The following is a 54,718-nucleotide window of genomic DNA, read 5'->3' as shown; positions in this document are numbered from 1 at the left end:
GGCTTTGACCGATGTGGAGGTCTTGCAGGCCTCTTTGGCGACCTGCAGTTTGAAACGCGCGTCGTATTTGTTCATGTATCCCTCGGGGTTGGATCTGGTGTCCAACTCCCGGGGGTCACTTCATGGACGGGTTTACGGCGTCCCCCGACCCGCCTACCCACCCGGCCAAACCTATGAACCCGAGCTTTTCAGCGACCAACCCACCCCCACCACGGAGGGGCTCCGCCGTTCGCTGACCTCCGCCGAAGGCGCGCTTTCCGCGGAAGAAATAATTTTCAAAAGACGTGTCGATTCCCAGCCCCCTGGTTCGTTGTACCCAGTGAAGGGCACGCACCACGCGTCCCCACGGGAGACCGCAATGAAAGTGATGGTGATCGTGAAGGCCAACGCCGACTCCGAAGCCGGCCGCATGCCCAGCGAACAGGAATTGTCCGAAATGGGCACCTTCAACGAACAACTCGTGGCCGCCGGCATCATGCTGGCCGGTGAAGGCCTGCATGCCACCCAGCGCGGACGTCGCATTCATTTCGGCGGCGGCGCGCCCAAGGTCGAGGCCGGTCCGTTTGGCCCAGCCAGCGAACAGATCGCCGGCTTCTGGCTGTGGGAGGTGCGCTCGCTGGACGAGGCCGTTGAATGGGCCAGCCGCGCGCCGTTCAACAGTGGCGGCACGCTGGAGCTGCGCCCACTGATCTCCGCCGAAGACTTCGGTGAAGCCTTCACCCCCGAATTACAGCAGCAGGAACAGCGTCTGCGTGCACAGCTGGAAGGTTGACCCGATTCATTTCCCCCGCCGGGCATGGCCCGGCGCCACCACCCTGAAACCCACGACGGAGCATTGCCATGAAATTGATTCCCTTCCTCGGCTTCAGCGGCCAGGCCCATGAGGCGATGGCGTTCTATGCCAAGGCACTCGGTGGCCAAGTCACCTCGGAAATGAAATACCGCGACATGCCGCCCTCCGATGGCTCGCCGGGCTGCAACGAGATGCCTCCGGAAACCCTGGACCACGTCGCGCACAGCCAGCTGGAAATCGGTAGCGCCATCGTGATGGCGGCCGACGGTCCCGGCGGCGGCGAGGGTGGCTCGACCACCATCAATGTCGACGTCGACAGCATCGAAGAAGCCGAACGCGTGTTCGCCGCGCTGGCCGACGGTGGCCAGGTGCAGATGCCGATCGCCGAAACGTTCTGGGCGCACCGCTGGGGCATGTTGATCGACCGCTACGGCAAGCCGTGGATGGTCAACTGCATGAAGCAGCCCTGATTCTTCTTTCTTTCATCCACAAGGAGCTTTACCGATGAGTGCACCACAACCGCAGATGATCTTCGTCAACCTGCCCGTGCAGGATCTGAACGCATCCAAGGCCTTCTTCGCCGCGCTGGGCTACAGCTTCAACCCGACCTTCACCAATGACGATGCGGCCTGCATGGTCATCAGCGAGAGCATCTTCGTGATGCTGCTGACCCAGCCGTTCTTCAAGCAGTTCACCAACAAGGCGATTGCCGATGGGCACAGCCACACCGAGGTGATCACCTGCCTGTCGGCCGACAGCCGCAAGGCGGTGGACGTGATGGTGGACAAGGCGCTCGCGGCGGGTGCCAGCGAACCGCAGCCGGCGCGCGACTACGGCTTCATGTACCAGCGCGGCTTCCAGGACCTGGATGGGCACCTCTGGGAAATCGCACACATGGACGGCGAGCCGGGCTGATGGCCGCCGCAAGGGAGAACCCTCATGGCTTACGTGGATGCTTACGTGCTGCCGTGCCCACAGGACAAGGTGGCGGCCTACCGCCGCCTTGCCCGCAAGGCCGGTGCGGTGTGGAAGGACCATGGCGCGCTGCAGTACATGGAATGCGTGGCTGACGATGTGGAACCGGGAAAGAGCACGTCCTTCCCGCGTGCGGTCAAGGCAAAACCGGGTGAAACGGTGATCGTCGCCTTCGTGGTGTTCCGTTCGCGCGCGGCGCGCGACCGTATCAACGCGAAAGTGATGGCGGACCCGCGGCTGGCGTCGCTGGGCCCGAAGGACATGCCGTTCGACACCAAACGCATGTTCTGGGGCGGCTTCAAGCCGATTGTTGAAGCGTGAGCCACGGCGCTTGTGCGGGCCACGCCTGCGTGCTGTGATCGGCGCATGCTCGAGCCCGCACTGACGCAGCGTCTGGAAACCCTCTGGCGGATGGAGTCGCCGGTGTTGATCGCGCGCCTGGCGCGGCTGCTCGGGGGCGATGTCGGCCGTGCCGAGGAGCTGGCCCAGGACACCTGGCTGGCCGCGCTGGAGCGCTGGCCGGAGCAGGGCATCCCGGACAACCCCGGAGCCTGGCTGATGACCACTGCGCGCAACCGTGCCATTGATGTACTGCGCCAGCACCAGCGGGTGGCGCAGCAGCATGCGCAGTGGGGCGAGGAACTGCATCCGGCGCCGCTGCCGGCGCCCGATGACAGTCAGGCGCTGGAAGATGATCTGGGTGACGACCTGCTGCGGCTGATGTTCGTGGCCTGCCATCCGGTGCTGCCGGCCGATGCACGGGTGGCATTGACCCTGCGCCTGCTCGGTGGCCTGACCACCGTCGAGATCGCGCGCGCCTTCCTGCAGCCCGAGCCGACCATCGCCCAGCGCATCGTGCGCGCCAAGCGCACCTTGGCGCAGAAGCAGGTGCCCTACGAGGTCCCGCGTGCTGACGCGATGCCCGAGCGGCTGACATCGGTGCTGGAGGCGATCTACCTGGTGTTCAACGAAGGCTATGCGGCCAGTGCCGGTGATGACTGGATGCGTCCGACGCTGTGCGAGGAGGCATTGCGGCTCGCGCGCATCCTGGCGCACCGGCTGCCGGTGCCGCCGGTGCTGGGCCTGCTGGCGCTGATGGAGCTGCAGGCCTCGCGTGCCGCGGCACGGACCGATGCGCAGGGCATGCCGGTACTGCTGGACCAGCAGAACCGCGCGCGCTGGGACTGGCTGCAGATTGAACGCGGGCAGCAGGTGCTGGCGCGCGCGCTGGCCGCCGGTGGCGCTGATGATCCCTATGTACTGCAGGCGCGTATCGCAGCGTGCCATGCAGCGGCGCGCCGCCCCGAGGATACCGACTGGCCGCGCATCGCAGCGCTCTATACGCAGCTGCTGCAGGTGCAGCCCTCGCCGGTTGTTGCATTGAACCGCGTGGTGGCGATACTGCGCAGCGACGGTGCCTTCGCGGCGTGGGCGCAGCTGCAGCCGTTGCTGGTGGACGCGCGACTGCGCGAGTACGCGCCGCTGCAGGTGGTGCGCGGGGAGCTACTACAGGCGCTGGGGCGCGACCTGGACGCACGTCACGCTTTTGCGGAAGCCGCCAGACTCAGCCAGAACCAGGCAGAGCGGGGCCTGCTGCGGCAACGGGCCGGCCTGCCTCCCACGGAGTGACCTCGACGAAGGCAGCACTTGTCGGCGGGCCCGCGAGCCGTTATGTTTCGCGCCCAGCGGACGCGTCAGCGTCCACTTTCCATGCGTATTGACCGAGGAGCGGTTGGATGTATTCAAGGACGAAGAGCGCATCGCGCGCTTTTGCGCGCCTGCTTGCCTGTGCCCTGTGCTTGGCCGTATGGCCGATGGCCGTACAGGCGGCAGACAAATCACAGCAGGCCTATTGGGCCGGTTTTGCCTATACCGCTGATGCCGCTGCCGTGCAGGCGACCACGCCGCATGCGCACGCCGTGCTGGAGAAGCGTGGCTTGATCCCGCTCAACCAGACCCTGGGGCAGGGGCTCAAGCGTCGCCCGCCGGCCAATCTGGAACTGATCGACCAGCCGGTGGCGATGCTCGACGGCACCACCAGTGCGACAGTGCTGGCCGCGGCACTGGACCGCGAACTGGTCTCGGTCGAGCCGATCGGCGACCAGTACAAGGTGCTGGTGGAAGTGGCGCTGCAGGCGCTGTTCTTCGATTTCCGCGAGCGCCAGGTGATCGCGTCCTATCCGCTTACCCTGCAGCGCATCGACGTGCAGGATTACCGGCCGGACAACGACGATATCGACGCGATCGTCGCCGATCTCCTGTATGGCAGCGCCGATACCAGCCTGTCGCAGGTGCTGGCTGCCAGCCTCGCCCAGGCCAGGCTGCCCGATGCCGCCGTGCGTCGCCTGCAGGTCGGTGGCGTAACTCTGTCCGACGCGGTCCGCGCCAAGCTGCCCGACCCGAAGTGGGAAGCCCCGCTGCGCGCCACGCTGGCCCATGAGCTGTCCAAGACGCTGTCGTCCAATACCGGCGTCGGTCTGCTGCCGCCGGCCTCGGGCCAGGCGATCGGTGGTGCGATGGCGGCGCGCTTTGCCGACGGCAAGGTCTACCAGCTGAAGATTCCCGAGCCGGACTACGTCATCAACCTGCAGGTGGATGCGCTGAAGAACGGCGTGATCGAAGAAACCCCGGCGATGAAGACGATGCTGTTCGGCGCGTTCTTCACCGCCAAGGTGACCGAGCCGTTCTCCGGCAAGGTCTATTTCGAACAGCCGCTGCGCAAGGGTGCCACCAAGGTGGTGCCGGTCACGCAGTGGCAGGTCGACCAGTGGTCGGCCAGCTACGAAACCCTGCTGGCCGGCTTCGACGCCTTCGCCGGCGCCGCCGCCAAGCGCGCCGATTCGCGCGGCTGGCTGGACGAACAGAAGCCGGGCGGCCGCCCGTTGCAGCAGCAGACCCAAGCCCTCCAGGAGTTGATCAAGTCATGTCGTTGATGCGTACCATCCTGCTCATCCTCATCGCCCTGGTGGTGGCCTCTCCGGTCGCTGCGCAGACCGCCAGTTCGCGCGGAACCGGTTCGGCCAGCTACGGCCTGCGCCTGAGTGCCGACACCCGCGCCCAGGCCCTGAACAAGGCCAAGGTCAATGCACTGGAGGCGTACATCGCTGAAACCGGTGCGGCCAAGCTGCGCCTGTTCGAAGCCCGCCGCGCCGAGTTCATCGGCGAGATCGATCGCTACGTGCTCAGTGCCGTGCAGCTGTCGGACACCGAAGACAAGAAGGCCAAGACCTACACCGTCACCGTCCGCGCCGAGATCAACACCACGCTGCTGCAGACCAAGCTGGATGCCGGCTCGGCCGTGGCCGGTGCCACCGCCGCGCAGCGCTCGCTGCTGACCTTCCTGTTCATGGCGCGCTCGCAGGACACCGTGCAGTCGTTCCAGGACAAGGAATACCGCCGCGTCGACGCCAGCAGCAGCTACAGCGAGAATACCCGCGAAGGCGACAGCTTCCGCGGCAACTCGGTCAGCACCAACGGCAGCATCAACCAGAACGGTTCGATGTCGGTCACCAGCGGTGGCAGCACCACCCAGCGCAGCGACAACATCAGCTGGAAGGTGGCCAACGCCGCCGAAGTGAACACCGCGATGACCGGCGCCTTCAGCGCCGCCGGCTACGAAGTGGTTGAAGCCGAATACGTGGAAGGCGAATCGCGCGGCCTGCTCAGCATCGAGCGTATCCGCAAGGACTTCAGCACCGGCAACGACCTGGCCCCGGCCACCCTGCGTGATACCGCCAACGGCATCCGTGCGGCCAACATCCCGTACATCGCCGTCGGCACCCTCGACGTCGGCATGCGCGACCGCGACCCGGCCAGCGGCAACACCCGCGTGTTCGTCACCGTCACCGGCAAGGTGCTGGACGTGACCGGTCGCTTCCCGCGCACCGTGTCGTCGGTGGGCCCGGTGCAGTTCTCCGGTACCGGCCCGAACGAAACCGTCGCCCGTACCAACGCGCTGCAGCTGGCGGCTGAAAAGGCTGCCCAGCAGATGATCAACGAACTGAACGTCAAGGCGGTTCGTTGACGTTACCGCTGCGCTCGCCGGGCATGGCCCGGCGCTTCCGGCTCTGGTGGGTGCCGCGCTTGCTCGGCACTGACCCGCTGCCATACCCGATCTTGCGCGCCGCATCGCGGCCGTCTCTCCCAAAGGACTCTCACATGATCCGCAATACTGCTCTTGTCGTGGCCATCGCGGCCGCCACCCTGTCGATGCCGGCCCACGCCCAGTTCGGCAAGCTGAAGGACCTGGCTGGCGCCGCTACCGGCACCTCCAGCAGCAGCGCCTCCAGCGCCGCCGCTCCGGACGAAGCCGCGCAGGAAGCGCTGGTGCGTCGTTTCGTCAGCTCGCAGTCGCACTCTCTGCAGGCCCAGACCTCGTTCGCCCGCGCCTTCGGCCTGGCCGAGCAGGTGCAGCTGCTGGAAGCCGAGCGCCAGGCGCTGTCGTCCGGTTCGGTCAGCGTCGATGCCATGAAGAAGTCGGTGTCGGTCAGCGAAGCCGCCCAGGCGGCCATCAACGAGCGCCAGGCCGCACAGCCGGAACTGAACGCTGAATCCAAGCAGCACTACGCCGAAGGCCTGGTCTCGCTGCTGTCCTCGGCTGCCGAAGCGCAGAAGCTGGGCGGCGAAGCCAGCAGCTTCACCGCCGGCATGAAGAACCTGGGCGCGACCCAGCTGGCCACCGTCGGCCGCAAGCTGGCTGCCGGTGCGTGGGTGGCCAAGGAATCGCCGGGCTTCATCAAGGGCCTGTACGGTTCGACCAAGTCGGCCGTGACCTTTGCCAAGAAGAGCAAGGTGAAGGTGCCGTCCAACGCCGATTCGATGCTCGACTCGCTCTGATCCGAGGCGAATCTCCATGCGTATGACAACCCGTTTGATCGGCCTGGGCCTGGCCGCCGCGCTGCTTGCAGCCTGTGGCAAGCAGGACACCCCGGCTGCCGCGCCCACACCCGCCAAGGACAAGGCAACCAGTGCACTGGCCAGCAATGCGCCAGTGGAAGCAGCGCCCCTGCGTGGCACGCCGGATTTCGGCGGCACCACCCAGGTCGCGCGTGAAGCCGACGGTATCGGCAGCACCCCGGAACTGGCGGTGCTGGCGGCATTGCAGTCGGCGGTGGCGCAGGTCAACGGCGTACGCGTGGCCAGCCAGATGCAGAGCCTGCGTGCAGGCCTGCATGTGGATGTGGATGGCGAACACGTCGGCGATATCCGCGCCGACGCGTTCACCCAGCAGATGATCGCCGGCTCGCAGGGCGCGGTGCTGGGCTATGAAATCCTGTCGCAGGATGAAGTGCGGCAGCTGGACGAGGAAACCATCGCCCGCGTGCGCGCCAGCGACGAAGGCGGGAGCTTCAAGGGCTCGGCGTCGGCCAGTGCCTCCGGCGAAGCCTCGGCCAAGAGCGGTTCGGCCTCGGCCAGCGTCAGGGAAAGCTACGACGAGAAGGTCAGCGTCGATGCCAAGCGTGGCGCCAGTTCGTTCGATTCCGACGTGACCCATCGCAGCATGCGCAGCTACTGGAAGGTGCGCGTGCGCGCACAGATCGCCCAGTACCGCGCGCCGGACGAGCAGGGCAAGCCGAAGATCGTGGTTGCACTGCCGCGCACCAAGGCCGGCAGCTATGCCGTGGGCGACGGCCGCGTGGACGCGGACGAAGTGGCCGACGCGATCCGCGCACGCCTGTCCGACACGTTGACCCAGACCCAGCGCTTCATCGTGCTGGACCGCGAGTTCGGCGACGAACTGCAGGCCGAGATCGACCACATCAACAGCGGCAACGTACGCCTGCAGGACACCGCACGCGTCGGCCAGCAGCTGGCGACCGATCTGATCCTGATCCCGACCATCGAACGCTTCGAGTACCCGCGCAGCGTGCGCAACCTGCGCATGTCCGACCGCCAGGTGACCTCGTACTCCGGTGGCGGCCGCATCACCCTGCGCTTGGTCAACGCCACCACCGGCCAGGTGGTGATGTCTGACAGCTTCGACCACCAGCTGGCCTCGACCGGCCCCAGCACCCTGCCGCGCGTGGTCAACGGCCGCAACATGGCCGCGGCGATGATGGAATCGCTGTCCGGCCAGATCGGTACCACCATCGTCACCACGCTGTTCCCGGTGTCGGTGGTTTCGGTGGACGGCGACCAGGTGGTGCTGAGCCAGGGCGGTGACACCGTGCAGGCCGGCCAGCGCTGGCAGGCCGTGCGCCTGGGCGAAGAACTGAAGGACCCGCAGACCGGTCGCTCGCTGGGCCGCAGCGAACACCCGTGCTGCACCATCCGCATCGACCGCGTGGCCGCACAGACCTCCTACGGCACCATCGAAGACGGCGTTGACGCCATGCGCGGCGGCTTCCGTCCGGGCCAGATTGAACTGCGCCAGAAGCTGGGCAGCAAGCCGGCCGCTGCCGCTGCCGGCGCAACGGCCTCGGCTGCACCGGCCGCCGCCGCGCGCCCGGCGGCCAAGCCGAAGCCCAAGCCCGCTGCCGCCCCGGCCGAAGACCCGAACTGGTAACAGGCTCAAGCAACACACCGATGGGGTCAGAGACCGTTCCCGCTGGGAAAGGGAACTGACCCCTTCTTGTTTCCGTCCGTGTCGACCAAGGTCGACACCTACCACCGCGGCGTGTCGACCAAGGTCGACACCTACCAACAGCGGCGTGTCGACCAAGGTCGACACCTACCAACAGCGGCGTGTCGACCAAGGTCGACACCTGCCAACAGCGGCGTGTCGACCAAGGTCGACACCTACCAACAGCGGCGTGTCGACCAAGGTCGACACCTACCAACAGCGGTGTGTCGACCAAGGTCGACACCTACCAACAGCGGCGTGTCGACCAAGGTCGACACCTACCACAGCGGCGTGCCGACCAAGGTCGACACCTACCAACAGCAGCGGGAAACTGTCGAAGGCGGGGTGGGTCCGGTTGCGGGGGTGTAAGCGCCATGGATGGCGCGCCCAAGCCTCCAGGGACGGATTCACGGCGTCCCCCGCAACCGGACCCACCCCGCCTACCCTCAGGAACCCAGCTTTTGCTGTTGCTTCGGCCGTTGCCGTTGTTTCTGCGGGTGCAGGGCGCAGCCCTGCCGAACCCCTTACACTCCAGAAGGATTTCCCTGCTGGAGAGAGCAATGAAACGAGTAGTACTGGGCGTGCTGGCCCTGTCGGTGTCGAGCGCACTGATGGCGGCCACCCCGAAATTCGATGGCGCGCGGATCTCCGCCGACGTCAAGGAACTGGCCTCCGACGCCTACGAAGGCCGCTCCCCGGCCACCGCCGGCGAAGAGAAGACCATCGCCTTCCTCAGCAAGCAGTTCGCCGACGCCGGCCTGCAGCCGGGCGGCGACCTCAAGGACGGCAAGCGCCTGTGGACCCAGGCGGTGCCGCTGCGCAAGGGCGACATCGTCGGCGCACCGCAGCTGGCGCTGCACCAGGGCGGCAAGACCGTTGCGCTGGAACAGGGCAAGCAGATCGCCGTGCGCGCGGCCATGAACGGCGCCAGCAACGTCGACATCAGCAAGGCCCCGCTGGTGTTCCTCGGCTACGGCGTGAAGGCACCGGAGCGCAACTGGGATGACTTCAAGGGCGTGGACCTGAAGGGCAAGATCGCCGTCGTGCTGATCAACGACCCGGACTTCGAGACCGGTCAGGGTGATTTCGACGGCAAGGGCATGACCTACTACGGCCGTTGGACCTACAAGTACGAAGAAGGCGCCCGACAGGGGGCGCTGGGCGTGCTGATCGTGCACGAGACCGCACCGGCGTCGTACGGCTGGGCCACCGTAGCCGGTTCCAACACCAACACCATGTTCGATGTAGTGCGCGACAACCCGGCCGACAGCCACCCGCTGCTGGAAGGCTGGATCCAGCGCGACCTGGCCGTGGAGCTGTTCCGCTCGGCCGGGCAGGACTTCGAGGCGCTGAAGAAGAAGGCGCAGCAGCGCGACTTCACCCCGGTGCCGCTGACCGGCGCCAGCCTGGACGCGAAGTACGCGGTGAAGACCGAAGTGATCACCTCGCACAACGTGGCCGCACGCCTGGAGGGCAGCAGCCACCCGGACGAGACCATCGTCTACAGCGCGCACTGGGATCACATCGGCGTGGGCGAGCCCGACGCACGTGGCGACCGGATCTTCAATGGCGCTCTGGACAACGCCAGTGGCACCGCATCGCTGATCGAACTGGCCCGTGGCTTCGCCAAGGCCAAGCGCCCGCAGCGTTCGCTGCTGTTCCTGGCGGTCACCGCCGAGGAAAAGGGCCTGCTGGGTTCGGAGTACTACGCCACCCATCCGCTGTATCCGCTGGAAAAGACCGTGGCGGTGATCAACATGGATGGCATGGCGCCGTTCGGGCCGTCGCGTGATTTCGGCATCTACGGTGCCGCGCGCTTCGAGCTGCTGGACCAGCTGAAGGACGTGGCCAAGGGCTGGGATATCCGCTACACGCCGGACCCGAAGCCGGAAGCGGGCCTGTTCTTCCGCTCCGATCACTTCCCGTTCGCCAAGCGTGGCGTGCCGGCGCTGTCCTGGTCGGCCGGCCAGGACTGGGTGGACGGTGGCGTGGCCGCAGGCAAGAAGGCCTCCGAGGACTACACCGCCAAGCGCTACCACCAGCAGGGAGACGAGTGGCAGCCGGACTGGGTGTTCGCCGGTGCCGCCCGCGACCTGGAAGTGCTGTACACGCTGGGCAACCAGCTGGCCAACTCGCGCAGCTGGCCGAACTGGAGCAAGGACGAATCGTTCCGCGCCGTGCGTGACGCCAGCGCCGACCAGCGCAAGTAAGGGAATGCGCCGGGTTCGCCCGGCGCCTCCCGGGTAGTGCCGGCCGCTGGCCGGCAACCTTGTGATGCTTGTGGAGGTCATGGGGAGCCGGCCAGCGGCCGGCTCTACCAGAATGGCTTCCATCCCCGCTTTCCGGCCCTTCGTCGCAACCCGCTTGTTTGCCCGGCGGGCCGCCCTATGCTCGGCTCACCCCCTTCCTCCAAGGCGCCGCCGTGTTCGCCAGCCTCTCTCTCCTGCTTCGTCACCTGCTGGCCTGGGCTGCGGCGCTGTTCGTCGCCGGCATGGTCTGGAGCGGCATTTTCAGCGGCATGAACGACGGCCCTGGCTGGGTATTCGGGCTGCTGGTGATGTTCCTGATGATTTCCGCGCTGGGCAGCGCGATTACCCATGTACGCCGCGTCTGGCTGGTCGCCGGCCGGCTGGATTCGACCACGCTCTCCGGCCGCCAGCGCCGCCAGGTGGAACTGCCGATGGATGCCGGCCAGGCATTCTCGGTGGTGGAAGCGGCCATCGCTGAACTGCCGCGCGTTGAAGACGTGGAAAGTTCGGCCGGCAGCCTGCAGGTGCGGGCCTACGTGCGCCGCGTGGATGCCTGGAACGGCCGCCAGCCATCGCGCTGGAACCTGCCGGCACGGCTGGCGATCAAGCGCAACAGCGTGCTGGCGACGGTCACGCCGGGGCAGGGCACCAGTACCGTCACCCTGTTGTTTGAGCCGGATGCCGGCTGGTGGGCCGACCTGCTGGCACTGGATGAGGGCAGCAACTTCGAGAACGCCGAAGCGGTCACCCGCGCGATCAGCCGCCGTGTTGCCGACCAGCGTCGCGACGAGCAGGCCGCGGCCGAGCAGACCCAGGTGGAAAAGGAGCTGTCGGTGGCCCGGTTGAACCTGCTGCACGCGCAGGTGGAACCGCACTTCCTCTACAACACGCTGGCCAACGCGCAGGTGCTGACCCGCACCGACCCGGCACGTGCTGACCAGATGCTGGGCCACCTGATCCAGTACCTGCGCAGCTCGTTGCCACAGGTGGACGAATCGCTGTCCACGCTGGGCGTGGAGCTGGAGCGTACCCGTGCCTACCTGGAGATCCTGCGTATCCGCATGGGCGCACGGCTGGGGGTGGAGGTGCAGGTACCGAACGAACTGCACGGCGTGCAGCTGCCGGCGATGGCGCTGCAGACGCTGGTGGAGAACGCGATCAAGCATGGCCTGGAACCGAAGCCCGGCGGTGGCACGATCTGGATCCTGGCGCGTGGCTTCGATGACCATGTAACGGTGACGGTGGCCGACGATGGCCTCGGCTTCGGCCAGGGCACCAGCGGTACCGGCATCGGCCTGAAGAACCTGCGCGAGCGCCTGCGCCTGACCTGCGGCGAACAGGCCGGCGTGGCGATCGTCGCCAACTTCCCCAGCGGCGTGGCCGCGACCATGACCCTGCCGCAGTCGAGCAAGGAGCGCAGCCATGCCGCTTGAGGCGCTCATTGCCGAAGACGAGGAACTGCTGCGGCAGTCGCTGGTCGAGCAGCTGGGCCGGTTGTGGCCGGACCTGAAGCTGGTGGCCGAGTGCGAGGATGGCGCCAGTGCGCTGGAACAGCTGGCCGAGAAACAGCCGGACATCGCCTTCCTCGATATCCGCATGCCCGGCATCAGTGGCATTGAAGTGGCCCGTTCGCTGTCCGAACTGAGCCCGCGCACCCAGGTGGTGTTCGTTACCGCCTACGACCAGTACGCCATCGACGCGTTCGAGCAGGGTGCGATGGACTACCTGCTGAAGCCGGTCAGCGATGAGCGCCTGCTGGCCACGCGCGAACGCATCCTGTCGCGGCTGCCATCAACGCGCCAGGACGATGCCGTACTCGAACGCCTGCTTCAGCGCCTGGGGCCGTCGCAGAGGGCGGCAGAGCGCCCGCCCTTGGCCTGGATCACCGCCAGCAACGGCCGCGAGACGCAGCTGATCATGCTGGAAGACGTGGCCTACTTCCGTGCTGACAACAAGTACACCACCGTGATGACCGCGGCCGGTGAGAGCCTGCTGCGCACACCGTTGCGCGAGCTGCTGGAAGTGCTCGATCCGCAGCACTTCCGCCAGATCCATCGCTCGACCATCGTCAACATGAAGGCGGTGGCAGCGGTCAGCCGCGACGATACCGGGCGCGGGGTGCTGCGCCTGCGTGGGCGTACGGAGACGCTGGTGGTCAGCCAACCCTTCATGAGCCTGTTCCGCGGCATGTAGCCGCACCCCGGAGGCACCATGCGCCTGTTCCTGTTTGCCTGCGTTGCTGCGCTGTCATTGGCCGGCTGCGAGAAGTCCAGCGAAACCTCGATCACCCGTACCAATGCCAACGGCGTGGACACGCTGTACAGCAAACGCACCGTGGTCGATGGCGAGGCGCGGTTCCAGTGCATCGCCAGCAGCAGTGGCCACTGCCACTACGTGGTGCTGGACCCTGCATGCAGCAGCGGGGCCGCGTGTGCCACGCCGCCGTTGCGTCGGTTCGCGGTGGCGGTGGGAAAGACCGAGGCGATGCGTGACCTGCCCAGGGGCTTCCACCAATGCGTCAGCCAGGACCCGATAGAACAATGCCACCGTGAGTGATCACGGTGGCATTGTGGGTCCCCCCGCTTCCCTGAAGGGTCAGTAGGCAGGTTGCAGTGTCAGGTCGTGGTGGTGCTCGTTCTCACCCACATGGTTCAGGCGGCCGACCAGTTCTGAGTGCTGCTTCATGCGCCCGATCTCGGTCATGATGCGGATGTCCTCATGGCGCAGCTCGCGCTTGGCAGTGACGGCCTGCTTGTAGTCCAGCACTTCCGGGTAGTGCTCGGCCAGGTCCAGTGCCTCGGCCACGTTCTCGACGCTGTCGGCCTTGGAGCTGATGCGGGCGCGGCTGTTGAAGGCCTTCATCCAACGCTCGAAACCGGCGGTGCGGTCGAACATGTTGGCCATGAACCAGATCACGAACAGGATCGAGATCCATGAGCCGAACACCACGACCACGCGGGTGAAGGTGATGTGGTAATCGTCGCGCCACAGGTAGTTGGTGATCAGCCCGAGGATCAGCAGCGAGGCCGCCTGCCAGCCGACGATCGAGGCGATCAGCCATTGGCACTTGGCCTGGGCCAGCACAGCCACTTCATCGCGGATCTGCTGCTCGCTGAGGCTGCGCCAGTGCGCGACCTGTTTTTCGAACGGGCTGCTGTAGAGCTCGTTGTCGCGAAGCAGTAGTCCCAAACCCTTGAACAAAGCAATCATGGCTGGCTCCTTGTGGAACGTGCGTCGATCAGCGTTGGACGGTGTGGCGGGTTCAGTTCTAGCACTTCCAGCGAGCCGTGCAATGGGCGCAATGCCTAGCGGCGTAAGGGTTTTGTCTGAATGGGTGAATGTTGTTGCATCGCAACATCATGGTCGCAGCCTGCGACAGGATGTCGCAGGGTGAAACGTGCTGCGGCTGCACATGAAACCGTGGCTGAGCGCGGAGACTCGCCGTCGGCGTCGTGATCGCCCAGAATCGGGGCCGACCGCGCAACCTGCGGCCGCTCTTCCGCCTTTCCTGGACCTGTGATGCCGGCTCTGCTGCAGCGACTTTCCCGCCCCGTCACCGCGCCTATCCGGCGCTGGGTACTGGAGGCCTTCCCGCGTGGCCAGAGCGGCATCGATTACGACCACCCGCTGGGAGACCCGGGCTGGTTCGGCCCGGACAGCGTCACCTGGCGGCTGCATGCGGAATTCCCGTCGATGCTGGCCGGTGGCCTGTGCGCACTGATGCTGCAGACCCTGCACCCGCGCGCACTGGCCGGGGTCTACGACCATTCCAACTTCCGGCAGGACCTGGTGGGCCGCCTGCGCCGCACCACCGCCTTCGTTGCCGGCACCAGCTATGCGCCCCGCGGCGAGGTGGAGGCGCTGGTGGCCAAGGTACGCCGCATCCATGCGCAGATCCGCGGCCAGACCGCACAGGGCGAGACCTATGCTGCCGATGATCCGCAACTGCTGACCTGGGTGCATGTGACCGAAGCCTTCGGTTTCCTGCAAGGCTTCCGCCGCTACGGGCGCGAGGTGCCGGCGCACATCGCCGATCGCTACTACGACGAGTACCGCTGCGTGGCCGAGGCACTGGGTGCGGTGGATGTGCCGCGCAGTGAAGCGGAAGTGGCCGCGTACTTCTGCGCGCGGCAGCCGGAACTGCGCGTCGACGAACGCTCGCGCGAAGTGCTGGAGGTGTTGTCCGGCGTGCGCTTGCCGGTACCGGTGCCGGGCCTGTCGCGCGAAGTGTTCCTCGGCGCCGGTGCGGCGCTGCTGCCGGATTGGGCCGAGGGCATGCTGGAACGCAATGCGCGCCAGCGCGCACAAGCTGCAGCGTCGGCGAAGCTGATGCAGGGCATGGCGCCGCTGTTCCGCCGCGCGCTGCCCGATGGCCTGGCCAGCCGCGCCTGCACGCGCATGGGCGTGCCGGTGGCGGTGTTGCGCGGGTGGCCCGCGGTTGCCTGGTAGGTGCCAACCTTGGTTGGCACGCGTTGCGCGATAGAGCTTCATCCACGCATGGCGTGGATCTACTGAAGCCATGATTCTGGTAGGTGCCGACCTTGGTTGGCACGCATTTCGCGCGGTGCCGCAGAAGCGCCAACCAAGGTTGGCCTCTACCAGAGCGGATTCCGCAGTAGATCCACGCCATGCGTGGATGGGCGTTACCCGGCCGACTTCAACCCACGCAACAGCATCTCCAGCGCCGCCGTCGCCTGCTGCAGGCGCGCGTCGCCATCCTCGCCCTCGGCGATCCAGAACGCGGCCTCGGCCAGGCTGCCGTAGATCAGCGACGCCAGCGCCTGCGCGTCCACCGGCGCCACCACGCCCTGCGCCACCAGATGTTCGATCAGGTGCTGCATCGAGTGCACGCAGTGGCGCTGCGATTCCGGTGAGGCGCCACCCAGTACCGCGCGCGCATCGCGCAGCACGATGCGCTGGATTTCCGGCTCCAGTGCCATCTCCAGATAGGCGCGGCAACGCTGCACGAAGCCGTCCCAGGCATCATCCGCGCCATCGCTGATCGCCTGCAGACGCAGGTCGGTCTCGGCATCGAGCTGGGCGACGACAGCCGCCAGCAGACCCTTCTTGTCGCCGAAGTGGTGGTACAGCGCGCCGCGGGTCAGCCCGGCCTGGGCGGTCAGGTCGTCCATCGAGGTGGCGGCATAGCCATGCGCGCTGAACACCCGGCGGGCGGTGGCCAGCAGGGTGGCGCGGGTTTCTTCCATCTCGGCGCGGGTGCGACGAACCATCCGGAGCTCCTTACATACACAGTGCATGATTATTTACATACGGCGCGTATGAATGTAGCCTCTTATTCATACGCTCTGTATGTATTGTCGTGGCGCCCGGTGCGCCAGGCAAGTCACTGCCCTGGAGAACCTGATGGCCACCCCCTATCGCGACCTGTTCGCGGCCCCCGGCACCGCCGGCCTCGCCCTGGCCGGGCTGCTGGCACGCCTTCCTCTACCGATGACCGGTATCGGCATCATCACCCTGCTGTCCCAGCTGCGCGGCAGCTATGCACTGGCCGGTGCGGTATCGGCCACCTTCGTGCTGACCTACGCGTTGCTGTCGCCGCAGGTATCGCGCTGGGTCGACCGGCGCGGGCAGGGCAGGGTGCTGCCGTGGGCCACCGCGGCCAGTGCGGCCGGGTTGCTGTTGCTGCTTGCGTGCACGCTGCTGGCCGCGCCGGACTGGACGCTGTTCATTGCGGCGATGCTGGCCGGTTGCATGCCCAGCGTGTCGGCGATGGTGCGCGCGCGCTGGACCGCGATTCATCGCGGGCGCCCGCAGCTGCAGACCGCGTATTCGCTGGAGACCGTGTTCGACGAGGTGACCTTCATCGCCGGGCCACCGTTGTCCGTCGGGTTGTCGGTGGCGGTATGGCCGCAGGCCGGCGTGCTGGCCGCCGCCCTGCTGCTGGTGCTCGGGGTGACCGCACTGGTTCTGCAACGCGGTACCGAGCCGCCGTTGCAACCGGTTGACAGCGCCACACCACGCCGCTCCCTGCTGCGGCAAGCGGAGATCCGCCTGCTGGCGTTGCTGATGCTGGCGATGGGTGTGATTGTCGGTACCGTCGACATCACCAGCGTGGCCTTCGCCGAACAGCGCGGGCAGCCACTGGCTGCCAGTTGGGTGCTGTCGGCCTATGCGCTGGGCAGCTGCGCGGCGGGCCTGCTGTTTGGTGCGCTGAAGCTGCAGATCCCGTTGCCGCGCCTGTTGCTGACCGGAGCAGCGGCCACTGCATTGGCCACGCTACCGCTGCTGTGGGTCGGCAGCCTGCCTGCCCTGGCCGTTGCCGTGTTGCTGGCCGGGGTGTTTTTCGCGCCGACGATGATCGTGGCGATGTCGCTGGTCGAACAGTACGTGCCCGAATCGCGCCTGACCGAAGGCATGACCTGGTTGCTGGCCGGATTGAACATCGGCGTGGCGCTGGGCGCGGCGCTGTCTGGGCGGAGTGTCGATGCGGGGGGCGTGCGCAGCGGCTTTGTTGTTGCGCTGGTGGCAGGCGGTGGCGTGCTGCTGTTCGCCGTGCTCGCGCACCGTGCACTGCGCCCGTCTGCCTCGACCACATCCCCTGAAGGAATCGTCCCGTGAGCGCTTCATCGCCTGCGCACGCCGCGCCTGTGCCTCGTCATCCGTGGTGGGCGGTTTCCGCCGTCGGCCTCGCCACGTTCTCGGTGGTCACCACCGAAATGCTGCCGGTCGGCCTGCTGACCCCGATCGCCGAAGATCTCGGCGCGTCCACCGGCACCGCCGGCCTGATGATCTCGCTGCCGGCCCTGCTGGCGGCAGTGTTCGCACCGCTGGTGGTGATCGCAGCCGGTGGCATCGATCGCCGTCGCATCCTGTGCGCGCTGCTTGCGCTTCTGCTGGTCGCCAACCTCGCGTCGGCGCTGGCACCGGGCATCGGCTGGCTGTTGGCCGCACGGGTGCTGGTGGGGTTCTGCATGGGCGGCATCTGGGCCATCGCCGGCGGTCTGGCCGCGCGCCTGGTGCCGGCTGACCGCATCGGCCTGGCTACCTCGATCATCTTCGGCGGCGTGGCCGCAGCGTCGGTGCTGGGTGTTCCGTTGGGCGCGCTGATCGGGGATGCATTGGGTTGGCGCAGCGCCTTTGCAGCGATGGCGTTGTTCAGTGCGGCGGTGATGCTGCTGCATCTGCGGGTGGTTCCTGCGTTACCTGTAAGTACATCGGTGCGGCTGCGGCAGTTCGTGCAGCAGCTTGGCCAGCGTGACCTGCGGCATGGCCTGTGGCTGACCGTGCTGCTGGTGTCCGGGCACTTCATCGCCTTCACCTACGTGCGGCCGCTGCTGACGTCCGTCTCGGGCGTGGAGGCGTCGTGGATCGGGGCACTGCTGTTTGCCTACGGCCTGGCCGGCATCGCCGGCAACTTCATCGCCGGGCCGCTGGCAGCACGCCATCCGCGCGGTACGTTGCTGGCGATCGCATCGGGCCTGCTGCTGACGCCGCTGCTGTTGCTGTGGCTGGGGGGCACGCCGAGCGGTGGCATTGCGGTGCTGCTGCTATGGGGCCTGGCCTATGGCGGCGTATCGGTGGGCCTGATGAGCTGGATGATGAAAGCGGTGCCGCAGGCCGTGGAGATCGCCACCGCCCTGTATGTGGGCGTGTTCAATATCGGCATCGCGCTCGGCGCGTGGGGCGGGGGACGGCTGCTGGATGGTGTCGGGCCATACGCCACGCTTTGGGCTGCTGCGGTGTTGGCTGCGAGCGCTCTGCTGATGGTTGCCACCACCCGCAGGTAGATCCACGCCATGCGTGGATTCCCACGCCCGTGCCAACCAAGGTTGGCACCCACCAGAGCGGGGCATGTGCCGACCAGGGTTGGCAGCTACCGGGAAATGAAACGGGCGCCTTTCGGCGCCCGTTCCGGTTACATCACCACACCTTGACCCGCTTGTCCGGGGCCAGGTACAGCTTCTGGCCTTCCTTCACTTCGAACGCCGGGTACCAGGCGTCGATATTGCGCACGGTGAGTGCGCGGAACTGGCCCGGTGCATGCACATCGGTCAGCAGCGAGTTGCGCAGCGCCTGCTCGCGGCTCTTGCTGCGCCACGCCTGGGCGAAGCCGAGGAAGAAGCGCTGGTCGGGGGTGAAGCCTTCCAGGGTCTGCCCCGGCTTGCCCTGCAGCGACAGCTGGTAGGCATCGTAGGCGGTACCCAGGCCAGCCACGTCGGCGATGTTCTCGCCCAGGGTCAGCTTGCCGTTCACATGCACGCCCGGGAACGGCTCGTAGCTGCTGAACTGTGCGGCCAGCGCATCACCAGCGGCGTTGAACTGCTTCAGGTCTTCAGCGGTCCACCAGTTGTGCAGCTTGCCGGTCTCGTCGAAGAGCGCACCGGCGTTGTCGAAGCCGTGGCTGATTTCGTGGCCGATCACTGCGCCGATGGCGCCGTAGTTCACCGCGTCGTCGGCAGCACCGTCGAAGAACGGCGGCTGCAGGATCGCGGCCGGGAACACCAGGCGGTTCTCCAGCGGCACGTTCATCGCGTTGATGGTCTGCGGCAGCATCGCCCACTCGCTGTGGTCGACCGCCTTGCCCAGCTTGGCGATGTTGCGCTGGTACTCGAACAGTTCGGCGCGCTGCGCATTGCCCAGCGCGTCATCACGGCGGATCTCCAGGCCGGTGTAATCACGCCACTTTTCCGGGTAACCCATGCCCACGGTCAGGCCGGCCACCTTGGCCTTGGCGCTGGCCTTGGTCTGCGGCGACATCCACGCGAGCGCGTCGATGCGCTTGGCGAAGGCGGCGATGATGTTCTTCGCCATCTCGTCCGCGCGTTCCTTGGTCTTGGCGTCGAAGTGCTTCTCGACGTAACGCTTGCCGATCGCTTCGCCGATGGCATGGTTGGCGTCGTCCACTGCACGCTTCCAGCGGTCGCTCTGCTGCGGCGTGCCGCTCAGCGTGGTGCCGTGGAAGGCGAAGCGGGCATCGGCGAATTTCTTCGGCAGGTAGGCAGCGGCGCGGTCCAGCGCGTGGAAGGCCAGGTAATCCTTCCAGACATCCAGCGGCTCGGTGGCGACCAGCTTGGACAGGCCGGCCACGGCCTTGGGTTGCCAGACGATGAAGTCCTGCTGCTTGCCCAGCGCAGCCGCGTCGAGGAAGGCGTTCCAGTCCATGCCCGGCGCCTTGGCATTGAAGTCGGCCTGGGTCCAGGGATTGGCACCCTTGGTCACATCATTGGTTTCTTCCTGGGTGGCGTGCGCCTGCGCGATCTTCGTCTCCAGCGCGAGGATGCGCTGCGCCTTGCCCGCCGGATCGGCGACACCGGCCAGCTGCAGCATCTGTGCGATGTAGGCCTGGTACTGCTTGCGCAGCTCGGCCATGCGGCCGCCGCCCAGGTAGAAGTCACGGTCGGGCATGCCCAGGCCGCCCTGCACCAGGTAGGGCGCGTTGCGGTCCGGCTGCAGCAGGTCCACCGACACCCACAGGCCGAACAGGCGGTCGGTGTAGAAGTTGGTCGCATTGAGCAGGTCGACGTCGGCGCGCATCTCGCCGCCCAGGGCTCGGGCCAACCCGGCCTTGTCGGCGATCGCATCGATGGCCTTCAGCTGCGGCTGCACCGGCGCGATGCCGTGCTGCTCGATGCCGGCTTCGTCCATGTAGGCGGCGTAGTAGTCGCCGATCAGCTTGTCGTCACCGCTGGCCTGGGTGTTGCCGGCGGCGCCTTCGAGAATGGCGCGGGTGTCGGCCAGGGTCTTCTCGGCGATGACGTTGAAGCTGCCGAAGCGCGAGCGGTCGGCCGGGATCTCGGTGTTCTTCACCCAGGTGCCGTTGGCGAAGCCGAAGAAATCATCGCCGGCGTTGATGCTGCGGTCCATGCCGCTGGCATCGAAGCCGAAGCTGCCCAGCATCGGCTTGGCGGCCGCAGGTGCGGCATCGGCAGGCGCGGCGGTGCCGGCAGCCGGATCGGCCGGGCGGTCGCAGGCGGCCAGGGACAGGCTGGCAACGATGGCCAGTGCCAGGGTGGGACGGCGCAGCTTGGACATGGACTTCTCTTGCAGCGGAAAACCCCAAGTCTAATCCGCTCCGCCCCGGCTGGCCCTCCCGTAGTGCCGCCCGCCCTGTGCGGGATCTGGCTGAACGCGCAGAAGCGATCTTCACGCCGTCACCGGTGTGGTGCATGCTGGCCTCAGGAGCCCTGCGCGGACACGGGGAGGTGGCCATGCGGGGGCGGGTCAGGCGTCAAGAATGGCGTCCGCCGGCCGTTGAGGTCGGGGATGTGGAGGATTCGTTCGCGCATGAAGCCAGCCGACTGCACAAGGAAGACCAACCGATGCCCGCGCTGAAACGGGCGTTGGCCCGGCCGCTGCGCGCCATTACCTGGGGCGGGGTGTTGCTGGGCATTCTGCTGGTGGCCGGGTTGACCACCATGCTGGCCAACGACCATCACCGCCGGCTGGAGGCCGCACAGCGCCAGAGCCGTGCCCTGGCGGTGGGCAGCGAGCGCCTGCTGGCGCTGGAGCTGCGCAACCTGGAGCGGGCGATGTCCGGCATCGCCGCCGATGCCGTTGAAGCGTTCCGCAGCGTGCCCGCGCAGGCGCCGGCGCTGCTTGATGCCTCCATCGGCGGCGTGCTGCGCCGGCATGCCGAGCTGCACAGCATCGTGGTGCTGGACAGCTATGGCCGCGCCCTGACGGCCGGCAAAGGTGACCTGAACCTGCCGCTGTGGACCGATCCGCAGCGCCGCGGCCTGGGCAGTTCGCTGTACATCGGTCCGCCGCTGCGCGCCAGCGACGGTGGCTGGGTGGTGCCGCTGGCGCTGCCGATGGCCGGTGACCGCTGGTTGCTGGCGCGGCTGCGCTGCGGCGAACTGCAGCGCATCATCGGCGGCCTCGATGTTGGCTCGAACGGGCTGGTGTCGATCAGCGATGCGGAAGGCTACATGCTGGCCCGCGTACCGGACCCGCACGGCACGGTCGGCCGTCGCTACGACCTCCCGCATCGCGACCTGCTTGGCAAGCAGGCGGTGGTCGAGCTGGGCAGCCTGCCCGGTGCCGTCGACGGCGTGCCACGCATCATCACCATCAGCACGCTGGAACGCAGCCCGCTGGCGGTGCAGGTCGGCTTGGCTGACGAGGACGTGCTGGCGCCGTGGTGGCCGTACCTGCAGGCGTCGGTGGCGATCGTAGTGGCCTACATCGCGGTGTTGCTGGTGCTGCTGTACGCCGTGCGCCGCAGCACCCGCAGCCAGCAGGCGATGGCCGAGGAGCTGAAAACAGGCCACGCCGAGCTGCGCCTTGCGCACCAGGTCGGTCGTGTCTGCACCTGGTACGTGGATGAGGACGCCGCACTGCTGCGCTGGTCGCCGCTGGCGCGTGAGATCTTCGGCGTGCAGACCGATGCGCTGCCGGTGGCCGATTTCTTCGCGCGCGTGCATCGTGATGATGCAGCGCGCCTGCAGCAGGCCTTCGACCAGGCCTTCGCCGGTGGCGCGGTGCTCGACCAGGTGTTCCGCCTGGTACTGCCCGGAGGCGCAGTGCGCTGGGTGGGCGCACGCGGGCAGCGGGTGGAGGTGGCCGACAGCGAGCGCCGCATGATCGGTGCCCTGACCGACCTGAGCGAACGCTACCAGGCCCGCGAGCAGATGAGCGAAGTGGAACGCCGCTTCCGCCTGTTGTTCGACCGCAATCCAGCACCGTTCTGGGTGTTCGATCCGGATACGCTGCGCTTCATCGAGGTCAACGATGCCGCCGTGCGCCAGTACGGCTACAGCCGCGAGGAATTCCTGGCGATGAGCATCCTCGACATCCGCCCGCGCGAAGGCTGGGACGAGGTGAAGGGTGCGATCGCCAAGGCCCGTGTCGGCGAGCTGCAGGATGCCACCGTGCGCCTGCACCGGCGCAAGGACGGCAGTGTGTTCGAAGTGCGCGCACACCTGTCCAGGCTCGATTTCGATGGCCAGCCCGCCTGCCTGGTGCTGGCCGAGGATGTGAGCGAACGACTGGCCTACGAGCGCGACCTGGCCTACCAGGCGCGGCACAACCCGGCCACCGGCCTGCTCAACGTGCGTGCGTTGACCGAGCAGCTGGACGAGCAGCAGGAGGGCTACACCATCGCCTTCGTGCAGTTGCGAGGACTGCAGCTGGTGGCCGACACGCTGGGCCGCGAGATCGGCGATGCGGTGCTGCAGTCGATGGCGACCCGGCTCGGTGGCCTGGGCGCGCGCTGCGGCACGCTGGCATTCCAGCCGGCGGAGGACTTCGTGTTCGCCATCGGTGCCGAGCACGATACCCAGCGCGTGCTGGACGACCTGCTGCAGATTGTGTCGGCGCCGATGCGCGGCAAGGATTCGCTGCACCAGTTCGAGCCGCGCATCGGCGTGGCCGTGCACATTGCCGGCGACGGCCACAGCGCCGAGCAGGTGATCGGCATGGCCGCACAGGCCGCGCATGCCGCGCGCGCCGAAGGCAATGTGGTGGTCTGGTTCGACGCGGCGGTGACCACGCGGCTGGCCGACCGCCTGCGCCTGGCCGGACGCATCCACGCCGCCATCGACAACGAGTTCCAGCTGTATTTCCAGCCGATCCGGCACGCCAGCGATGGCAGCCCGGCCGCGCTGGAGGCTCTGCTGCGCTGGCCGCAGGCCGATGGCAGCTTCATCCCGCCGAACGAGTTCATCCAGCTGTGCGAGGACACCGGGCTGATCCTGGCGTTGGGCCGCTGGGTGATCCGTGCGGCGGCGAAGGCGCAGCGCCGGCTGGTCGAGGCAGGTTGGGGCGAGCTGCCGATCGCGGTCAATGTATCGGCGGTGCAGTTCTTCAACAGCGACCTGGTGGCCGAGTTCACCCGCGCGCAGCAGGAGTTCGGCCTGGCCCGCGGCGCGCTGCACGTGGAGCTGACCGAGAGCAGCCTGATGCGCAAGCCGGCGCAGGCGATGCAGACCATGCAACGCCTGCACGAGCAGGGCATCAGCGTGTCGCTGGATGACTTCGGTACCGGCTATTCCAGCATGTCCTACCTGCAGCACCTGCCATTGGACATCCTGAAGATCGACCGCAGCTTCGTCGCCGACGTGGAAACCAATCCGCGCAATGCCTCGATATGCCGCGCGCTGCTGTCGCTGGGCCACAGCATGGGCCTGACCATCATCGCCGAGGGCGTGGAAACGCCGGGGCAGCTGGACTGGCTGGCTGCGCACGGCTGCGACCAGGTGCAGGGTTACCTGCTTGGGCGGCCGGCGCCGCTGGAACGGATCATCGAGGCGCTGGATGAGGTTGCCGCCTAAGTGGTAGTGCCGGCCGCTGGCCGGCATTCGCCCAGGACCGGGATGTGTCTGATTGCCGGCCAGCGGCCGGCACTACCGGCAAGCGCCAGATTCGGCTACACCCCGGCCTCCACCAGATGGTCGATGAAACTGCGCACCTTCGGTGCCAGATGGCTGCGGCTGGTATAGACCGCGAAGATGCCGATCGGCGAGGCCTCCCATTCGGGCAGGATGCGCACCAGGCGGCCATCGGCCAGCGCGTCTTCCAGCAGGAAATCGGGCTGCAGGATCACGCCCATGCCGGCGATTGCTGCTTCGCGCAGCACGTCGCCGTTGTTGGCGTGCAGCAGGCTGCTCACCGCCACCTTCACTTCGCCGCCCGGCCCCTGCAGCGGCCAATGGTCGCCGGCGGCCCAGTAGCTGTAGCTCAGGCAGGCGTGTGCCTGCAGCTCCTGCGGCGTCTGTGGCGTACCGCGTGCGGCCAGGTAGGCCGGCGCGGCGCACAGGCTCACCCGTGATTCGCCCAGACGGCGCGCGATCAACGTCGGTCCCGGCTCGCGGGTGATGCGGATGGCCACGTCGTAGCCTTCCTCGACCATGTCCACCAGGCGGTCGGACAGGGCCAGGTCCAGTTCCACCTGCGGGTAGCGTTCGCGGTAGCTGGCCAGCAGCGGGCCGAGGCGGGCGATGCCCCAGCTGACCGGTGCGTTGATGCGCAGCGTGCCGGAGGGCTCCAGCGCCTGCGCGCCGATGCTGGCCTCCAGTGCATCGAACTCGGCCAGCAGGCGCACGCACTGGGCGTAGTAGGCCGCGCCGGCACTGGTCGGGCTGACCCGGCGCGTGGTGCGGTGGAGCAGGCGCGTGGACAGGCGCTTTTCCAGCGCGGCGACCTGGCGGGTGACGCCGGCAGTGGACATATCCAGGGCCTGGGCGGCGGCACTGAAGCCGTTGCGCTCGACCACCGCCACGAACACGCGCATCGCCTCGAGGGTGTCCATTGTTGCGCCTTTTGAAACAAATACGGTCAATCCATCGTATTTATTGGTCCACGAAGGCGCAATAACCTGTGCCCACTCCCTTCAAGGTGTTTCCCCATGCACACCACGACCGCTCCTGTTTCGCCGCTGGCCCCGTACGGCGCCACCCTGCTGCGCCTGGCCCTGGGCGTGCTGTTCCTGGTCCATGCGCTGACCAAGCTGCTGGTGTTCACCGCGGCCGGCACGGCGGCGTTCTTCGAGTCGCTGGGCCTGCCCGGCGTGCTCGGCTACCTCACCATCGGCGTCGAGCTGGTGATCACCGTCGCGCTCCTGCTGGGCGTCTACGCACGCTGGGTGGGCCTGGTTGGTGTGCCGCTGCTGCTGGGCACCATCGTCACCGTGCACGGCGCCAACGGCTTCGGTTTTGCCAATGCCGGCGGCGGCTGGGAATACCCGGCGTTCTGGGCACTGGCGCTGGTAGTGCTGTTCCTGGTCGGCGATGGCAAGTGGACCCTGCGTTCGCGCTGATCGCCGCCTGACCCTGCAACTGGAGAATTCCATGTCCCGCCTGCCTTCGCTGTACATCTCGCATGGTTCGCCGATGACCGCCCTGCATCCGGGCCAGGTTGGCGTGCGCCTGGCCGAGCTGGCGCGCGATCTGCCGACGCCACGCGCCATCGTGATGGCCTCGGCGCACTGGCTGGGCCGGCAGCCGCTGGTCGGCGCGCATCCGCAGCCGCCGACCATCCACGACTTCGGCGGCTTCCCGCGCGCGCTGTTTGAACTGCAGTACCCGGCGCCGGGCGATCCGGCGCTGGCCGAAGAGGTGGCCGGCCGCATCGCGGCCGCTGGCCTGCCGGTGGCACTCGACCCGCAACGTGGCCTCGACCACGGTGCCTGGGTGCCGCTGCGGCTGCTGCGCCCGCAGGCCGACATCCCGGTGGTGCCGGTGTCGATCCAGCCGCTGCTCGGCCCCGAGCACCAGTTCGCGCTCGGCCGCGCGCTGGCGCCGCTGCGCGAGCAGGGCGTGCTGCTGGTCGGCTCGGGCAGCATCACCCACAACCTGCACGACTGGGGGGACTACCAGGACGGTAAGGAAGCGCCGTACGTGCGGCCCTTCATCGAGTGGGTGGAGCAGCGTCTGGCCGCCAATGACCGCCAGGCTCTGTTGGATTACCGCAGGCAGGCGCCATTCGCCGAACGTGCGCACCCGACCGACGAGCACCTGCTGCCGTTGTTTTTCGCGATGGGCGCGGCCGGAGAGGGCGGCTTCGGTGCACGCCGCATCGACGCTGGTATCGATGCCGGCTTCCTCGCCATGGATCTGTACCGCTTCGACGGGGCATGAGCCGGGGCTGACGCGCGGCGGCCCCGGCCGTCGCGGTCATGGCCGCATGTGGTAGTTTTTTCCGGGTTTCCGGCGCTGGCTTGCGAGCCTCCCCGCGCGCCGCTTCCTGGAAGAAGCATGCATACCATTGAAGTCGTCCTGGCGATGCTGGTGGCCGTTGTCGCCAGCGGCTACCTGGTTCGTGTCCTGCCGTTCTCGTTGCCGCTGCCGCTGGTGCAGATCGGCCTGGGTGCGGTCATCGCCGGGGTGTTCAACCGCGGCCACGCGCTGGAGCCGGAGGTGTTCTTCCTGCTGTTCCTGCCGCCGCTGCTGTTCCTCGACGGCTGGCGCATCCCCAAGCAGGGCCTGTTCCGCGACAAGGGCGCGATCCTCGAGCTGGCGTTCGGCCTGGTGGTGTTCACCGTCATCGGCGCCGGCTTCCTCATCCACTGGCTGATTCCAGTGATGCCGCTGGCGGTGTGCTTCGCGCTGGCGGCCATCGTGTCGCCGACCGACCCGGTGGCGGTCGGGGCCATCGCCTCCAAGGCACCGATTCCCAAGCGCCTGATGCACATCCTTGAGGGCGAGTCGCTGCTCAACGATGCCTCGGGCCTGGTCTGCTTCCGCTTCGCGGTGGCAGCGGTGATGACCGGCACCTTCTCGCTGGCCACCGCCTCGCTGACCTTCGTGTGGGTGGCGGTGGCCGGCCTCGCCGTGGGCGTGGCGGTGACGCTGGGGGTGTCGACCTTCCAGCGCTGGCTGTGGCGCCGCTTCGGCGAAGAGCCGGGCGCGGCGATGCTGGTCAACCTGCTGATTCCGTTCGCAGCCTATTTGCTGGCCGAAGAGATCCATGCCTCGGGCATCCTCGCCGCGGTCGCTGCCGGTATCGCGATGAGCTATGTCGAGCTGACCGGCCGTGTCTCCGGCAGCATGCGCGTGCAGCGTGCCGGAGTCTGGAACATGCTGCAGTTCAGCTTCAACGGCATCATGTTCGTGCTGCTGGGCGAGCAGCTGCCGGGCATCGTCGAACGCGCCACCACCACCATGAACGAGACCGGCCACCAGAGTGCGTGGTGGCTGCTGGTATACGTGGTGGTGATCAATCTGGCACTGGTCGTGCTGCGCCTGCTGTGGGTGTGGCTGTCGCTGCGCTGGAACCTGCTGCGCGCGCGTCGTCGCGGCCTGGAGCGGGGCGAGGCACCGAACTGGCGCATCGTGGTGGCGACCTCGGTGGCCGGCGTGCGCGGTGCGATTACCCTGGCCGGTGTGTTGACCCTGCCGCTGTTCCTGCCAGACGGCAGTGCATTCCCGGCGCGTGACCTGGTGATCTTCCTGGCCGCGTCGGTGATCCTGTTCTCGCTGCTGGGCGCCAGCATCGCGCTGCCGCGGTTGTTGAAGGGCCTGCAGCTGCCGTCCGATTCGGGTGAGCGCAAGGAAGAGGACCTGGCGCGCCGGCTGTCGTCGAAGGCCGCGCTGGCGGGTGTGGAGCGCATGCGCCAGCAGATGGTGATGAACCAGAACACCGAGAACGTGCAGCTTTACAACGACGCCGCCTCGCGGGTGAGCCTGCTGTACCAGCGGCACCTGGAGAAGGACAGCGACGGGCCCGACGTGGACCCGGAGAAGGTGCGGCGCATGGAACTGGGTTACCGCCAGCTGCGCAGCGCCGGCCTGAATGCCGAGCGCGAGGAGCTGTTCCGGCTGACCCGGCGCGGGGTGATCTCCGACGAGATCTCACGGCGCCTGATCCGCAACCTGGACCTGCTGGAATCGCGCAAGCGCGAATGACGCCGAATGTAGAGTCGAGCCATGCTCGACTGCTCTTGCCCCAGGCGTCATGAACCCGGAACGGAAAGCAGTCGAGCATGGCTCGACTCTACACAAGCCGGTTATTCCGGCTTCGTTTCCAGGAAATACGCCTCAACCTTGCCCTTGACCTTGATGGTCATCGGGTTGCCGCGGCGGTCGCGGGCCTTGCCGGCCTGCACGCGGATCCAGCCTTCGCTGACCGAGTATTCCTCGACGTTGTCGCGCTCGACGTCGTTGAAACGCACGCCAACGCCGCGCTCCAGCGCCTGCGCATCATGGAAGGGGCTGGCCGGGTTGATCGCCAGGTGGTCGGGAGGGGTATCGCTCATCGCTTCATTCACAGTGACGGCCACCAAGGCCGGCTTCAGCGGCACAGGATAAACCGTAGAATGCCGGCCTGCCCCAGAGGAAGTTCCGCCATGCCCGACAACAGCGACTATTTCGACTTCGAGGAAGACATCCACGACTTCGACGAGGAGGGCTTCGAGGCGCGGGTCTGGAACCTGCTGGTGCTGATCAACCCGGGCGACGAAGAGCTGGCCCTGCAGCAGTTCAACCGCTGGCGCGAGCACCTGGCCGAGGACGGGCAGCCGCTGGAAGCGGACAGCGACTGGCTGCCGGCGCTGTTCACGGCCATCGCCTGGCAGTCCGGTTTCGAGGTGGAACGAGATGACCTGGAATCGCTGCAGTCGGCGGTGAACGAGCTGTCGGCGCGCTTCAACCTGCAGCTGGACTGGGGCGGCGACCTGGACGACGAGGACTTCGCCGAAGACCTGGACGGCGTGCAGCTGATGTCCACCGCCTTCGACCGCCTGCGCGAGCACAATTACACGCTGTGGAGCGTGGATGCCGGCAGCGACGGCTTCACCGGCGTGATGGCGCTGACCCGCGACGACGACGCGATGCTGGCGCTGTGCTCGCTGCTGAACGTGGAAATCCGGCTGGGCAGCGACCCGTTCTGAGATTGATTGGTAGCGCCGGGCCATGCCCGGCGCTCCCATCTACGGCCGGTACTGCGCCCTGGCGTTGGCGATCACCGCTTTGACCAGCGCGCGGTCGGTGTGCCTTGAGATCGCCTGCGCGCCGAGCGCGATCGCCTGCGTACGCAGCTCGGCGGTGACGTCGTAGTGGGCGCCGCTGGCCTTGTTCTGGAAGGCCCGCGGGGGAATGCCGAGCTGCGCCGCCATCGCGTGCAGCTCGGCCAGGGTGTCGGCCATCAGGTGCGCCCAGCGCTGTCCGCGCCAGGGATGCACCGCGTCATCGACGTAGACCGTCACCGCCGCGGCCGGTTCAGGCCTGCGGCTTGCTGTCGCTGTCAGCGGCCGGAGCGGCCTCGGCAGCGGCTTCTTCGGCCACGTCGCCCTCGGCGGCTTCGCCTTCCTCGCCCTCAGCAGCGTCGACGCCTTCGAACTCGGCGACCAGCTTGTCCAGGTACTCGTCAGCGGTCTGCTCGGATTCGGCGGCCAGGGTGTCCAGCAGCTTCTGCAGCAGTTCGGAGTACTCCAGGTTGACCTTGCGGCCTTCCTTCTCCTGCACGTTGGCCAGGTGCTTGAGCATGGCCAGCATCGGCACCGGGTTCTCGGCGTTGCCCATGGTCTGGCCGCCGATGGCCAGCAGCCACTCACGGCCCTGCAGGCCGATGGCCGCGACCACCTGGCCGTCTTCGTTGGTCAGCACGGCATGGTTCTGCACCTGCTGCTGGGCGTTCAGGCGGAGGAACGGGCGCTTGGCCTGCTGCTTCTTGCGCTTGTCGCGCTTGGCCTTGGAGTTCTGGGACATGGGGTGGAGTCACCTGGAAACGGAAAGACCGCCATTGTAGCGGGTGCGCCGGGTCATGCCCCTGGTGGGTGCGGAGCTTGGTCCGCACGCTTTTCCCGGATGTGCGGACCAAGGTCCGCACCTACCGTTTACTTTGCCGGCCTCTGCGCGGCCTGCACGTCCGGGTCGGCGGCGGGGGCCGACAGCCCCACCTGCGGGCCGGCACCGGCCAGGGCGGCTGCTTCGGCGGCCTGGGTCATCACCACGATGCTGATGCGGCGGTTGATCGGATTCTGCGGGTCGGCCTTGTCGAACAGCACCGACGAAGACAGGCCGACCACGCGGGTGATCTTGCTGTCCTCCAGGCCGCCGTCCACCAGTGCGCGCCGTGCGGCGTTGGCACGATCGGCGCTCAGTTCCCAGTTGCCGTAGCCGCGCGCGGCCGAATAGGCGGTGATGTCGGTGTGGCCGGTCAGGCTGATCCGGTTCGGCACGTGGTTCAGGTAATTGGCCAGCTCGTGCAGGATCTGCTGCGTGTACGGCTTCAGCGTGGCGCTGCCGAGGTCGAACATCGGCCGGTTCTGCTTGTCCACGATCTGGATGCGCAGGCCTTCCGGGGTCAGGTCCAGCAGCAGCTGGTCCTTGAACGGCTCCAGTGCCTGGCTCTTGCTGATCGCTTCCTGCAGTTCCTTCATCAGCGCTTCCAGCTGCTGCTTGTCGCGCTGCTGCTGGTCCACCGGCTGCGGCACGGCTTCCTTCTGGTTCTGGAAGGGATCGTTGCTGCTGCCCCGCGAGATGTCGGTGGCACCACCCAGCTTGATCATCGAGGTGCTGGCGCCACCCGGGCCGGCCATGCCGGGCGCCGGCGTGGCGTTCTGCCCGCTCAGCGGGCTGGGGTTGCGGAAGTACTCGGAAATGGCCGCACGGTCGTTCTTGTTGGTGGTGGCCATCAGCCACAGCACCAGGAAGAAGGCCATCATCGCGGTCACGAAGTCGGCATAGGCCACCTTCCACGAACCGCCATGATGGGCGGCGTGGCCGGCCTTCTTGACCCGACGGACGATGACGGTGGGCTTGGTCTCGGCCATGGCTTACTTGACCGTCTTCAGGTGCTGCTCGAAATCGGAGAAGGCCGGGCGCACGTTCGACGGCAGCGTCTTGCGGGCGAATTCCAGCGCGATCTTCGGGTTGTAGCCACGCAGGCAGGCCAGCAGCGCGGTCTTCACCGATTCGTAGATGCGGCTGTCCTGCTCGGCGCGCGCTTCCATGGCGGCTGCCATCGGGCCGACGAAGCCATAGCCCAGCAGGATGCCCAGGAAGGTACCGACCAGCGCGCCGGCCACATGGCCGCCGACCTCGACGATATCCCCGCCGATCGAACCCATGGTGATGACGATGCCGAGCACCGCCGCGACGATGCCGAAACCGGGCAGTCCGTCGGCGACCTTGGTCAGCACCTGCGACGGCGCCATGGCCTCGGCGTGGTGCTTTTCCAGCTCCAGTTCCAGCAGCGGCTCCAGCTCGTGTGGCTCGATGTTGCTGCCGATCATCAGGCGCAGGCAGTCGGTGATGAAGTCGATCAGGTGGTGGTCGGCCTGCACCTTTGGGTAGTTGCCGAACAGCGCGCTTTCGGCCGGGCGCTCGACGTGGTCTTCCAGCGCCATGAAGCCTTCGCGGCGGGCCTTGTTGAGCAGTTCATAGAGCAGGCTGAGGACATCGATGTAGTCCTGCTGCTTGTAGCGCGGGCCCTTGAACACGCCGACCATGGCCTGCAGGGTCTGCTTGACCGTCTTGGCCGGGGTGCCGACCAGGAAGGCGCCGAGCGCGGCGCCACCGATGATGACCAGCTCGTAGGGCTGCCAGAGGGCACCCAGGCGGCCGTGGGCACCGAGATAGCCCCCGATCACGCTGACGATGACGACCAGGAATCCAACGATGATGAGCATGGGGCGACGCAAGGAGAGGGGATATCTCCTTGTCGGCCCGTCGCCCGGTTTTCTGAAGAGGGAATTCTGTGAAATCGGTCAGCGGGGTGTTTCAGCCCGCCACGCCGCTTTCGGCGCCGCCACGCTGCAACGGGTCGGGCCAGGTCTCGCCATTGCCGGTGAACGAAAGTGAGACGGAGTTCAGGCAGTGGCGCTCGTAGGTGGGCGGCGGGCCGTCCGGGAATACGTGGCCCAGATGGCTGCCACAGCGCGCGCAGGTGATCTCGGTGCGGACCATGCCGTGGCTGGTATCGCGGATTTCGCGCACGTGTGCCGGGTCGAACGGGGCGAAGAAGCTCGGCCAACCGGTGCCGGAATCGAACTTGGTGCTGGAGCGGAACAGCGGCAGTGCGCACAGCCGGCAGCAGTAGACGCCCTCGCGCTTGTTGTCGAGGAACACGCCGCAGAACGGCGCCTCGGTACCGTGCTGCAGCAGCACGCGGCGCTCTTCACTGCTGAGGCCGGCGATCAGCGCCTCGGTCTGGGTGGCGGTGGGGGGCGTCAGGTCGAAGGCAGTCATGGCGGCGCTCCGTGGGGTTGATGGCCTGGGGATGGTGGAAAACGTGGGGGTGCCGGCGCGCGCTTGCAAGTGTGATGGCCGTTCATGGCCGGCACACAGGTGCAGGCGCAAGGTACATGTGATCCACGCCGGAGCGTGACATGAAACCGACCCTTTCCCTGCTGTTGATGGCCCTGTTGCCCCTGGTCGCGCAGGCCCAGGTACCGACGTCGTCGAGCCCGACCGCCACCCGCAGTGCCACCACCGTGGCACCGCAGCCGGTGATGCCGCCGCCGCAGGCCGCTCGCCCGCAGCCGCAGGTCCTGCCGTCGCCGCAGCCGGCGCAGCCGATCAGATCCACCGGCCCCGCCCAGATCGCGCCCACCCCGGCGCCGAAGCCGGCCGACAAGGTGTACGACCGCAATGGCCGTATCGTCCCCGGGGTACGCCCGGCCGGTCCGAACCGCGTGTTCGATTCGCGTACCGGCCGCTATTACGACAGCGTGCCGGCCGGCGATGGCCAGCAGATCAAGCGCTGATCTCGGGTGCCAGCAAAGGTTGGCAGCTAGCGCACGCTGTCCGGCCTGAACGCACGAAAACAACCCGCTGCAGATCACTGCTTTTTCGCCTGCGATTAACCGTTCCGGGACCAACGTGACCGTGCGCCGGCATTGCGCCGCCGCATGTCCTTCGTCCACTGGATCGCGATCATGAAAAACCAGCAGAACCGTCATCCCGGCAAGGAACCGCAGGGCCGCAACCCGCAGCAACAGCAACAGCAACAGCAGCAACAGCAACAGATGGACCCGCAGCAGCCGCACAAGGGCGGCAAGCAGCAGGAACAGCGCTCGCAGAAGCATCCGCAGCAGCGCTGACGGACCCGGGGGTCAGAGCCCGCTGCACGGGATCTGGCCCCACTACCGTTCCGGACTCAATCCGGAATTGGCAGGCTCAGCGTTTCCTTCACTTCTTCCATCACGATGTAGCTCTTCGACTCTCGTACATGCGGCAGTGTCAGCAAGGTGCTGCCGAGCAGCTTGCGGTAGGAGGCCATTTCGCTGATCCGCGCCTTCAGCAGGTAATCGAAGTCGCCCGAGACCAGATGGCACTCCAGCACGTTGGGCAGCTTCAGGGCGGCGCGCCGGAACTCCTCGAAGATGTCGCCGGACTTGTAGGCCAGGCTGATCTCCACGAACACCAGCAGGCTGGCTTTCACCGCCGCCGGGTCGAGGTGGGCGTGGTAACCAGTGATCACCCCTTCGCGCTCGAGCCGGCGCACGCGCTCGGTGCATGGGGTGGTCGACAGGCCGACCCGCTCGCCCAGTTCGGTGAAGGAGATACGGCCCTCGGCCTGCAGGATGCGCAGGATCTTGCGGTCGATCTTGTCCAGTTCGCGGGTACGGGGGGCCATGGCCGTCAACCTTGGGGAATGAATTGCAGGAGAACATCCTGCCGGTTGATTGCAAATCAGGCAAATCAACTGGGAATGGCTGTCTATACTTCCCCAATTATGGTCCCGGCACGCTCCAGTGCAGGGAATGATCGGGTTGGAGAAGTCCCATGCGAGTCCTAGTTCTCGGCAGCGGCGTGATCGGCACCACCAGTGCCTGGTACCTGCGACAGGCCGGGTTTGAAGTCACGGTCATCGACCGCCAACCCGGCCCGGCGCTGGAAACCAGCTTTGCCAATGCCGGCCAGCTGTCGTTCGGCTACACCTCGCCGTGGGCCGCCCCGGGCGTGCCGAAGAAGGCCATCGGTTGGCTGTTCGAGAAGCATGCGCCGCTGGCGATCAAGCCGGGCATGGACCTGGCCCAGTACCGCTGGCTGTGGCAGATGCTGCGCAACTGCACCCACGAGCGCTACGCGATCAACAAGGCGCGCATGGTGCGCATGTCCGAGTACAGCCGCGACTGCCTGAACGAGCTGCGCGCGCAGATCGGCATCGAGTTCGAAGGCCGCGACCTGGGCACCACCCAGCTGTTCCGCACCCAGCAGCAGCTGGATGCCTCGGCGCAGGACATCGAGATCCTGGCCCAGTACGGCGTGCCGTACGAGGTACTGGACCGCGCCGGCATCATCCAGGCCGAACCGGCCCTGGCCCACGTCGATGGCCTGGTCGGCGCGCTGCGCCTGCCGCGTGACCAGACCGGCGACTGCCAGCTGTTCACCCGCCGCCTGGCGCAGATGTGCGTGGATGCCGGTGTCGAGTTCCGTTTCGACCAGGACATCACCGGCCTGGAATTCGATGGCGACCGCATCACCGGCGTACGCATCGACGGCAAGCTGGAAACCGCCGACCGCTTCGTGGTCGCGCTCGGCAGCTACTCGCCGGCGCTGGTCGCATCGTTGGGCATGCGCCTGCCGGTGTATCCGCTGAAGGGTTACTCGCTGACCTTGCCGATCACCGACCCGGCGATGGCGCCGACCTCGACCATCCTCGATGAGAGCTACAAGGTGGCGGTGACCCGCTTCGACGACCGCATCCGCGTCGGTGGCATGGCCGAAGTGGCCGGCTTCGACCTGTCGCTGTCGCAGCGCCGTCGCGAGACCCTGGAGCTGGTGGTCAGCGATCTCTACCCGAAGGGCGGCGACCTGACGCGCGCGCAGTTCTGGACCGGCCTGCGCCCGGCCACGCCGGACGGTACGCCGGTGATCGGCGCCACGCCATTCCGCAACCTGTACCTCAACACCGGCCACGGCACGCTGGGCTGGACCATGGCCTGCGGCTCGGGCCGCTACCTGGCCGACCTGATGAGCGCGCGCCAGCCGCAGATCAGCACCGAAGGCCTGGATATTTTCCGCTACGGCCAGTACGGTCACGCGCCGCAACAAGAGAACCGCACATGCGTCCTGCCCGCGCGCTGATCGATCTGGGCGCCCTGCGCAGCAACTACCGGCTCGCCCGTGAACTGGGCGGTGGCAAGGCCCTGGCGATCATCAAGGCCGATGCCTATGGCCACGGCGCAGTGCGCTGTGCGCAGGCACTGGAAGGCGAGGCCGATGGTTTCGGCGTGGCCACCATCGAAGAGGCGCTGGAACTGCGCCAGGCCGGCATCCGTGCGCCGATCCTGCTGCTGGAAGGCATCTTCGAGCCCAGCGACATGGCGCTGGTGGCCGAACACGATTTCTGGTTCGCGGTGGGCTCGCCGTGGCAGCTGGAAGCCCTGGTCGCGTTCGACAGCCCGCGCCCGCTGACGGTGTGGCTGAAGCTGGACAGCGGCATGCATCGCCTCGGCCTGGACGTGGACAGCTTCCGCGCGGCGCATGCACGCCTGTTGGCGCTGCCGCAGGTCGAACGCATCGTGCTGATGACCCACCTGGCACGCGCCGACGAGCTGGACAGCGAACGCACCCACGAGCAGGCCGCGACGTTCGCCCGCGCCACTGACGGGTTGGAAGGCGAGACCAGTGTGTGCAACTCGCCGGCGCTGCTGGGCTGGCCGGATGTGCGCAGCGACTGGGTGCGCCCGGGCCTGATGCTGTACGGCGCCAATCCGCTGCCTGACAACACCGTACTGACCGAGCGCCTGCGCCCGGTGATGACGATGCAGTCGAAGGTGATCGCCGAGCGCTGGATCGAGGCCGGTGAGCCGGTGGGTTATGGCGCCCGCTTCGTGGCCAAGGCGCGCACCCGCGTGGGCGTGGTCGCGCTCGGCTATGCCGACGGTTATCCGCAGTTCGCCCCGAATGGCACCCCGGTGCTGATCGATGGTCAGCCCGGTGCCCTGATCGGGCGCGTGTCGATGGACATGCTGACCGTGGACCTGACCGCGCACGCGCAGGCCGGCATCGGCAGCGTGGTGGAACTGTGGGGCAGTGCACCGACGCTGTCCGAACTGGCGCCGCGCTGCGGCGTGAGTGCGTACCAGCTGCCCTGCGCGGTCAAGCGCGTGGCGAAGGTCTATCAGGACTGACCGAACGCTGGCCGTGCACGGCTCTGGTAGCGGCCGACCTTGGTCAGCGCTTTGAATGCGTGTCGACCAAGGTCGACACCTACCGGTGGGTCGCGCCGCCCGGGATCATCGTGCGGCGGTGGCCTGGCTGGTCAGCTGCCGCTTCACCCAGTCATCGATCAGGCGCTTCTCGTAGCGCAGCGGATCACTGTCGCTCTTCAGCCCCAGGTTGTGCAGGTAGCCGGTATCGCTGAGGCGCGCATCGCCCTCGCTGACGATACGGCCGCTGGCGTCCTTCAACGTGTACTGCAGGCTGATCCGCGGCGGGTAGATGTCACGCATGATCCGGATGTCGCGGCCACGCGGGCCGTGCCACGGCTCGTAGTCACCGGCGCGCTTGATGTCGACCAGGGTCACATCGAGGGTCTGCCCAGGCTGCAGCGGCTTGGCGGCGGTGGTCTGCAGGTAGCGTGCCAGCTGCTGTACCCAGTCGCCACGCTCGGCCTCGAAGCGGTTGGTGCTCTGGCGGATCTCGGTGAATTTGGCCGGGTCCTCCCATTTCACGCTGACCGGGCCATCGGCCTGCAACGCACGTGGCGCGTCCGCATCGGTCACGGTGCGCGGTGCAGCGGCGGCGCCGCCCGCCACCAGGGCGCCTGCCAGCAGGGCAATCGCGAGTGAGCGTTTCATGACGGTCTCCTGCGTCCCCGCGATGGGGACGATGTTGATCACAGATCGAGTGTGATCCTGCGGCCGGGGCGCCGCAATGGCAGATTGCGTCATGCGCAAGAGTGGTTGCCGCCAATTCATCGTCGTCAACCATGACTGACGGCGCTTGACGCTGTGAATACGCCCTTTGGAAGATGCTGTGCCTCCAACCCGGCCTGCACTGACGCCCTTGTCCACACTGCCGCCCCTCGTGGAGCGCCCACCGATGATGGTGCCGGCGCCCGAACCCGACCTGCATCATGGCGTGCTTGAGCGCATCAACGCCGGTTTCTGCGTGATCCAGGTGCTGTTCGAGGGCGATCGTGCGGTCGACTATCGTTTCATCGAGGTCAACGACGCCTTCGAGCGCCACACCGGCCTGAAGGATGCGCGTGGCCAGCGCATGACGGCGCTGGAACCGGGCCACGAGGAAGACTGGTTCCGCATCTACGGCGAAGTTGCCCGCAGTGGCCGGCCGGCACAGTTCGAGATGGAAGCGCGTGCGCTGGGCCGCTCGTTCGCGGTGGATGCGGTGCGCGTGGGCCGCCCGGGTGAGGACAAGGTCGGCATCCTGTTCTTTGACATCACCGCGCGCAAGCAGATGGAAGTGGAGCTGGGCGAAAGCGAAGCCCGCTTCAGTGCGCTGGCCGACGGTCTGCCGATGCCGGTGTGGGTGCTCGACGAGCGCGGCCATGCTCGTTTCGTCAACAGCGCTTTCAGTGAGTTCTTCGGCGGCGACGAGACGCGCGTGCCGGAAGACGTCTGGCGTGGCCTGGTGCACCCGGACGATGCGTCGGTATTCGAGTACGAACTGCAGGAAGCGCTGAAGGCACAGCGGTCGATGCATGCGCTGGTGCGGGCCCGACGCGCCGATGGCGACTGGCGTTGGCTGGAAATGAACGCGCGTCCGCGCTTCTCGCGGATGGGCCGCTTCATCGGCCTGGCCGGCAGCAGCCCGGACGTGACCGAACGCCGCGAGATCGAACTGGCCCGCGAGGAGCTGCTGCAGTCCGAGCGTGCCGCGCGCAGCGCCGCGGAGAACATGGCGCGGCTGAAGGACGAGTTCCTGGCCACGCTGTCGCATGAACTGCGTACGCCACTGACCACCATCCTCGGTTGGAGCGAGCTGCTGCTGCAGCGCGTGGACAACACCAGCCCGCTGTACAAGGGCCTGAACGTGATCGCCAACAGCGCCGGTGCGCAGAAGCGGCTGATCTCGGACATGCTCGACCTCAGCAGCATGCTGCTGGGCAAGGTGCAGCTGGAGGTGGAGATACTGGACCTGCGCGACCTGCTGGGCGAAGCCATCGGCGCGCAGGAGCTGGTCGCCGAAGGCAAGGCGCTGGACGTGAGCCTGCAGCTGCCGGAGCAGCCCAGCCTGGTGCTGGGCGATGCCACCCGCCTGCAGCAGGTGTTGTGGAACCTGCTGTCGAATGCGATCAAGTTCACCCCGGCCGAAGGCCGCATCGATCTGCAGCTGCAGGCCGACGGCAATCACTGGGTGATCACCGTGCGCGACACCGGCGACGGCATCGCGCCCGAATTCCTCAATCATCTGTTCAGCCGTTTCCGCCAGGCCGATGGCACCACCACCCGACGCCATGGCGGCCTCGGCCTGGGTCTGGCAATCGTGCAGCAGCTGGTCGAACTGCATGGCGGTACCGTCACCGCTGCCAGCGAGGGCCATGGCCACGGCGCCACCTTCACCGTGCGCCTGCCGCAGCACATTCCCGATGCCGAACGGCGGCCGCTGCGCGAAGTGATCAGCGGACCGATCCTGGAGCCGGTGATCGTCGAGCCGTATCCGCTGCGTGGCATGCACGTGCTGGCGGTGGAAGACCAGCCGGAAGTACTGGAGTACCTGCGGCGCATGCTGGAAGAGCAGGGCGCAAGCGTGTCGGCAGCCAGCTCGGCCGGTGAAGCGCTGGCGCTGCTGGCCGATACCGGGCACCTGCAGTACCACGTGATGCTGACCGACATCGGCATGCCGGGCATGGATGGCTATGGCCTGGTGCGCACGCTGCGCGAGGACATGGGCGTGGATGCGATGACCCTGCCGGCGGTTGCCGTGACCGCGCTGGCACGTGCCGATGACCGGCGCCGAGCGTTGGCGTCGGGCTTCCAGGAACACGTGGCCAAGCCGTACTCGGTGGCACAGCTGGTGGCTGCGGTACGCAAAGTGCAGGTGCCACGCGCGGACAGCGCGCTGCACTGAGCATTCACGGCCGATCGGCGACCCTGCACGCAGGAGGTCGCCGATGTCCCGTACAGCTCCCCGCATCCATACCGATCCGGCGCAGATCGCGCGCCTGGAAGCCCTGCTGCCGCAGCTGGAAGGCGAAACGCAGGTGGAACTGACCCTGCAGGATGGTCGCCGACTGCTCGGCACCGTCGCCGTGAAACCGACGGTGCAGCAATACCGCAACGAGGCCGGCGACGAAGGCAGCAACGGCCAGCTGCGCCTGGATGACTACGACACGCCGGTGCAGCAGCACCATGTGTGGCTGGATGAAATCGCCAGCATCCGCAGGTTGCCGCCGAGGGTTTGACGGCAACCTGCCGCGCCCATCCACGCATGGCGTGGATCTACCAGAGGTTGCAGTAGAGCCACGCCGTGCGTGGCTGCTGCGCTCAGTGCTCGAACAAGGTCGGCGTCGCCTCGAACCGGCGCGCGTAGGCGCGTTCTTCCGCGACCCTCGCCACCTCGTCGTCGGCCAGGTCCGGTGCGCCGTACACCGCATAGGCCACGCTTCCGTCGGCACCATGGCCGACCTGGTGCAGCCGGTAGCGCGAGTGGCCACCGCCGGTGTCCTCGGGGTAATGCACGGGCGGATGGCTGCCTTCCAGGTCCATTTCACTGTTGTCGACCACGCCACCGACGAACAAGGCTCGCATGCAGGTTCTCCTGGGTTTCCGGGGGAGCCTCTACCCTGAACGTTTCAATGTTGCTGGCAGATCAAGGCCCCGTTCGGGTTTCGCAAAGCGGCCGCCGGGGCCGGCCCGGCCAAGCCGGTACAATGGACGGCCCTCACGCTTGAAGTACCCGCGCCGATGGCCTCCAGCGACGACGCCCCCCTGCAGACCCTGTTCCTGCCGTTCTCCCAAGGCGCCCTGCGCTGGCCGGAGGGCCCGGTGGCCTTCCTGCGTGCCCGCGACGGCTGGCCGCTGCGCGAAGTGGCCGGCAACCGCGAAGTGCATTGCGAGCAGAGCTTTGCCCCGTTCGCGCAGCCGCTGCAGCAGGCCGCCGGCTGGACCGTCAGCGGCCAGCTGGATGATGTGGCCGGCAAGGGCCGCTACCCGCTGGTGCTGGTGCTGCCGCCGCGCCAGCGCGAGGAGGCCCGTGCCCTGTTCGCGCGCGCGCTGGCGCTGGTCGCCGACGGCGGCCGCATCGTCGCCTGCCAGTCCAACAACGAAGGCGCACGTTCGGGCGAGGGCGACCTCAAGCAACTGACCGGCCTCGGCGGCAGCCTGACCAAGAACCACTGCCGCGTGTACTGGACCGCCCCGATGCAGGGTCAGCATGACGCCGACCTGGCCAAGCGCTGGTCGGCACTGGATGCGGTGCGGCCGATCGTCGGCGGCCGTTTCCTCAGCCGCCCGGGCGTGTTCGCCTGGGATCGCATCGACCCGGCGTCGGCGCTGTTGGCCGAGCACCTGCCGGCCGACCTGGCCGGGCGTGCCGCCGACCTCGGCGCGGGCTATGGCTACCTGTCGCGCGAGCTGCTGGAACGCTGCCCGAAGATCACCGCGCTGGATCTGTACGAAGCCGAGCAGCGTGCGCTGGCCCTGGCCGAACTGAACCTGGCGCCGCCGCCGCGCGCGCTGCCGCTGCGCTTCCTGTGGCAGGACGTCACCGCCGGCATCGAGCCGGGCTACGACGTCATCATCAGCAACCCGCCGTTCCACACGCCCTCGCGCGCCGATCGCCCGGACATCGGCCAGCGCTTCATCGCCGTGGCCGCGCAGGCGCTGCGCCCGGGCGGACGCCTGTACGTGGTGGCCAACCGCCACCTGCCGTACGAGTACACGCTCAACGAGAGCTTTGGCACGGTGCGCGTGATCGCCGAGCGTGATGGCTTCAAGCTGGTGGAAGCGGTGAAGGGGAAGGGCAAGTGAAGCTGGTCAAGCTTATCGCCAACCTGGGCTATGGCAGCCGCAAGCAGGTGCAGTGGATGTTCCGCGAAGGCCGCGTCACCGACGCCGACGGCGAGGTGCTGTATGCCGACGACCAGGTGCCGCACGAGGCGATCCGGGTCGATGGCGAGCCGCTGGACCCGCCGGTGGGGCTGTCGATCGCGCTGCACAAGCCGGCCGGCTACACCTGTTCGACCAAGGACACCGGCCGCCTGATCTACGACCTGCTGCCGCCGCGCTTCCGCGACCGCGATCCGGTGCTGTCCACCGTGGGCCGCCTTGACCGCGAGACCAGCGGCCTGCTGCTGCTGACCGACGATGGCGGCCTGCTGCACCGGATCATCTCGCCGAAGTCGAAGCTGCCCAAGGTCTACGAAGTGGAACTGAGCGACGACCTGCGCGGCGACGAAGTGGCGTTGTTCGCCAGCGGTACGCTGATGCTGGAGTCCGAGAAGACCCCCCTGCTGCCGGCTGAACTGGAAGTGCTGGATGCGCGTCGCGCACGCCTGGTGCTGCATGAAGGCCGCTACCATCAGGTACGCCGCATGTTCGCCGCCACCGGCAACCACGTGCAGGCCCTGCACCGCAGCCGTGTCGGCGGGCTGGACCTGCAGGGACTGGACGAGGGGCAATGGCGGCAGCTCACCTCCACCGATCTGGATACGCTGTTCGCTCCATGACCACCATCGCTGCGCTGCCGTTCCTGCCCGACGCCGTCATCTTTGACATGGACGGCCTGATGATCGACAGCGAGCGGGTCTCGCTGGCCTGCTGGAGCGAGGCGGCCGACGAATTCGGGCTGGGCCTGGACGAGACCGTGTTCCTGCGCATGGTCGGCCTCGGTGACCGTGACACGCACGCGCTGCTGCGTGCGCAGGGTATCGAGGACAGCGTGATCGAAGCGGTGGCCGCACGCTGCCATGAGCTGTACGAAGCGCGCACACAGACCGGCCTGCCGCTGCGTCCGGGCATTCTGGAGCTGCTGGAGCTGCTGAAAGCGCACGCGGTACCGCGCGCGGTGGCAACCACCACGCGGCAGCCGCGGGCCAACCGCAAGCTGGCCGCTGCCGGCCTGCTGCCGTATTTCGATGCCGTGATCACCAGTGGTGATGTGGCGCAGCCGAAGCCGGCGCCGGATATCTACCTGCTGGCCGCGCAGCGGCTGGGCCAGGTGCCCGAGCGCTGCCTGGCGCTGGAAGACTCACCGGCCGGCACGCGTGCAGCGCTGGCTGCCGGCATGACCGTGATCCAGGTGCCGGACCTGGTGCATCCGGATGAAGAGCTGCGCGCACTGGGCCACCGCATCGTCGGCTCGCTGCTGGACGCGCACGCGCTGCTGCTGCCGCTGCTGCCGAGGTAACGGTGGGCGCCGACCGTGGGTCGGCACTCTTTGCTGCTTTGGTGGGTGCCGACCGTTGGTCGGCACACCTGCCCCATCACACCCGGCCGAACACCAGCGCAGCGTTGGTGCCACCGAAGCCAAAGCTGTTGGACATCACCGTATCCAGCTTCTGCTCGCGGCTCTCGCGCAGGATCGGGAAGCTTTCCACCTTCGGGTCCAGTTCGCCGATGTTGGCCGAACCGGCAACGAAGCCATCGCGCATCATCAGCAGGCAGTAGATCGCCTCATGCACGCTGGCCGCACCCAGCGAGTGGCCGGACAACGCCTTGGTCGAGGACAGCGGTGGCACCGCATCGCCGAACACTTCGCGGATCGCGTTGAGCTCGGTGACGTCGCCCAGCGGCGTGGAAGTGCCGTGGGTGTTGAGATAGTCCAGCGGGCGGTCGACGCCCTGCAGCGCCATCTTCATGCAGCGCACCGCGCCTTCGCCGGACGGCGCGACCATGTCGGCGCCATCGGAGGTCACGCCATAGCCGATCAGCTCGGCATGGATGTGCGCGCCGCGCGCAATGGCGTGGTCGTAGTCCTCCAGCACCAGCATGCCGCCGCCACCGGCGATGACGAAGCCGTCGCGGTCCTTGTCGTACGGACGCGAGGCGCTGGCCGGGGTCTCGTTGAAGCTGGTCGACAGCGCGCCCATCGCATCGAACATCACGCTCATCGACCAGTGCAGGTCTTCACCGCCACCGGCGAACATGATGTCCTGCGCGCCATGGCGGATCATGTCCGCGGCGGCGCCGATGCAGTGCGCAGAGGTCGCGCAGGCGGCCGACAGCGAATAGCTGACGCCCTTGATCTGGTAGGCGGTGGCCAGGCAGGCCGAGACCGTCGAGCACATCGTGCGCGGCACCATGTACGGGCCGACCTTGCGCACACCACGTTCGCGCAGCAGGTCGACCGCGCCGATCTGCCATTCGCTGGAGCCGCCGCCGGAACCGGCGATCAGGCCGGTGCGCAGGTTGCTGACCTGCTCGGGGCTGAGCCCGGCATCGGCGATCGCATCGCGCATGGACAGGTAGGCGAAGGCCGCCGCATCGCTCATGAAGCGCTTCTGCTTGCGGTCGATCAGCGCCTCCAGGTCGAGGTCGACGCGACCGCCGACCTGGCTGCGCAGGCCCGCTTCGGCGTGGTCGGCCAGGGCGGTGATGCCCGAGCGCCCTTCGCGCAGCGCAGCCGAAACGGTATCCAGATCATTGCCGAGGCAGGACGTGATGCCCATGCCGGTGATGACGACGCGACGCATCAGAAGCTCCCGGTTTCAGTGAACAGGCCGACGCGCAGGTCGCGCGCGCTGTAGATTTCGCGGTCATCCACGTACATGCGGGCGTCCGACTGGGCCATCACCAGCTTGCGGTTGATGACACGGCTGATGTCGATCTCGTAGCGCACCAGCTTGGCCTCCGGAAGTACCTGGCCGGTGAACTTCACCTCGCCGCAGCCCAGTGCGCGGCCCTTGCCGGGGGCGCCCAGCCAGGTCAGGAAGAAGCCGGTCAGCTGCCACATGGCGTCCAGGCCGAGGCAGCCGGGCATCACCGGGTCGCCGATGAAGTGGCAGCCGAAGAACCACAGGTCCGGGCGGATATCCAGTTCGGCGCGTACCATGCCCTTGCCATGCGGTCCGCCGTCCTCGCGGATGTCGGTGATGCGGTCGAACATCAGCATCGGATCGTTGGGCAAACGGCCGGCGGCGGTGCCGAACAGTTCACCGCGTGCGCTGGCCAGCAGCTGTTCGCGGTTGAACGCGTGGAGACGGGTCATGAAGCACAATCCTGGAAGCGGGGAAACAGGGAAACAAGCGCTCGAGGATGCCCGTGGAAACTGCGCCGATCAAACATTTCAACCGTACGCAACCGTAGTGTTTTCAATGGAATACGCGCATCCTGTTGATGTGCAACGACCATACTTCGGCGTGTGGCCCGTTCGGCACGCCCCCGCCCTTTCCGCCTGACATGACCCGACTGCGCAAGATCATCCACGTCGACATGGACGCGTTCTACGCGTCGGTGGAGCAGCGCGACGATCCGTCACTGCGCGGCAAGCCGGTGGTTGTGGCATGGCGCGGCGCGCGCTCGGTGGTGTGCGCGGCCTCGTACGAGGCACGCGTGTTTGGCGTGCGTTCGGCGATGCCGGCGTTGCGTGCCGAACGCCTGTGTCCGGATGCGATCTTCGTGCCGCCGGACTTCGCACGTTACAAAGCGGTGTCACGCCACGTGCGCGAGATCTTCCTGCGCCACACCGACCTGGTCGAGCCGTTGTCGCTGGACGAGGCTTACCTGGATGTGACCGAGCCGAAGAGCGGCATCGAACTGGCCACCGATATCGCCCGTACCATCCGCACGCAGATCCGCGAGGAGACGAAGCTGACCGCTTCAGCCGGGATCGCGCCGAACAAGTTCCTGGCCAAGATCGCTTCGGACTGGCGCAAGCCCGATGGCCAGTTCGTGATTCCACCGCAGCGGGTGGACGCCTTCCTGCTGCCATTGCCGGTGAACCGCGTGCCCGGCGTCGGCAAGGTGATGGAAGGCAAGCTGGCCGCGCGCGGCATCGTCACCTGCGGCGACCTGCGGCAGTGGGCTCTGATCGACCTGGAAGAGGCGTTCGGCAGCTTCGGCCGCAGTCTGTACAACCGCGCACGCGGCATCGACGAGCGCCCGGTGGAACCGGACCAGCAGGTGCAGTCGATTTCCTCCGAAGACACCTTCGCCGAAGACCTGCCGCTGGAAGATCTGGGTGAGGCCATCGTGCAGCTGGCGGAGAAAACCTGGAACGCCACCCGCAAGACCGAACGCGTCGGCCACACCGTGGTGCTGAAACTGAAGACCGCACAGTTCCGCATCCTCACCCGCAGCTTCACCCCGGAGCGCCCGCCGGAATCGATGGAAGAACTGCGCGACATCGCCCTGGCCCTGCGCGCCCGCGTCGACCTGCCGGCGGAGACCCGCTACCGCCTGGTGGGTGTCGGGCTCGGCGGCTTCCGCGAAAAGGAACCGATGGTGCAGGGCGAACTGTTCGAGCACTGATCATTGTCGTGCCGACCAACGGTCGGCACCCACCAACAGCAGCAGGTTCCATCAGCAGCAGGTTCCGACAGATGGCGGGAAACTGTCGAAGCCGGGGTGGGTCCGGTTGCGGGGGCGTGAGCGCCATGGATGGCGCGACCGAGCCTCCATGGACGGATTCACGGCGTCCCCCGCAACCGGACCCACCTCGCCATCCCACGGATAGCCAGCTGTTGCTGTTGCTTCGGCTGTTGCCGTTGCATTGAGCAGGTGCAGGGCGCAGCCCTGCAAAAGAAAACTCCCTACCTCATGGCCACTGCATCTCGCCCTTGGCCACCTTCGCACTCAGCTCCAGCGACTCCACGCCTGCCAGCTTCGGATAGCGCGCCTGCATCGCCTTCACCAGTGCCGCACTGTCCTTCGCCTTTGCCGCCTCAACATCGAACGCACGGATGTAGTCCGCGGTGAAGCGCAGCGCACTGGCATCCAACGCCGCGCCCGGCGCGTAGTGCCCCGGCACCACCACCTTCGGCTTCAGCGCCTGCAGCCGCTGCAGGGTCTGCAGCCAGTCGGCATGTGACTTCGGCGTCTGCGTATCGGCCATCCACACGTGCTCACCGGCTACCACCGGAATACCACCGACGATCGCGCGCAGCGACGGCACCCACAGCACCGTGCGGTCCGGCGTCGGCCCATCCAGGTCGATCAGTGGCAGGCGCTCGCCTTCCAACTGCAGGGCATCGCCGTCCAGCACCTGCGGCACCACGATGCGCGCCGGCACGTCGGCACCCATCTTCGGCCCCCAGTAGGCCAGCTTGCCGGCCTGGGTCTGCTGGATGTGGGCAACGGTCTGCGCGGTGGCGACGATGCGCGCCTGCGGGAACGCGTCCTGCAGCGTGGCCAGGCCGAAGTAGTAGTCCGGATCGCCGTGGCTGATGTAGATCGTGGTCAGCTGCTTGCCGCTGGCGCGGATCAGCTCGACCAGCTTGCGCGCGTCGCTGGCACCAAACTGCGCATTGACCAGGATCGCGTCGTGGCGGCCTTCGATCAGCACCGAGGACACCGAGAACATCGCCTGCGGGCCGGGATGGAAGGTCTGCAGGTGCAGCTGGGATTTCGTGGCCGTGGCCGGCGCTGCGGCGGCCGGCGCGGCGAGCAGTGGCGCACTGGTGAAGCTGGCGGCCAGGGCGAGGGGAAGCAGCAGGGCAGCGGTACGCATGGGGCATTCCTTGTGGCGGACGGCGAGCCGGGCGTGGGCCTGGCTCACAGGTGGGTAGCGCCGGGCCATGCCCGGCGGCCTGGCATCAGTACGCCGCAGTGATGATCTGCTTCGGGTACTGGTGCGCTTCCAGCTCGGCGACGAACGCCGCGCCGTAGTCGGCGTAGCTGATGCGGCTGTGGCCGCTGGCGTCGGCCAGGAACGCCTTGGGCTGTACGCGGTACTGGCCGCGCTCTTCACCCGGGCCGATTTCGGCGGCCGGCGAGAAGAAGGTCCAGTCCAGGTCATCCACCGCCTGCAGGCGGTTGAACGCCTCACGGTGGGCCAGTGCGTACGGCTTGTAGGCCTCCGGGAAGGTGGGGGTATCGACCAGCTGCACGCCGGGTGCGACTTCCAGGCTGCCGGCGCCACCGACCACCACCAGGCGCGGTACACCGGCCTTGCGTGCGGCGGCGGCCAGCTGCGCGGCGATCTCGCCGACGCGGCTGATGTCATCGCCCGGGCGCGGGCCGTAGGCACTGGCCAGCACGTCGTGGCCGGTGATGGCGGCAACCAGCGCGTCTTGGTCATCCAGCGAGGCGATCACCGGATGGGCACCGGCCAGCTCGGCCGGGAGGTCCTGCGCGCTGCGCACGATGACAGTGAGTTCGTGGCCGCGGGCCAGCGCGTGGCGGGCGATCTGGCGGCCGATGTTGCCGGTGGAACCAACGAGGGCGATTTTCATGGCAGGACTCCGTGGGGCGGTGTGGGGTGGGAATGGGGCCACTCTAGGCTGCTGCAGTTGCTCGAAAAACAGCGTATAACGCGCTTGTTTGTTGCATGGATCGAGCATATGGACCGATTGACCGCCATGACCGTGTTCGTCGAGGTGGCCGAGCGCGGCAGCCTCACCGCCGCCGCCGAGGTGCTGGACATGTCGCGGGCGATGGTCAGCCGCTATCTGGCCGAGGTCGAGAGCTGGCTGGGCGCACGTCTGCTGCACCGGACCACGCGCCGGGTCAGCCTGACCGGCCCCGGTGAGGCGGCGCTGGCGCGCTTCCGGCAGATGCTGGCGATCGGCGAAGAACTGCAGGGCGAGCTGGCCAGTGATGATCCCGAGCCGCACGGTACGCTGCGGGTGACCGCCAGCGTCTCATTCGGGCAGAGCCACCTGGCGCGGGCGGTGGCCGGCTTCGTGGCGCGCCACCCAGCGGCACGCATCGAGCTGCTGCTGGTCGACCGCACCGTGAACCTGGTGGAGGAGCGGGTGGACCTGGCCGTGCGCATCGCGCGCCAGATCGATCCCAGCCTGATCGCACGGCGGCTGGCCACCTGCCGCTCGGTGCTGTGCGCGACGCCGTCCTACCTGCAGGCACGCGGTACGCCGACCGCCCCCGAGCACCTGTCCGCGCACAACTGCCTGACCCATCACTACGTCGGCAAGAGCCTGTGGCAGCTGCACCGCGATGGGCGTTCGCTGTCGGTGGCGGTGGGTGGCAACATCAGTGCCAACGAGGCCTCGCTGCTGCTGGAGGCGGTGCGCGCCGGTGCCGGCATCGCCATGCTGCCGACCTACCAGGTGGCGCCGCTGCTGCGCAGTGGCGAACTGATCGAACTGCTGCCCGAATTCAGCCTGGACGAACTCGGCATTCATGCCGTGTACGCGTCACGGCGCCAGCAGCCCGCTATCATGCGGCGATTCCTGGATTTCCTGGGCGAGTGTTTCGCCAGCCCGGCCTTCCAGGATCTGGATTGGCGCCCACCGGGCAAGGAGAACACATGAACCATGGACAGGCCTTGATCGACCACAACCGTGCTGCCTGGGACCGCCAGGCCAGCGAAGTGCGCGAATGGTCGCGCCCGGTGGAAAGTTCAACGATTGCCGCCGCGCGCGAAGGCCGCTGGCAGGTGCACCTGACGCCCCGCGCGTTGCCACTGGACTGGATGGGTGATGTGCGCGGCCGTCGCATCCTGTGCCTGGCCTCGGGCGGTGGCCAGCAGGCACCGGTGCTGGCCGCTGCGGGCGCTGACGTCACCGTGTTCGATCTCTCCGACGGGCAGCTGGAACAGGACCGCAGGGTCGCCGCGCGCGATGGCCTGCAGCTGCGCACCGTGCAGGGCGACATGCGCGATCTGCACGTGTTTGCCAACGACAGTTTCGATGTGGTGTTCCACCCGATCTCGAACCTGTACGTGCCTGATGTGCGCCCGGTGTGGACCGAGTGCCGCCGCGTGCTGGCACGCGATGGCATGCTGATGGCCAGCTTCTACAACCCGGTGCTGTTCGTTGGCGCGCGCGATCCGCAGCTGGATGCACAAGGCCTGATCCGGCCACAGTACGCCATTCCCTATTCGGACCTGGAAGACCTGGCGCCGGCCGAGCGCGAGGCGAAGCTGGCACGGGGTGACGCGCTGACCTTCGGCCACAGCCTGACCGAACTGATCGGTGGGCAGCTGGATGCCGGCTTCATCATCGATCGCTTCATGGAAGACTGGCAGCCGCAGCCGCGCTTCCTGATCGATCGCTATCTGCCCACCTTCCTGGCGACCCGCGCGCGCCGGATCGGCTGAGGCGGATCGGCGCAAAAACCAGCGGCGTACAATGGACGGCCCCACGTCATGCAGGTGCCGTCCCTTGTCGTATCCCTATCCGCTGGTCGTGTTCGACCTTGATGGCACGCTGGTCGACAGCGCAGCTGATATCGCCGAAGCACTGAACCGCACGCTGGAGGACATCGGTGTGCCACGCGTGCCGGAAACCACGGTGCTCGGTTGGATCGGCGACGGTGTGCGCCGCCTGGTCGAACAGGCCGTGCATGCGGCCGGCCGCGAGGTGGACCTGGCCGAAGTGATGCCGGTGTTCATGGTGCACTACCGTGAGTGCCTGCTGCGCAGCCCGCGTCTGTTCGATGGCGTGGCTGAAGCACTGGCGCAACTGCGTGCGCGCAACGTGCCGCTGGCGATCTGCACCAACAAGCCCGAAGCGCTGGTGCCACCGCTGCTGCAGCACCTGGGCATCGGTGATGCGTTCGCGCTGGTGTTGGGCGGCGACTCCCTGCCGCAGCGCAAGCCCAGTGGTGAACCGCTGCGGCACGTCGCCGCGCACTTCGGGCTGCCGGTGGACGCATGCCTGATGGTGGGTGATTCGTTGACCGACTACCGCGCCGCCGAAGATGCGGGCATGCCGATCGCACTGGTGCGTTACGGCTATCCGCGTGGCCTGGACCTGGCCACCGCGCATGCGGTGGCGGTGATCGACGACCTGCGTGAGTTGCCGGGGTTGCAGGGCTGATGCAACGGACATCCCTGGTCGCCGGCCGGTAACCCGGGCTGATGCAATGGGTAGTGCCGGCCGCTGGCCGGCAACCCGGGATGCGTTGCCGAAGGTCATGGTAGTGCCGGCCAGCGGCCGGCACTGCCATGACCGTCGCGGTCACTTCGGCTGGTAACGCACGCTCAGCTGGTACTCGCGGCCCGGCTGGTTGAACCACGCCACGGTTTCATACGTGCGGTCGAATACGTTGGCGGCGCGCGCCAGCAGCGACCACGACGGCGTCAGCGCGTACTCGGCGCGCAGGTCCAGCGTGCCGTAGCCGCCAACCTTCACCGAGTTGCTGGCGTTGTCATAGCGCTTGCCCGCACCCTGCACGGTCAGGCCGGCGCGGACGTCACCGAAGCGGCGGTCGACGTCCAGGCGCGCGGTCTGCTGCGCACGGCGCGGCAGCCAGTTGTCGAACTGGGTGCTGCCGTGGGTGCGGTTGCGCGGGTCGGTGTAGCTCAGCTGCGCGTTGATGTCGAAGCCGGCCAACAGCACGCCACCGGTCAGCTCGGCACCGCGGATGCGCGCCTTCTCCACCTGCTGCATTTTCATCGTGGACGCATCGTAGGTGATCAGGTCATCGATGCGGGTCTCATAGACGTCCAGGCCCCAGTGCCAGCCCTGGCCCTGCTGCGAAACACCGAGGTTGGCGCTCTTGGACTTCTCCGGCTTCAACGTCGGCACCCCGCTCCACGGGTCGTACAGGTCGCTGAAGGTCGGCGCCTTGAACGCCGTGCCGTAGCTGGCATTGACGCGCAGGCCGTGCTCCAGTTCCATCGCCCAGCCCACGCTGCCGGTGGCATGGTTGCCGAACTGCTGGTTGTCGTCATTGCGCGCGCTGGCCTGCAGCTGATGGCGGCCGAAGCGACCCTGGTACTGCACGAACACGCCGGTGTTGCGGCGGCTGTCGACGAGATATCCGGCGCTGCTGCCGTCCAGGTTGTCTTCGCTCCAATCCACGCCTGCACTCAGCAGCTGGCCCTCGGCCACGCCGAAGTCGCCCTGCAGCGAGGCGCTGTCACGATGGGTCTGGGCGCTGCCGAACACCCCCGGTGCGCCGAAGTTGTCCGACTCGTTGTCACTGCGGCCGACGTTGGCTGTGAAAGCCAGGCGTTCAGACGGGGTGTAGCGCACTTTGCCAGCGAGCACCTGCTGGCGGGTTTCCGAATAGTTGTAGTAACCGTCGTAGTGGTTCTTGCCGTCGACGCGCAGTGCGCTGCCTTCCACGGTCCACTGGTCGTTGAAGCTGTAGCCGCCGCGCAGGCTCTTGGACAGGTTGCGGTAGCCGTCGCGGTCGTGCTCGTCGGCAAAGCAGCCCGCGGTGAACACCGAGGCGGAGCCGCGGCAGGCATTGATGCCGTCGGAATGCTGGTAGGCGATGTCGGCGCCGAACCAGCCGCGTTCGGTGCCACCGCCGATGCCGCCGCTGGCTTCGCGCAGGCCGTTGCTGCCACCGCCGAGCTGGAAGTGCGGAGCGAAATCGCCCTGGTTGCGGCGGGTGAAGATCTGGATCACGCCACCAATGGCGTCGGCACCGTACAGGCTGGACTGCGGGCCGCGCACGATTTCCACGCGTTCGATCTGCGCCAGTGGCAGGTCCTGGTACATGGCCAGGCCGAGGTCGGCACTGTTGATGCGCACGCCATCCACCAGCACCACGGTGTGGCCCGAGTTGGTGCCGCGCAGGAACAGCGAGCTCTGCTTGCCGAGGCCGCCGGAGTTGGTCAGGTTGATGCCGGCGCGGCCGCGCAGCAGTTCCTGCAGCGACGTGGCCTGGCTGGATTCGATCTGCGCGCGGTCGATCACCTGGGCCGGCGCGATGCTGTCCTGCAGGGCGATCGGGGTGCGGGTGGCGGTGACCAGGATCTGGTCGAGCGCGGTGGTGTCATCGGCGGCCTGGGCCAGCGCGGGCAGGGCGGCCAGCACGGCCAGGGACAGCATTCGGGACTGCAGCTTCATGGGGGACTCCAGGTGCCACGCACGCCCGCGTGGCGAAGGGGAGGAGCCGCGAAGGCAGGCATGCGCCGACGCCGCAGCGCAGGCTGCGGTCATCCAGCGCCATGCCCACCGCATCGCGACCTGAGGCTTCCTGGCCGGTCTCCGGGCTTGCCGCCGGGTGGCGCGAGGCCACCGTCCAGGCGCCTTCCCATGCCTGCGGCACAGTGGCGTTGTTGCCTGGAACTGACGTGCTTACCGTTGCGGGGGCAGCGCCGGCCTGGCGTGGAATCACGCGTCACCGGCTTCCCGTTTCAACCTGCCGGCCGTGGCCCCAGGTCACCTGGAAGTGCGCGCAGTCTACGGCATCGCAGGCGGCCCGTAGTGTCGAGCGTGCTCGACTGCCTTTGCTGTGCCCTTAGAATGGTCCCTCGATCCCGTGGTGCCGTTGCCGATGTCCGCCCGTTTTCCGCTGTTCCCGCGTTGCCTGTACAGGACGCACGCATGATCCTCGACCTGGTCCGCCATGCCGGCAACGGTCGCGATGAGTTCCTCGATGGCCGCAGCGATCCACCGCAGCTGGCCCGCCTGCCGCAGGAACTGGTCGACGCCTACGCTGCGCAGCCCTGGGAGCGGGTGATCAGTTCGCCGCGGCTGCGCTCGCTGCACACGGCGATGGCCCTGGCCACGCCGCGCGGGCTGGACGTGGAAGCGGACGAGGAATGGGAAGAGCTGGATTTCGGCGATTGGGACGGGCAGTCGCTGTTCGACCTGCCGGAGGACGCATTGGCGGCCTTCCATGCCGACCCGCATGCATTTCCGCCGCCGAACGGCGAAAGCTGGGGCCACTTCGAGCGGCGCATCGCGCGCGCGCTGGATCGCCTGCTTGATGATGACGATCCGGTGCCGACGCTGGTGGTCAGCCACGGCGGCCCGCTGCGCATGGTGCTGTCGCAGGTCTGCGGCCTGCCGATGTCGCTGTGCTGGGCCCTGCGTATTGACCACGGCACACGCCTGCGGGTGTGGCTCGAGCGCGGTGAGGTAGGTCTGGTGGGCGAGCTGCTGGAGCTGCAGCAGCCCTGACCCGACTGTAGTGCCGGCCGCTGGCCGGCATCCCCAGGAACGCGGAGGCCTCAATCCTCGTCGGCGCTCTCGGCCACGCTGTCTTCCGCGTCATCATCGGTGTCGAAGCGCTGCTCATGCACCGGTCCCGAGGCCGGGCCGGCCGCTTTCAACGGATGCGCGGCGATGCGCGCCTCATAGTCCTGCACCAGCGCATCGCGCTGCGGCTCGCTCAGTTCCTGCCAATGGCAGTCCAGCAACGCGCCTTCCAGTGAATAGAGCAGGTTCAAACTGGGCTTGAAGCCGGCGCGCTTGACCTTGACGAAGGCGCCGACCGCGCCGATCGCAACCAGATCCTCGCGGCTGCGCAGGCCGACCTGACGCAGCCACGCCGCACTCTTCGGGCCGATGTTGCGCAGCTTCGGTGCGCTCATCCCAGCGCCTCGACGAACACGCGGGCGATCGCTTCCAGGCCGGCTTGGTCGTCGGCATCGAAGCGGCCGACTTTCGGGCTGTCGATGTCGAACACGCCGATCAGTTCATCGCCGCGCAGCAGTGGCACCACCAGTTCCGAACGCGAGGCCGAATCGCAGGCGATGTGGCCGGGAAAGGCATCGACGTCCTCCACGCGCTGGGTCACGCGCTGGCTGGCGGCGGCACCGCACACGCCCTTGTCCAGCGGGATGCGCACGCAGGCCGGCAGGCCCTGGAACGGCCCGACCACCAGCTCGTTGCCGTCGTACAGGTAGAAGCCCACCCAGTTCAGGTCGGGCAGAGCGTGATAGACCAGTGCGGAGAGGTTGGCCGCGTTGGCGATGCGGTCGGACTCGGCGTAGACCAGGCCGCGGGCCTGTTCCAGCAGCTGGGCGTATTGTTCCGGCTTGCTGCCGGTGAGCGAGGCATTGGCGAACATGCCTGCAGTCTAGCAAGCGCGCCGGGCCGGCGATAATGCACGCTCTGTTGCCCCGCTGGAGCTTATCGATGCCGTTGCCCGCCACGCTGCCGCCTGCCCTGTTCGTCACCGGCACCGATACCGAGATCGGCAAGACTGCGGCCAGCACCGCGCTGCTGCATGCACTGCGCCGGCGCGGCCTGCGCGCGGTCGGCATGAAGCCGGTGGCCAGTGGCAGTGAGGATCTGGGGCAGGGCCTGCGCAACGAGGACGCGCTGGCGCTGCAGGCGGCCAGCTGGCCGGTGCCGGACTATGCCGACCTGAACCCGTACGCGCTGCGGCAACCGCTGGCGCCGGAGCTGGCTGCTGCCGAGGATGGCGTGCAGGTGGAGCTGGCGCCGATCGTGGCCGCGTTCGAACGTCTGCGAGCGCGGGCCGATGTCGTGGTGGTGGAGGGTGTTGGCGGTTGGCTGGCGCCGGTCTCGGCCACGCTGGACCAGCTTGACCTGGTGTGTGCATTGCATCTGCCGGTAGTACTTGTGGTCGGCATGCGGCTGGGCTGCGTCAACCATGCGCGGCTGACCGCGCAGTCGCTGCAGGCCAGCGGCGTGGAGTGCCTGGGCTGGATCGGCAACCACATCGACCCGGTGATGCAGCGCCAGGATGAGAACATCGCGACGTTGCAGCAGCGCCTGCCGATGCCGTGCTGGGGGCGGCTGCCGTATCTGCCGGGAGCGGATGGCGAAGCACTGAGCGCGTACCTGCTCGAGTGACCCTGGGTAGTGCCGGCCGCTGGCCGGCAACTGTATCCACCCGGCGATCCCGAGGTTGCCGGCCAGCGGCCGGCGTTACCGTTCTGCAGCCGCAAGCTCCCGCGCAATCGCACCCAGTCGTTCCATTGCGACATTGCAGCAGCGCCCGCCGATGCCGTGCTGGGGGCGGCTGCCGCATCTGCCGGGTGCGGATGGCGAAGCGCTGTCGGCGTACCTGCTCGAGTGACCCTGGGTAGTGCCTGTCTCTTATACACATCT

Annotated in this window: 56 protein-coding genes and 1 riboswitch; of the genes, 36 read left to right on the top strand and 20 right to left on the bottom strand. The window is 67.5% G+C overall.

The window, feature by feature from the left end:
- Nucleotides 1-358 precede the first annotated feature (358 nt).
- The 13 genes from AC5O77_RS17375 to AC5O77_RS17315 all read left to right on the top strand — a co-directional run bounded on the left by AC5O77_RS17375 (nt 359) and on the right by AC5O77_RS17315 (nt 13,135).
- Complete coding sequence (locus tag AC5O77_RS17375) at nt 359-772, top strand: YciI family protein (protein WP_494506989.1); 414 nt, start codon at nt 359-361, stop codon at nt 770-772.
- A 68-nt stretch (nt 773-840) separates the two neighbouring features.
- Nucleotides 841-1,263: a VOC family protein gene (locus AC5O77_RS17370; protein ID WP_012509913.1), complete on the top strand. Its 423-nt coding sequence runs from the start codon at nt 841-843 to the stop codon at nt 1,261-1,263.
- Between the two features lie 34 nt (nt 1,264-1,297).
- Nucleotides 1,298-1,708 (top strand): VOC family protein, encoded by a 411-nt coding sequence (locus tag AC5O77_RS17365; protein ID WP_494506988.1) that lies wholly within the window; start codon nt 1,298-1,300, stop codon nt 1,706-1,708.
- Nucleotides 1,709-1,732: 24 nt separating this feature from the next.
- Nucleotides 1,733-2,089, top strand: coding sequence for a DUF1428 domain-containing protein (locus AC5O77_RS17360; RefSeq protein ID WP_032128771.1), 357 nt, complete (start codon nt 1,733-1,735; stop codon nt 2,087-2,089).
- Between the two features lie 45 nt (nt 2,090-2,134).
- Nucleotides 2,135-3,397, top strand: coding sequence for an RNA polymerase sigma factor (locus AC5O77_RS17355; protein ID WP_494506987.1), 1,263 nt, complete (start codon nt 2,135-2,137; stop codon nt 3,395-3,397).
- Nucleotides 3,398-3,504: 107 nt separating this feature from the next.
- Nucleotides 3,505-4,701, top strand: a complete 1,197-nt coding sequence (locus AC5O77_RS17350) for a hypothetical protein (RefSeq protein ID WP_049398325.1) — start codon at nt 3,505-3,507, stop codon at nt 4,699-4,701.
- A complete protein-coding gene (locus AC5O77_RS17345) occupies nt 4,692-5,792 on the top strand; it encodes a hypothetical protein (protein ID WP_019337987.1) in 1,101 nt (366 codons plus the stop codon). The genes AC5O77_RS17350 and AC5O77_RS17345 overlap by 10 nt, the downstream gene beginning before the upstream one ends.
- 134 nt (nt 5,793-5,926) lie before the next feature.
- Nucleotides 5,927-6,604, top strand: a complete 678-nt coding sequence (locus AC5O77_RS17340; RefSeq protein ID WP_004140043.1) for a hypothetical protein — start codon at nt 5,927-5,929, stop codon at nt 6,602-6,604.
- Nucleotides 6,605-6,620: 16 nt separating this feature from the next.
- Nucleotides 6,621-8,273: a CsgG/HfaB family protein gene (locus AC5O77_RS17335; protein ID WP_478058600.1), complete on the top strand. Its 1,653-nt coding sequence runs from the start codon at nt 6,621-6,623 to the stop codon at nt 8,271-8,273.
- Between the two features lie 617 nt (nt 8,274-8,890).
- Nucleotides 8,891-10,540 (top strand): M28 family metallopeptidase, encoded by a 1,650-nt coding sequence (locus tag AC5O77_RS17330; RefSeq protein ID WP_125892416.1) that lies wholly within the window; start codon nt 8,891-8,893, stop codon nt 10,538-10,540.
- A gap of 212 nt (nt 10,541-10,752) precedes the next feature.
- Entirely contained in the window at nt 10,753-12,012 is a 1,260-nt protein-coding gene (locus tag AC5O77_RS17325; RefSeq protein WP_049398329.1) for a sensor histidine kinase, read from the top strand.
- Nucleotides 12,002-12,772 carry a LytR/AlgR family response regulator transcription factor gene (locus AC5O77_RS17320; RefSeq protein ID WP_032128763.1) on the top strand — a complete coding sequence of 257 codons (771 nt, stop codon included), beginning with the start codon at nt 12,002-12,004 and terminating at the stop codon, nt 12,770-12,772. Before AC5O77_RS17325 ends, AC5O77_RS17320 begins: the two co-directional genes overlap by 11 nt.
- An 18-nt stretch (nt 12,773-12,790) precedes the next feature.
- Nucleotides 12,791-13,135 (top strand): hypothetical protein, encoded by a 345-nt coding sequence (locus AC5O77_RS17315; RefSeq protein WP_032128762.1) that lies wholly within the window; start codon nt 12,791-12,793, stop codon nt 13,133-13,135.
- A gap of 39 nt (nt 13,136-13,174) precedes the next feature.
- Here the strand turns inward: AC5O77_RS17315 and AC5O77_RS17310 are convergent, their stop codons facing one another.
- Nucleotides 13,175-13,789 carry a hypothetical protein gene (locus AC5O77_RS17310; protein ID WP_032128761.1) on the bottom strand — a complete coding sequence of 205 codons (615 nt, stop codon included), beginning with the start codon at nt 13,787-13,789 and terminating at the stop codon, nt 13,175-13,177.
- Nucleotides 13,790-14,098: 309 nt separating this feature from the next.
- Here AC5O77_RS17310 and AC5O77_RS17305 point away from each other — a divergent pair, with 309 nt between their 5' ends.
- Nucleotides 14,099-15,028: an oxygenase MpaB family protein gene (locus tag AC5O77_RS17305; RefSeq protein WP_494506986.1), complete on the top strand. Its 930-nt coding sequence runs from the start codon at nt 14,099-14,101 to the stop codon at nt 15,026-15,028.
- 194 nt (nt 15,029-15,222) lie between these two features.
- Here AC5O77_RS17305 and AC5O77_RS17300 read toward each other — a convergent pair whose 3' ends face one another.
- Nucleotides 15,223-15,810: a TetR/AcrR family transcriptional regulator gene (locus AC5O77_RS17300; protein WP_032128759.1), complete on the bottom strand. Its 588-nt coding sequence runs from the start codon at nt 15,808-15,810 to the stop codon at nt 15,223-15,225.
- A 133-nt stretch (nt 15,811-15,943) separates the two neighbouring features.
- Here AC5O77_RS17300 and AC5O77_RS17295 point away from each other — a divergent pair, with 133 nt between their 5' ends.
- Together AC5O77_RS17295 and AC5O77_RS17290 are read left to right on the top strand one after the other, a co-directional pair.
- Nucleotides 15,944-17,158 carry an MFS transporter gene (locus tag AC5O77_RS17295; protein WP_494506985.1) on the top strand — a complete coding sequence of 405 codons (1,215 nt, stop codon included), beginning with the start codon at nt 15,944-15,946 and terminating at the stop codon, nt 17,156-17,158.
- Nucleotides 17,155-18,327: an MFS transporter gene (locus AC5O77_RS17290; RefSeq protein WP_134952064.1), complete on the top strand. Its 1,173-nt coding sequence runs from the start codon at nt 17,155-17,157 to the stop codon at nt 18,325-18,327. Before AC5O77_RS17295 ends, AC5O77_RS17290 begins: the two co-directional genes overlap by 4 nt.
- Nucleotides 18,328-18,460: 133 nt before the next feature.
- On the opposite strand, the gene AC5O77_RS17285 is transcribed toward AC5O77_RS17290, so the two are convergent.
- Entirely contained in the window at nt 18,461-20,572 is a 2,112-nt protein-coding gene (locus AC5O77_RS17285; protein WP_329914202.1) for a M13 family metallopeptidase, read from the bottom strand.
- Nucleotides 20,573-20,748: 176 nt separating this feature from the next.
- On the opposite strand from AC5O77_RS17285, the gene AC5O77_RS17280 reads away from it, so the two are divergent.
- Nucleotides 20,749-23,811 carry a bifunctional diguanylate cyclase/phosphodiesterase gene (locus AC5O77_RS17280; protein ID WP_494506990.1) on the top strand — a complete coding sequence of 1,021 codons (3,063 nt, stop codon included), beginning with the start codon at nt 20,749-20,751 and terminating at the stop codon, nt 23,809-23,811.
- Nucleotides 23,812-23,906: 95 nt separating this feature from the next.
- On the opposite strand, the gene AC5O77_RS17275 is transcribed toward AC5O77_RS17280, so the two are convergent.
- Nucleotides 23,907-24,788, bottom strand: a complete 882-nt coding sequence (locus AC5O77_RS17275) for a LysR family transcriptional regulator (RefSeq protein WP_049398334.1) — start codon at nt 24,786-24,788, stop codon at nt 23,907-23,909.
- A gap of 96 nt (nt 24,789-24,884) precedes the next feature.
- Here AC5O77_RS17275 and AC5O77_RS17270 point away from each other — a divergent pair, with 96 nt between their 5' ends.
- From AC5O77_RS17270 to AC5O77_RS17260, 3 genes are all read left to right on the top strand, one after another.
- Nucleotides 24,885-25,295 (top strand): DoxX family protein, encoded by a 411-nt coding sequence (locus tag AC5O77_RS17270; RefSeq protein WP_478058612.1) that lies wholly within the window; start codon nt 24,885-24,887, stop codon nt 25,293-25,295.
- A 31-nt stretch (nt 25,296-25,326) separates the two neighbouring features.
- Nucleotides 25,327-26,115, top strand: coding sequence for a dioxygenase family protein (locus AC5O77_RS17265; RefSeq protein ID WP_478058614.1), 789 nt, complete (start codon nt 25,327-25,329; stop codon nt 26,113-26,115).
- A gap of 117 nt (nt 26,116-26,232) precedes the next feature.
- The gene (locus AC5O77_RS17260) at nt 26,233-27,882 is read left to right on the top strand and encodes a Na+/H+ antiporter (protein ID WP_032128751.1); all 1,650 of its coding nucleotides are present in this window, start codon (nt 26,233-26,235) and stop codon (nt 27,880-27,882) included.
- Between the two features lie 101 nt (nt 27,883-27,983).
- Here AC5O77_RS17260 and AC5O77_RS17255 read toward each other — a convergent pair whose 3' ends face one another.
- Entirely contained in the window at nt 27,984-28,232 is a 249-nt protein-coding gene (locus AC5O77_RS17255; RefSeq protein WP_012509930.1) for a DUF3297 family protein, read from the bottom strand.
- A 90-nt stretch (nt 28,233-28,322) separates the two neighbouring features.
- Here AC5O77_RS17255 and AC5O77_RS17250 point away from each other — a divergent pair, with 90 nt between their 5' ends.
- Nucleotides 28,323-28,865 (top strand): DUF6630 family protein, encoded by a 543-nt coding sequence (locus AC5O77_RS17250; protein WP_094000536.1) that lies wholly within the window; start codon nt 28,323-28,325, stop codon nt 28,863-28,865.
- A 39-nt stretch (nt 28,866-28,904) separates the two neighbouring features.
- Here the strand turns inward: AC5O77_RS17250 and AC5O77_RS17245 are convergent, their stop codons facing one another.
- The 5 genes from AC5O77_RS17245 to msrB all read right to left on the bottom strand — a co-directional run bounded on the left by AC5O77_RS17245 (nt 28,905) and on the right by msrB (nt 32,166).
- Nucleotides 28,905-29,180: a DUF4031 domain-containing protein gene (locus AC5O77_RS17245; protein WP_049398338.1), complete on the bottom strand. Its 276-nt coding sequence runs from the start codon at nt 29,178-29,180 to the stop codon at nt 28,905-28,907.
- 13 nt (nt 29,181-29,193) lie between these two features.
- Entirely contained in the window at nt 29,194-29,682 is a 489-nt protein-coding gene (locus AC5O77_RS17240; protein ID WP_005407913.1) for a hypothetical protein, read from the bottom strand.
- 128 nt (nt 29,683-29,810) lie between these two features.
- Complete coding sequence (gene motB, locus AC5O77_RS17235) at nt 29,811-30,749, bottom strand: flagellar motor protein MotB (RefSeq protein ID WP_182267202.1); 939 nt, start codon at nt 30,747-30,749, stop codon at nt 29,811-29,813.
- A gap of 3 nt (nt 30,750-30,752) precedes the next feature.
- Nucleotides 30,753-31,607, bottom strand: coding sequence for a flagellar motor stator protein MotA (motA, locus tag AC5O77_RS17230; RefSeq protein WP_032128746.1), 855 nt, complete (start codon nt 31,605-31,607; stop codon nt 30,753-30,755).
- Nucleotides 31,608-31,698: 91 nt separating this feature from the next.
- Entirely contained in the window at nt 31,699-32,166 is a 468-nt protein-coding gene (gene msrB, locus AC5O77_RS17225) for a peptide-methionine (R)-S-oxide reductase MsrB (protein ID WP_494506984.1), read from the bottom strand.
- A 140-nt stretch (nt 32,167-32,306) separates the two neighbouring features.
- Here msrB and AC5O77_RS17220 point away from each other — a divergent pair, with 140 nt between their 5' ends.
- Both AC5O77_RS17220 and AC5O77_RS17215 read left to right on the top strand, forming a co-directional pair.
- A complete protein-coding gene (locus AC5O77_RS17220; RefSeq protein WP_049398340.1) occupies nt 32,307-32,684 on the top strand; it encodes a hypothetical protein in 378 nt (125 codons plus the stop codon).
- A gap of 144 nt (nt 32,685-32,828) precedes the next feature.
- Entirely contained in the window at nt 32,829-33,020 is a 192-nt protein-coding gene (locus tag AC5O77_RS17215) for a lana protein (protein ID WP_135272167.1), read from the top strand.
- A 56-nt stretch (nt 33,021-33,076) separates the two neighbouring features.
- On the opposite strand, the gene AC5O77_RS17210 is transcribed toward AC5O77_RS17215, so the two are convergent.
- A complete protein-coding gene (locus AC5O77_RS17210; RefSeq protein WP_049464533.1) occupies nt 33,077-33,556 on the bottom strand; it encodes an Lrp/AsnC ligand binding domain-containing protein in 480 nt (159 codons plus the stop codon).
- 149 nt (nt 33,557-33,705) lie between these two features.
- Between AC5O77_RS17210 and AC5O77_RS17205 the strand changes: the two genes are divergently transcribed.
- Nucleotides 33,706-35,010 carry a D-amino acid dehydrogenase gene (locus AC5O77_RS17205; RefSeq protein ID WP_125892441.1) on the top strand — a complete coding sequence of 435 codons (1,305 nt, stop codon included), beginning with the start codon at nt 33,706-33,708 and terminating at the stop codon, nt 35,008-35,010.
- Nucleotides 34,989-36,059: an alanine racemase gene (gene alr / locus AC5O77_RS17200; RefSeq protein ID WP_478058626.1), complete on the top strand. Its 1,071-nt coding sequence runs from the start codon at nt 34,989-34,991 to the stop codon at nt 36,057-36,059. Before AC5O77_RS17205 ends, alr begins: the two co-directional genes overlap by 22 nt.
- A 105-nt stretch (nt 36,060-36,164) precedes the next feature.
- On the opposite strand, the gene AC5O77_RS17195 is transcribed toward alr, so the two are convergent.
- The gene (locus tag AC5O77_RS17195; RefSeq protein ID WP_329811450.1) at nt 36,165-36,728 is read right to left on the bottom strand and encodes a DUF3016 domain-containing protein; all 564 of its coding nucleotides are present in this window, start codon (nt 36,726-36,728) and stop codon (nt 36,165-36,167) included.
- Between the two features lie 244 nt (nt 36,729-36,972).
- Here AC5O77_RS17195 and AC5O77_RS17190 point away from each other — a divergent pair, with 244 nt between their 5' ends.
- A complete protein-coding gene (locus tag AC5O77_RS17190; protein WP_049424820.1) occupies nt 36,973-38,961 on the top strand; it encodes a hybrid sensor histidine kinase/response regulator in 1,989 nt (662 codons plus the stop codon).
- Between the two features lie 43 nt (nt 38,962-39,004).
- A complete protein-coding gene (locus AC5O77_RS17185; RefSeq protein ID WP_032128738.1) occupies nt 39,005-39,295 on the top strand; it encodes a DUF3247 family protein in 291 nt (96 codons plus the stop codon).
- 82 nt (nt 39,296-39,377) lie between these two features.
- Here the strand turns inward: AC5O77_RS17185 and AC5O77_RS17180 are convergent, their stop codons facing one another.
- Nucleotides 39,378-39,641, bottom strand: a complete 264-nt coding sequence (locus tag AC5O77_RS17180) for a hypothetical protein (protein WP_005407925.1) — start codon at nt 39,639-39,641, stop codon at nt 39,378-39,380.
- A 156-nt stretch (nt 39,642-39,797) separates the two neighbouring features.
- Between AC5O77_RS17180 and AC5O77_RS17175 the strand changes: the two genes are divergently transcribed.
- Genes AC5O77_RS17175 through AC5O77_RS17165 form a run of 3 tightly spaced genes read left to right on the top strand, consistent with a single transcriptional unit; the run spans nt 39,798 to nt 42,240 of the window.
- A complete protein-coding gene (locus AC5O77_RS17175) occupies nt 39,798-40,862 on the top strand; it encodes a class I SAM-dependent methyltransferase (RefSeq protein WP_478058628.1) in 1,065 nt (354 codons plus the stop codon).
- Nucleotides 40,859-41,560 carry a pseudouridine synthase gene (locus AC5O77_RS17170; RefSeq protein ID WP_005407927.1) on the top strand — a complete coding sequence of 234 codons (702 nt, stop codon included), beginning with the start codon at nt 40,859-40,861 and terminating at the stop codon, nt 41,558-41,560. Before AC5O77_RS17175 ends, AC5O77_RS17170 begins: the two co-directional genes overlap by 4 nt.
- The gene (locus AC5O77_RS17165; RefSeq protein ID WP_478058631.1) at nt 41,557-42,240 is read left to right on the top strand and encodes an HAD family hydrolase; all 684 of its coding nucleotides are present in this window, start codon (nt 41,557-41,559) and stop codon (nt 42,238-42,240) included. Before AC5O77_RS17170 ends, AC5O77_RS17165 begins: the two co-directional genes overlap by 4 nt.
- A gap of 76 nt (nt 42,241-42,316) precedes the next feature.
- Here the strand turns inward: AC5O77_RS17165 and fabB are convergent, their stop codons facing one another.
- Both fabB and fabA read right to left on the bottom strand, forming a co-directional pair.
- A complete protein-coding gene (gene fabB / locus AC5O77_RS17160) occupies nt 42,317-43,525 on the bottom strand; it encodes a beta-ketoacyl-ACP synthase I (protein WP_100437792.1) in 1,209 nt (402 codons plus the stop codon).
- Nucleotides 43,525-44,040 carry a 3-hydroxyacyl-[acyl-carrier-protein] dehydratase FabA gene (gene fabA / locus AC5O77_RS17155; protein WP_005407930.1) on the bottom strand — a complete coding sequence of 172 codons (516 nt, stop codon included), beginning with the start codon at nt 44,038-44,040 and terminating at the stop codon, nt 43,525-43,527. Before fabA ends, fabB begins: the two co-directional genes overlap by 1 nt.
- 191 nt (nt 44,041-44,231) lie before the next feature.
- On the opposite strand from fabA, the gene dinB reads away from it, so the two are divergent.
- Nucleotides 44,232-45,302 carry a DNA polymerase IV gene (gene dinB, locus AC5O77_RS17150; RefSeq protein WP_478058633.1) on the top strand — a complete coding sequence of 357 codons (1,071 nt, stop codon included), beginning with the start codon at nt 44,232-44,234 and terminating at the stop codon, nt 45,300-45,302.
- 286 nt (nt 45,303-45,588) lie between these two features.
- Here the strand turns inward: dinB and AC5O77_RS17145 are convergent, their stop codons facing one another.
- Both AC5O77_RS17145 and AC5O77_RS17140 read right to left on the bottom strand, forming a co-directional pair.
- Nucleotides 45,589-46,500, bottom strand: a complete 912-nt coding sequence (locus AC5O77_RS17145; protein ID WP_478058635.1) for an MBL fold metallo-hydrolase — start codon at nt 46,498-46,500, stop codon at nt 45,589-45,591.
- Nucleotides 46,501-46,585: 85 nt separating this feature from the next.
- A complete protein-coding gene (locus tag AC5O77_RS17140; protein WP_478058637.1) occupies nt 46,586-47,224 on the bottom strand; it encodes an NAD(P)-dependent oxidoreductase in 639 nt (212 codons plus the stop codon).
- Nucleotides 47,225-47,332: 108 nt separating this feature from the next.
- Between AC5O77_RS17140 and AC5O77_RS17135 the strand changes: the two genes are divergently transcribed.
- The 3 genes from AC5O77_RS17135 (at nt 47,333) to gph (ending at nt 49,771) form a co-directional block, all read left to right on the top strand.
- Nucleotides 47,333-48,262, top strand: coding sequence for a LysR substrate-binding domain-containing protein (locus AC5O77_RS17135; RefSeq protein WP_197585496.1), 930 nt, complete (start codon nt 47,333-47,335; stop codon nt 48,260-48,262).
- Nucleotides 48,259-49,050: a class I SAM-dependent methyltransferase gene (locus AC5O77_RS17130; RefSeq protein ID WP_032128731.1), complete on the top strand. Its 792-nt coding sequence runs from the start codon at nt 48,259-48,261 to the stop codon at nt 49,048-49,050. The genes AC5O77_RS17135 and AC5O77_RS17130 overlap by 4 nt, the downstream gene beginning before the upstream one ends.
- Before the next feature lie 64 nt (nt 49,051-49,114).
- Nucleotides 49,115-49,771, top strand: coding sequence for a phosphoglycolate phosphatase (gph, locus tag AC5O77_RS17125; protein WP_478058640.1), 657 nt, complete (start codon nt 49,115-49,117; stop codon nt 49,769-49,771).
- A 141-nt stretch (nt 49,772-49,912) separates the two neighbouring features.
- Here gph and btuB read toward each other — a convergent pair whose 3' ends face one another.
- Nucleotides 49,913-51,757: a TonB-dependent vitamin B12 receptor gene (gene btuB, locus AC5O77_RS17120; protein WP_494506983.1), complete on the bottom strand. Its 1,845-nt coding sequence runs from the start codon at nt 51,755-51,757 to the stop codon at nt 49,913-49,915.
- A gap of 115 nt (nt 51,758-51,872) precedes the next feature.
- A riboswitch (cobalamin riboswitch) is annotated at nt 51,873-52,095 on the bottom strand.
- A 142-nt stretch (nt 52,096-52,237) separates the two neighbouring features.
- Here btuB and AC5O77_RS17115 point away from each other — a divergent pair.
- Nucleotides 52,238-52,816 (top strand): histidine phosphatase family protein, encoded by a 579-nt coding sequence (locus AC5O77_RS17115; protein ID WP_032128728.1) that lies wholly within the window; start codon nt 52,238-52,240, stop codon nt 52,814-52,816.
- Between the two features lie 50 nt (nt 52,817-52,866).
- Here the strand turns inward: AC5O77_RS17115 and AC5O77_RS17110 are convergent, their stop codons facing one another.
- Nucleotides 52,867-53,229 carry a TfoX/Sxy family protein gene (locus tag AC5O77_RS17110; RefSeq protein ID WP_012509946.1) on the bottom strand — a complete coding sequence of 121 codons (363 nt, stop codon included), beginning with the start codon at nt 53,227-53,229 and terminating at the stop codon, nt 52,867-52,869.
- The gene (locus AC5O77_RS17105) at nt 53,226-53,708 is read right to left on the bottom strand and encodes a GAF domain-containing protein (protein WP_494506982.1); all 483 of its coding nucleotides are present in this window, start codon (nt 53,706-53,708) and stop codon (nt 53,226-53,228) included. Before AC5O77_RS17105 ends, AC5O77_RS17110 begins: the two co-directional genes overlap by 4 nt.
- A gap of 68 nt (nt 53,709-53,776) precedes the next feature.
- Here AC5O77_RS17105 and bioD point away from each other — a divergent pair, with 68 nt between their 5' ends.
- Nucleotides 53,777-54,460 carry a dethiobiotin synthase gene (bioD, locus tag AC5O77_RS17100; protein WP_494506981.1) on the top strand — a complete coding sequence of 228 codons (684 nt, stop codon included), beginning with the start codon at nt 53,777-53,779 and terminating at the stop codon, nt 54,458-54,460.
- Nucleotides 54,461-54,718 lie beyond the last annotated feature (258 nt).

The sequence above is a fragment of the Stenotrophomonas sp. INTA L402-1 genome, assembly GCF_059295135.1.
The sequence above is the reverse complement of the archived record's forward strand: the minus strand, read 5'-3'. Positions and strand labels throughout refer to the sequence as shown.

Coding starts and splice junctions, on each gene's coding strand:
- AC5O77_RS17375 (WP_494506989.1), top strand. CDS start 359: ATGAAAGTGATGGTGATCGTGAAGGCCAACGCCGACTCCGAAGCCGGC.
- AC5O77_RS17370 (WP_012509913.1), top strand. CDS start 841: ATGAAATTGATTCCCTTCCTCGGCTTCAGCGGCCAGGCCCATGAGGCG.
- AC5O77_RS17365 (WP_494506988.1), top strand. CDS start 1,298: ATGAGTGCACCACAACCGCAGATGATCTTCGTCAACCTGCCCGTGCAG.
- AC5O77_RS17360 (WP_032128771.1), top strand. CDS start 1,733: ATGGCTTACGTGGATGCTTACGTGCTGCCGTGCCCACAGGACAAGGTG.
- AC5O77_RS17355 (WP_494506987.1), top strand. CDS start 2,135: ATGCTCGAGCCCGCACTGACGCAGCGTCTGGAAACCCTCTGGCGGATG.
- AC5O77_RS17350 (WP_049398325.1), top strand. CDS start 3,505: ATGTATTCAAGGACGAAGAGCGCATCGCGCGCTTTTGCGCGCCTGCTT.
- AC5O77_RS17345 (WP_019337987.1), top strand. CDS start 4,692: ATGTCGTTGATGCGTACCATCCTGCTCATCCTCATCGCCCTGGTGGTG.
- AC5O77_RS17340 (WP_004140043.1), top strand. CDS start 5,927: ATGATCCGCAATACTGCTCTTGTCGTGGCCATCGCGGCCGCCACCCTG.
- AC5O77_RS17335 (WP_478058600.1), top strand. CDS start 6,621: ATGCGTATGACAACCCGTTTGATCGGCCTGGGCCTGGCCGCCGCGCTG.
- AC5O77_RS17330 (WP_125892416.1), top strand. CDS start 8,891: ATGAAACGAGTAGTACTGGGCGTGCTGGCCCTGTCGGTGTCGAGCGCA.
- AC5O77_RS17320 (WP_032128763.1), top strand. CDS start 12,002: ATGCCGCTTGAGGCGCTCATTGCCGAAGACGAGGAACTGCTGCGGCAG.
- AC5O77_RS17315 (WP_032128762.1), top strand. CDS start 12,791: ATGCGCCTGTTCCTGTTTGCCTGCGTTGCTGCGCTGTCATTGGCCGGC.
- AC5O77_RS17310 (WP_032128761.1), bottom strand. CDS start 13,789: ATGATTGCTTTGTTCAAGGGTTTGGGACTACTGCTTCGCGACAACGAG.
- AC5O77_RS17305 (WP_494506986.1), top strand. CDS start 14,099: ATGCCGGCTCTGCTGCAGCGACTTTCCCGCCCCGTCACCGCGCCTATC.
- AC5O77_RS17300 (WP_032128759.1), bottom strand. CDS start 15,810: ATGGTTCGTCGCACCCGCGCCGAGATGGAAGAAACCCGCGCCACCCTG.
- AC5O77_RS17295 (WP_494506985.1), top strand. CDS start 15,944: ATGGCCACCCCCTATCGCGACCTGTTCGCGGCCCCCGGCACCGCCGGC.
- AC5O77_RS17285 (WP_329914202.1), bottom strand. CDS start 20,572: ATGTCCAAGCTGCGCCGTCCCACCCTGGCACTGGCCATCGTTGCCAGC.
- AC5O77_RS17280 (WP_494506990.1), top strand. CDS start 20,749: ATGCGGGGGCGGGTCAGGCGTCAAGAATGGCGTCCGCCGGCCGTTGAG.
- AC5O77_RS17275 (WP_049398334.1), bottom strand. CDS start 24,788: ATGGACACCCTCGAGGCGATGCGCGTGTTCGTGGCGGTGGTCGAGCGC.
- AC5O77_RS17270 (WP_478058612.1), top strand. CDS start 24,885: ATGCACACCACGACCGCTCCTGTTTCGCCGCTGGCCCCGTACGGCGCC.
- AC5O77_RS17265 (WP_478058614.1), top strand. CDS start 25,327: ATGTCCCGCCTGCCTTCGCTGTACATCTCGCATGGTTCGCCGATGACC.
- AC5O77_RS17260 (WP_032128751.1), top strand. CDS start 26,233: ATGCATACCATTGAAGTCGTCCTGGCGATGCTGGTGGCCGTTGTCGCC.
- AC5O77_RS17255 (WP_012509930.1), bottom strand. CDS start 28,232: ATGAGCGATACCCCTCCCGACCACCTGGCGATCAACCCGGCCAGCCCC.
- AC5O77_RS17250 (WP_094000536.1), top strand. CDS start 28,323: ATGCCCGACAACAGCGACTATTTCGACTTCGAGGAAGACATCCACGAC.
- AC5O77_RS17240 (WP_005407913.1), bottom strand. CDS start 29,682: ATGTCCCAGAACTCCAAGGCCAAGCGCGACAAGCGCAAGAAGCAGCAG.
- motB (WP_182267202.1), bottom strand. CDS start 30,749: ATGGCCGAGACCAAGCCCACCGTCATCGTCCGTCGGGTCAAGAAGGCC.
- motA (WP_032128746.1), bottom strand. CDS start 31,607: ATGCTCATCATCGTTGGATTCCTGGTCGTCATCGTCAGCGTGATCGGG.
- msrB (WP_494506984.1), bottom strand. CDS start 32,166: ATGACTGCCTTCGACCTGACGCCCCCCACCGCCACCCAGACCGAGGCG.
- AC5O77_RS17220 (WP_049398340.1), top strand. CDS start 32,307: ATGAAACCGACCCTTTCCCTGCTGTTGATGGCCCTGTTGCCCCTGGTC.
- AC5O77_RS17215 (WP_135272167.1), top strand. CDS start 32,829: ATGTCCTTCGTCCACTGGATCGCGATCATGAAAAACCAGCAGAACCGT.
- AC5O77_RS17210 (WP_049464533.1), bottom strand. CDS start 33,556: ATGGCCCCCCGTACCCGCGAACTGGACAAGATCGACCGCAAGATCCTG.
- AC5O77_RS17205 (WP_125892441.1), top strand. CDS start 33,706: ATGCGAGTCCTAGTTCTCGGCAGCGGCGTGATCGGCACCACCAGTGCC.
- alr (WP_478058626.1), top strand. CDS start 34,989: ATGCGTCCTGCCCGCGCGCTGATCGATCTGGGCGCCCTGCGCAGCAAC.
- AC5O77_RS17195 (WP_329811450.1), bottom strand. CDS start 36,728: ATGAAACGCTCACTCGCGATTGCCCTGCTGGCAGGCGCCCTGGTGGCG.
- AC5O77_RS17190 (WP_049424820.1), top strand. CDS start 36,973: ATGATGGTGCCGGCGCCCGAACCCGACCTGCATCATGGCGTGCTTGAG.
- AC5O77_RS17185 (WP_032128738.1), top strand. CDS start 39,005: ATGTCCCGTACAGCTCCCCGCATCCATACCGATCCGGCGCAGATCGCG.
- AC5O77_RS17180 (WP_005407925.1), bottom strand. CDS start 39,641: ATGCGAGCCTTGTTCGTCGGTGGCGTGGTCGACAACAGTGAAATGGAC.
- AC5O77_RS17175 (WP_478058628.1), top strand. CDS start 39,798: ATGGCCTCCAGCGACGACGCCCCCCTGCAGACCCTGTTCCTGCCGTTC.
- AC5O77_RS17165 (WP_478058631.1), top strand. CDS start 41,557: ATGACCACCATCGCTGCGCTGCCGTTCCTGCCCGACGCCGTCATCTTT.
- fabB (WP_100437792.1), bottom strand. CDS start 43,525: ATGCGTCGCGTCGTCATCACCGGCATGGGCATCACGTCCTGCCTCGGC.
- fabA (WP_005407930.1), bottom strand. CDS start 44,040: ATGACCCGTCTCCACGCGTTCAACCGCGAACAGCTGCTGGCCAGCGCA.
- dinB (WP_478058633.1), top strand. CDS start 44,232: ATGACCCGACTGCGCAAGATCATCCACGTCGACATGGACGCGTTCTAC.
- AC5O77_RS17145 (WP_478058635.1), bottom strand. CDS start 46,500: ATGCGTACCGCTGCCCTGCTGCTTCCCCTCGCCCTGGCCGCCAGCTTC.
- AC5O77_RS17140 (WP_478058637.1), bottom strand. CDS start 47,224: ATGAAAATCGCCCTCGTTGGTTCCACCGGCAACATCGGCCGCCAGATC.
- AC5O77_RS17135 (WP_197585496.1), top strand. CDS start 47,333: ATGGACCGATTGACCGCCATGACCGTGTTCGTCGAGGTGGCCGAGCGC.
- AC5O77_RS17130 (WP_032128731.1), top strand. CDS start 48,259: ATGAACCATGGACAGGCCTTGATCGACCACAACCGTGCTGCCTGGGAC.
- btuB (WP_494506983.1), bottom strand. CDS start 51,757: ATGAAGCTGCAGTCCCGAATGCTGTCCCTGGCCGTGCTGGCCGCCCTG.
- AC5O77_RS17115 (WP_032128728.1), top strand. CDS start 52,238: ATGATCCTCGACCTGGTCCGCCATGCCGGCAACGGTCGCGATGAGTTC.
- AC5O77_RS17110 (WP_012509946.1), bottom strand. CDS start 53,229: ATGAGCGCACCGAAGCTGCGCAACATCGGCCCGAAGAGTGCGGCGTGG.
- AC5O77_RS17105 (WP_494506982.1), bottom strand. CDS start 53,708: ATGTTCGCCAATGCCTCGCTCACCGGCAGCAAGCCGGAACAATACGCC.
- bioD (WP_494506981.1), top strand. CDS start 53,777: ATGCCGTTGCCCGCCACGCTGCCGCCTGCCCTGTTCGTCACCGGCACC.